At 35.5% G+C, this 57671-nt stretch carries 50 protein-coding genes and 1 pseudogene (1 of these 51 only partly in view); 23 read left to right on the top strand and 28 right to left on the bottom strand.

The window, feature by feature from the left end:
* Positions 1–48: 48 nt before the first annotated feature.
* Both BOQ62_RS13375 and BOQ62_RS13370 read right to left on the bottom strand, forming a co-directional pair.
* Complete coding sequence (locus BOQ62_RS13375) at positions 49–525, bottom strand: hypothetical protein (RefSeq protein ID WP_129040208.1); 477 nt, start codon at positions 523–525, stop codon at positions 49–51.
* 76 nt (positions 526–601) lie between these two features.
* Positions 602–1708, bottom strand: a complete 1107-nt coding sequence (locus BOQ62_RS13370) for a DUF6973 domain-containing protein (RefSeq protein ID WP_129040206.1) — start codon at positions 1706–1708, stop codon at positions 602–604.
* A gap of 459 nt (positions 1709–2167) precedes the next feature.
* On the opposite strand from BOQ62_RS13370, the gene BOQ62_RS13365 reads away from it, so the two are divergent.
* From BOQ62_RS13365 to BOQ62_RS13340, 6 genes are all read left to right on the top strand, one after another.
* The gene (locus tag BOQ62_RS13365; RefSeq protein ID WP_129040204.1) at positions 2168–4282 is read left to right on the top strand and encodes a carboxy terminal-processing peptidase; all 2115 of its coding nucleotides are present in this window, start codon (positions 2168–2170) and stop codon (positions 4280–4282) included.
* Positions 4283–4433: 151 nt separating this feature from the next.
* On the top strand, positions 4434–4760 hold the full coding sequence (locus tag BOQ62_RS13360) for an ArsR/SmtB family transcription factor (RefSeq protein WP_129040202.1): 327 nt from the start codon (positions 4434–4436) through the stop codon (positions 4758–4760).
* Positions 4761–4959: 199 nt separating this feature from the next.
* On the top strand, positions 4960–5424 hold the full coding sequence (locus BOQ62_RS13355; protein ID WP_129040200.1) for an SRPBCC domain-containing protein: 465 nt from the start codon (positions 4960–4962) through the stop codon (positions 5422–5424).
* A 190-nt stretch (positions 5425–5614) separates the two neighbouring features.
* Positions 5615–6193 (top strand): YdeI/OmpD-associated family protein, encoded by a 579-nt coding sequence (locus BOQ62_RS13350; protein ID WP_129040198.1) that lies wholly within the window; start codon positions 5615–5617, stop codon positions 6191–6193.
* Between the two features lie 16 nt (positions 6194–6209).
* Positions 6210–6605 (top strand): DoxX family protein, encoded by a 396-nt coding sequence (locus BOQ62_RS13345; RefSeq protein ID WP_129040196.1) that lies wholly within the window; start codon positions 6210–6212, stop codon positions 6603–6605.
* Positions 6606–6736: 131 nt separating this feature from the next.
* Positions 6737–7291: a DUF4256 domain-containing protein gene (locus BOQ62_RS13340; RefSeq protein ID WP_129040194.1), complete on the top strand. Its 555-nt coding sequence runs from the start codon at positions 6737–6739 to the stop codon at positions 7289–7291.
* A gap of 10 nt (positions 7292–7301) precedes the next feature.
* Here BOQ62_RS13340 and BOQ62_RS13335 read toward each other — a convergent pair whose 3' ends face one another.
* Entirely contained in the window at positions 7302–8264 is a 963-nt protein-coding gene (locus BOQ62_RS13335; RefSeq protein ID WP_228414089.1) for a hypothetical protein, read from the bottom strand.
* A gap of 158 nt (positions 8265–8422) precedes the next feature.
* Between BOQ62_RS13335 and BOQ62_RS13330 the strand changes: the two genes are divergently transcribed.
* Positions 8423–8926 carry a hypothetical protein gene (locus BOQ62_RS13330; protein ID WP_129040192.1) on the top strand — a complete coding sequence of 168 codons (504 nt, stop codon included), beginning with the start codon at positions 8423–8425 and terminating at the stop codon, positions 8924–8926.
* Between the two features lie 52 nt (positions 8927–8978).
* Here BOQ62_RS13330 and BOQ62_RS13325 read toward each other — a convergent pair whose 3' ends face one another.
* From BOQ62_RS13325 to BOQ62_RS13315, 3 genes are all read right to left on the bottom strand, one after another.
* A complete protein-coding gene (locus tag BOQ62_RS13325) occupies positions 8979–10007 on the bottom strand; it encodes a threonine aldolase family protein (protein ID WP_129040190.1) in 1029 nt (342 codons plus the stop codon).
* An 83-nt stretch (positions 10008–10090) separates the two neighbouring features.
* Positions 10091–10519 (bottom strand): hypothetical protein, encoded by a 429-nt coding sequence (locus tag BOQ62_RS13320; protein WP_129040188.1) that lies wholly within the window; start codon positions 10517–10519, stop codon positions 10091–10093.
* A gap of 87 nt (positions 10520–10606) precedes the next feature.
* Positions 10607–13618 carry a zinc-dependent metalloprotease gene (locus BOQ62_RS13315; protein WP_129040186.1) on the bottom strand — a complete coding sequence of 1004 codons (3012 nt, stop codon included), beginning with the start codon at positions 13616–13618 and terminating at the stop codon, positions 10607–10609.
* Positions 13619–13942: 324 nt separating this feature from the next.
* Between BOQ62_RS13315 and BOQ62_RS13310 the strand changes: the two genes are divergently transcribed.
* Positions 13943–14596, top strand: a complete 654-nt coding sequence (locus BOQ62_RS13310) for a metal-dependent transcriptional regulator (RefSeq protein ID WP_129040184.1) — start codon at positions 13943–13945, stop codon at positions 14594–14596.
* Positions 14597–14658: 62 nt separating this feature from the next.
* Here the strand turns inward: BOQ62_RS13310 and BOQ62_RS13305 are convergent, their stop codons facing one another.
* Positions 14659–17088 carry a TonB-dependent receptor gene (locus BOQ62_RS13305; RefSeq protein WP_129040182.1) on the bottom strand — a complete coding sequence of 810 codons (2430 nt, stop codon included), beginning with the start codon at positions 17086–17088 and terminating at the stop codon, positions 14659–14661.
* A 286-nt stretch (positions 17089–17374) separates the two neighbouring features.
* Here BOQ62_RS13305 and blaIND point away from each other — a divergent pair, with 286 nt between their 5' ends.
* On the top strand, positions 17375–18103 hold the full coding sequence (gene blaIND, locus BOQ62_RS13300; protein WP_129040180.1) for an IND family subclass B1 metallo-beta-lactamase: 729 nt from the start codon (positions 17375–17377) through the stop codon (positions 18101–18103).
* A 52-nt stretch (positions 18104–18155) separates the two neighbouring features.
* Here the strand turns inward: blaIND and BOQ62_RS13295 are convergent, their stop codons facing one another.
* From BOQ62_RS13295 to BOQ62_RS13280, 4 genes are all read right to left on the bottom strand, one after another.
* Positions 18156–19331 carry an aminotransferase class V-fold PLP-dependent enzyme gene (locus BOQ62_RS13295; protein WP_228414086.1) on the bottom strand — a complete coding sequence of 392 codons (1176 nt, stop codon included), beginning with the start codon at positions 19329–19331 and terminating at the stop codon, positions 18156–18158.
* A 102-nt stretch (positions 19332–19433) separates the two neighbouring features.
* On the bottom strand, positions 19434–20573 hold the full coding sequence (locus BOQ62_RS13290) for a hypothetical protein (RefSeq protein ID WP_121487906.1): 1140 nt from the start codon (positions 20571–20573) through the stop codon (positions 19434–19436).
* A 26-nt stretch (positions 20574–20599) separates the two neighbouring features.
* A complete protein-coding gene (locus BOQ62_RS13285) occupies positions 20600–21502 on the bottom strand; it encodes a TssN family type VI secretion system protein (protein ID WP_129040176.1) in 903 nt (300 codons plus the stop codon).
* Between the two features lie 54 nt (positions 21503–21556).
* Positions 21557–22474, bottom strand: a complete 918-nt coding sequence (locus BOQ62_RS13280; RefSeq protein ID WP_228414084.1) for a type VI secretion system baseplate subunit TssG — start codon at positions 22472–22474, stop codon at positions 21557–21559.
* A gap of 459 nt (positions 22475–22933) precedes the next feature.
* Between BOQ62_RS13280 and BOQ62_RS24290 the strand changes: the two genes are divergently transcribed.
* From BOQ62_RS24290 to BOQ62_RS13250, 7 genes are all read left to right on the top strand, one after another.
* Positions 22934–23083: a hypothetical protein gene (locus BOQ62_RS24290; RefSeq protein WP_410494197.1), complete on the top strand. Its 150-nt coding sequence runs from the start codon at positions 22934–22936 to the stop codon at positions 23081–23083.
* Positions 23080–23724 carry a S1/P1 nuclease gene (locus BOQ62_RS13275; RefSeq protein WP_410494196.1) on the top strand — a complete coding sequence of 215 codons (645 nt, stop codon included), beginning with the start codon at positions 23080–23082 and terminating at the stop codon, positions 23722–23724. Before BOQ62_RS24290 ends, BOQ62_RS13275 begins: the two co-directional genes overlap by 4 nt.
* A gap of 358 nt (positions 23725–24082) precedes the next feature.
* Positions 24083–24949, top strand: coding sequence for an RNA polymerase sigma factor RpoD/SigA (locus BOQ62_RS13270; RefSeq protein WP_002979276.1), 867 nt, complete (start codon positions 24083–24085; stop codon positions 24947–24949).
* A gap of 184 nt (positions 24950–25133) precedes the next feature.
* Positions 25134–25724 carry a hypothetical protein gene (locus BOQ62_RS13265; protein WP_129040173.1) on the top strand — a complete coding sequence of 197 codons (591 nt, stop codon included), beginning with the start codon at positions 25134–25136 and terminating at the stop codon, positions 25722–25724.
* A 15-nt stretch (positions 25725–25739) separates the two neighbouring features.
* Positions 25740–26240: a GNAT family N-acetyltransferase gene (locus BOQ62_RS13260; protein ID WP_129040171.1), complete on the top strand. Its 501-nt coding sequence runs from the start codon at positions 25740–25742 to the stop codon at positions 26238–26240.
* Between the two features lie 77 nt (positions 26241–26317).
* On the top strand, positions 26318–27436 hold the full coding sequence (locus BOQ62_RS13255; RefSeq protein ID WP_129040169.1) for an FAD-dependent monooxygenase: 1119 nt from the start codon (positions 26318–26320) through the stop codon (positions 27434–27436).
* A gap of 67 nt (positions 27437–27503) precedes the next feature.
* Entirely contained in the window at positions 27504–29537 is a 2034-nt protein-coding gene (locus BOQ62_RS13250) for a S9 family peptidase (RefSeq protein WP_129040167.1), read from the top strand.
* Between the two features lie 473 nt (positions 29538–30010).
* Here BOQ62_RS13250 and BOQ62_RS13245 read toward each other — a convergent pair whose 3' ends face one another.
* The 9 genes from BOQ62_RS13245 to BOQ62_RS13210 all read right to left on the bottom strand — a co-directional run bounded on the left by BOQ62_RS13245 (position 30011) and on the right by BOQ62_RS13210 (position 42978).
* Entirely contained in the window at positions 30011–32668 is a 2658-nt protein-coding gene (locus BOQ62_RS13245) for a multicopper oxidase domain-containing protein (protein ID WP_164976747.1), read from the bottom strand.
* An 88-nt stretch (positions 32669–32756) separates the two neighbouring features.
* The gene (locus tag BOQ62_RS13240; RefSeq protein ID WP_129040165.1) at positions 32757–33230 is read right to left on the bottom strand and encodes a DUF3347 domain-containing protein; all 474 of its coding nucleotides are present in this window, start codon (positions 33228–33230) and stop codon (positions 32757–32759) included.
* A 117-nt stretch (positions 33231–33347) separates the two neighbouring features.
* Positions 33348–33728: an HYC_CC_PP family protein gene (locus BOQ62_RS13235; protein WP_228414082.1), complete on the bottom strand. Its 381-nt coding sequence runs from the start codon at positions 33726–33728 to the stop codon at positions 33348–33350.
* Between the two features lie 131 nt (positions 33729–33859).
* The gene (locus tag BOQ62_RS13230; protein ID WP_228414080.1) at positions 33860–36022 is read right to left on the bottom strand and encodes a TonB-dependent receptor plug domain-containing protein; all 2163 of its coding nucleotides are present in this window, start codon (positions 36020–36022) and stop codon (positions 33860–33862) included.
* Positions 36023–36139: 117 nt separating this feature from the next.
* Entirely contained in the window at positions 36140–36949 is an 810-nt protein-coding gene (kdsA, locus tag BOQ62_RS13225) for a 3-deoxy-8-phosphooctulonate synthase (protein ID WP_047374570.1), read from the bottom strand.
* 302 nt (positions 36950–37251) lie between these two features.
* Entirely contained in the window at positions 37252–37776 is a 525-nt protein-coding gene (locus tag BOQ62_RS13220) for a DUF1697 domain-containing protein (RefSeq protein ID WP_129040163.1), read from the bottom strand.
* A 134-nt stretch (positions 37777–37910) separates the two neighbouring features.
* Positions 37911–38789, bottom strand: coding sequence for a hypothetical protein (locus BOQ62_RS23290; protein ID WP_228414078.1), 879 nt, complete (start codon positions 38787–38789; stop codon positions 37911–37913).
* On the bottom strand, positions 38753–39403 hold the full coding sequence (locus BOQ62_RS23285; protein WP_228414076.1) for a hypothetical protein: 651 nt from the start codon (positions 39401–39403) through the stop codon (positions 38753–38755). Before BOQ62_RS23285 ends, BOQ62_RS23290 begins: the two co-directional genes overlap by 37 nt.
* A gap of 89 nt (positions 39404–39492) precedes the next feature.
* Entirely contained in the window at positions 39493–42978 is a 3486-nt protein-coding gene (locus tag BOQ62_RS13210; protein WP_129040161.1) for a DUF2723 domain-containing protein, read from the bottom strand.
* A 223-nt stretch (positions 42979–43201) separates the two neighbouring features.
* Here BOQ62_RS13210 and BOQ62_RS13205 point away from each other — a divergent pair, with 223 nt between their 5' ends.
* The 5 genes from BOQ62_RS13205 (at position 43202) to BOQ62_RS13185 (ending at position 49915) form a co-directional block, all read left to right on the top strand.
* Positions 43202–44239, top strand: a complete 1038-nt coding sequence (locus tag BOQ62_RS13205) for a PLP-dependent cysteine synthase family protein (RefSeq protein WP_129040159.1) — start codon at positions 43202–43204, stop codon at positions 44237–44239.
* Positions 44240–44323: 84 nt separating this feature from the next.
* The gene (locus tag BOQ62_RS13200; RefSeq protein ID WP_185146799.1) at positions 44324–45595 is read left to right on the top strand and encodes an aminotransferase class I/II-fold pyridoxal phosphate-dependent enzyme; all 1272 of its coding nucleotides are present in this window, start codon (positions 44324–44326) and stop codon (positions 45593–45595) included.
* 67 nt (positions 45596–45662) lie between these two features.
* Entirely contained in the window at positions 45663–46541 is an 879-nt protein-coding gene (locus BOQ62_RS13195) for a DMT family transporter (protein WP_129040155.1), read from the top strand.
* Positions 46542–46838: 297 nt separating this feature from the next.
* Complete coding sequence (locus tag BOQ62_RS13190; protein WP_129040153.1) at positions 46839–47600, top strand: hypothetical protein; 762 nt, start codon at positions 46839–46841, stop codon at positions 47598–47600.
* A 125-nt stretch (positions 47601–47725) separates the two neighbouring features.
* Complete coding sequence (locus BOQ62_RS13185) at positions 47726–49915, top strand: B12-binding domain-containing radical SAM protein (RefSeq protein ID WP_129040151.1); 2190 nt, start codon at positions 47726–47728, stop codon at positions 49913–49915.
* A gap of 386 nt (positions 49916–50301) precedes the next feature.
* Here BOQ62_RS13185 and BOQ62_RS13180 read toward each other — a convergent pair whose 3' ends face one another.
* From BOQ62_RS13180 to atpD, 3 genes and pseudogenes are all read right to left on the bottom strand, one after another.
* Positions 50302–51120, bottom strand: coding sequence for a hypothetical protein (locus BOQ62_RS13180; RefSeq protein WP_129040149.1), 819 nt, complete (start codon positions 51118–51120; stop codon positions 50302–50304).
* Between the two features lie 80 nt (positions 51121–51200).
* A pseudogene (locus BOQ62_RS13175) lies at positions 51201–51481 on the bottom strand (FoF1 ATP synthase subunit delta/epsilon).
* Between the two features lie 88 nt (positions 51482–51569).
* The gene (gene atpD, locus BOQ62_RS13170; RefSeq protein WP_129040147.1) at positions 51570–53078 is read right to left on the bottom strand and encodes a F0F1 ATP synthase subunit beta; all 1509 of its coding nucleotides are present in this window, start codon (positions 53076–53078) and stop codon (positions 51570–51572) included.
* A 217-nt stretch (positions 53079–53295) separates the two neighbouring features.
* On the opposite strand from atpD, the gene BOQ62_RS13165 reads away from it, so the two are divergent.
* Positions 53296–54216: a bifunctional riboflavin kinase/FAD synthetase gene (locus BOQ62_RS13165; protein WP_129040145.1), complete on the top strand. Its 921-nt coding sequence runs from the start codon at positions 53296–53298 to the stop codon at positions 54214–54216.
* Positions 54217–54340: 124 nt separating this feature from the next.
* Here BOQ62_RS13165 and BOQ62_RS13160 read toward each other — a convergent pair whose 3' ends face one another.
* Both BOQ62_RS13160 and BOQ62_RS13155 read right to left on the bottom strand, forming a co-directional pair.
* Entirely contained in the window at positions 54341–54832 is a 492-nt protein-coding gene (locus tag BOQ62_RS13160; protein WP_129040144.1) for a hypothetical protein, read from the bottom strand.
* Between the two features lie 54 nt (positions 54833–54886).
* The gene (locus BOQ62_RS13155) at positions 54887–55243 is read right to left on the bottom strand and encodes an MmcQ/YjbR family DNA-binding protein (RefSeq protein ID WP_129040142.1); all 357 of its coding nucleotides are present in this window, start codon (positions 55241–55243) and stop codon (positions 54887–54889) included.
* Between the two features lie 118 nt (positions 55244–55361).
* Here BOQ62_RS13155 and BOQ62_RS13150 point away from each other — a divergent pair, with 118 nt between their 5' ends.
* A complete protein-coding gene (locus tag BOQ62_RS13150) occupies positions 55362–56018 on the top strand; it encodes an NAD(P)H-binding protein (protein WP_129040140.1) in 657 nt (218 codons plus the stop codon).
* Between the two features lie 114 nt (positions 56019–56132).
* Here BOQ62_RS13150 and BOQ62_RS13145 read toward each other — a convergent pair whose 3' ends face one another.
* The 3 genes from BOQ62_RS13145 to BOQ62_RS13135 form a co-directional block, all read right to left on the bottom strand.
* Positions 56133–56648 (bottom strand): VOC family protein, encoded by a 516-nt coding sequence (locus BOQ62_RS13145; protein WP_317127380.1) that lies wholly within the window; start codon positions 56646–56648, stop codon positions 56133–56135.
* 75 nt (positions 56649–56723) lie between these two features.
* A complete protein-coding gene (locus BOQ62_RS13140) occupies positions 56724–57299 on the bottom strand; it encodes a glutathione peroxidase (protein WP_129040138.1) in 576 nt (191 codons plus the stop codon).
* A gap of 34 nt (positions 57300–57333) precedes the next feature.
* A protein-coding gene (locus BOQ62_RS13135) for a histidine kinase (RefSeq protein WP_129040136.1) crosses the window boundary here: on the bottom strand, positions 57334–57671 show its 3' portion. The gene runs 325 nt beyond the window's last position; only the last 338 of its 663 coding nucleotides appear in the window; its start codon lies off the right edge, out of view — the gene reads right to left on this strand; the stop codon is at positions 57334–57336.

Here is a 57671-nt window from a genome sequence, read left to right as displayed (position 1 = left end):
TTTTTTATTATTCTTTTGGGAAATTAAAGTATATCTTCATTTATTATTCTAGTTTCCCTTCACCTTTACACCAAGGCCAAACTTAGGATTGCTCACTTCTTTACCATCCTTATCATGATATATCATAGGATAAGTTTCAAATACAGCCTTCTCTTTTGGAATGATAACATAGTACCTTCCTTTTCCATAGGAGTTAAGTAGATTAAGAAAATAATAAGCTCTTATTGTTTGGGCTGCATCATAAGTTTCTCTGTCTACAGTTGCTTTTTGAAGCATAGAATAAACAACTTTTTTATTCTTCACAAATAAAAACATTGAGGTATTATCGGATTCCCAGGTATAATCATCACCTATGGGTAATTTCATTCCTAACTCTTTTTCTGTTTCCTCATTCAAAGAAATTGGCATCATAATAAGTAAAGAATCCCAATCAAAACACTGAGTATCTTCTTTTAAGTTAATCACTTCTCCAATTTTATTTTCAGCATTTATTTTTGGAGACAGCCTTTCTTTAAGTTTTATCAAGCATTCCGGATTATTTTGTCCTTTACAGGAAAATAGAAAGAATAGTAATATAAAAAATATAGATCTGGTACTCTCGTTATTTCTCATTATTGATTAGGTTGAGTTTGAATTTGTCCGCTATTAACTGCTGCAAAAAATCATAAAGAAATTTATCTATGTTATTATCCGGGTTCCCATTCTGTGAATACCAATTAAATCCCCATTGATTATTGTGTAAATCCATAGCATTTGAACCATCGGAAGCAGGATTTGCAGTTTCATGCAAGGTATGAAAATCTTTGGCTTTATTCAATCCCAGATCTGCAGCGTCTAAAGCGGACCATAGAGAATGTCTCAAAGCATCACCAAGACCATTATGGAATCCTGGTTGAGTATTTGCATAAAGATTGGCTTTTTTTACATTATCCCTCATTTTATCTCTTTCAGCTGCAGATGTATTTATTAATAACCATGCTAATTCTCTCGCTGAAGGAACTTCAAGTATTCCGTCCGCTGCTCCAGCTGTCGCAGTTGTTCCTCCAGCTCCTCCGCCTCCACCAGAGCCTCCAGAAGAACCATTTCCACCTCCGTTATTATTACATTGCCCATACATTTCGCATTGTCCCGGGCCTATTATACCCATATCATCTGAAGGGTTTGAAGGACCTGTAATTACAACTTCCTCAATATCTGTAACTCCTTGGCCTCTAGAAAACATGTTCCTATTAGAACGATTAAATACCCTCTCAAATGCCGAAAATATATCATTATATTCGGGGATAGTATTTTTTAGCTTATATAATCCTAGAATAGTATTTTCTTTATTAATAGAAGAAAAATAAATATCAGAAACTTTTTCATTCTTCATTACCGGAAAATACATATATAAATTCCCTTCTTTATTTTCAATTATTTGAGAATGTACTATGAAATTAATGTATGAATTTGAAATTGGTGACTTTATATTAAGTCCTGTGTAGTTTGTCCCATTTTTTAGATCATAAGAGTAATAAGCTTGTAAAAAATCTAAAGCATAAGATTTGCTTAAAAAGGGACTTTCTTTAGATATTTTGGATTGTTTATAACTTTCTTTATTAAAAAGTCTAAATGTTTTTTCTTGCTTTTTACTTTCTAATGCTGTTTCCTCTTCTCTACAAGAAGAAAGTCCTATTATTAGAAATAGGACGTAAATACACTTTCTCAATTTGTGCTTCACTTTTTAAATATTATAATTATTTTTTAAATATAAAAAAATATTCTCGATATAGAGAAATTTATCTACCTCCTAATTCAATAATACAGGAGGAAATGCAATTACATTGCTCTTTTTCATCATTTTACATTTGCTAAATATTTATCTTTCATAACCCACTGCCCTTTCCAGGATAATCTGGTTTCTGCATACGGTAACCAGTATTTTATCTCCTGCCTGAAAGCCGTATTGCTATACCTACTTCTCTGTAATTCCACTAAACCATAAACTTATCTTAAAATACTACTCCACAACTACTTATTATCAATATTTTTCATACATTCACATGATTTTTATAAAAGCACATTGAAAGCTCTTGTTTACTACTATTTTTAAGCAAAAAATTGAAAATACATCAATTAATAGCAACAAAACAAGTATAGTTTTCAATTAAAAGCACAATCATATTATATGTTGAAAAATTTTAAAACCGTTCGTTTTTTATTGCTTCTTCCGCTTACATTTTGTGTGTTCGGTTTTCGTCCTCCCATCAATGAAGAAGAAAAGATGCAGATCATTATGGTCAATACCAAGAATATTTTGTCTTATCTGCATTACAGCCCCAAACCTATTAATGATGCGTATTCAAAAGAAGTGTATAAACAGTATTTTGAATCCATAGATCCTACAAAAACCTATTTCCTGCAATCTGATATGGATGAGTTTCGTAAATACGAAACCAAACTGGATGATTATCTGAATACCGGAGATTTGACTTTTTATAAACTGACAGTCGATAAATTGTATCAAAGAATAGATGAAATTGATAAAATGACCAAGGATATCTTCAGCAAACCCATCAATCTGGAAGAAGATGAAATACTGACTTTGGAACCCAAACTGAAAAATGCCCCGGCCAACAAGCAGCAGCAATATAATGAATGGAAGAAATATGTGAAATACAATATCCTTCAGGAAATAGAATCCATGAACAGGAAAAGTGAAGAAAAAAAGAAAGCAGATTCTACTCCCAAAGAAAACAACAGTAAGCCTGAAGTTCTGAGCCAGGATGAAAAGGTAAAAAAGGCAACAGAAAACGTTAAAGATCTTCTGGAAGACAAATTTATCCGATTCAAAAAAAGACAAAAAATGGATTGGTTTACCGTATATATGAATGCCTATACGCATATTTTTGATCCGCATACCAATTATTATTCACCACAGGGGAAGAAAGATTTTGATACGGACTTCACAGGAAAAATAATCGGAATAGGTGCCGTGATCCAGGAAAAGAAAGGAAACCTTTATATCGGTACATTATCCATTGGAGCTCCGGCATGGAAGACCAAGCAGCTGACTGAAGGTGATAAGATTTTAAAAATAAAATCTACCCCCGATACTGATCCTGTAAATGTTGTGGATATGCTTTCCAGCGAAGCCACCAAATTAATCAGAGGTGAAAAAGGATCACCCATTACTTTAACGGTACAGAAAAAAGACGGAACTATTCAGGATGTAACAATGCTCCGCGAAGAAATATCAATTGAAGATACTTTCGCTAAAAGTATTATCGTAAATGCATCTGATAAAAAATACGGATTGATCAATTTACCAAAATTCAATGCTGATTTTGAAGATAAAGACGGAAGAAACGCTTCTGACGATATTAAAAAAGAAATCATCAAACTTAAGGAGCAAAACATCCAGGGAATTGTTCTTGATCTTAGAAATAACTCCGGAGGATCTTTAACGGAAGTTGGAGATATTATGGGACTTTTCATGAATGCAGGCCCTTATGTGCAGGTAAAAGATGGAAATGGAAAGATTACCACTTTAAAAAATAAAAATGAAGCTCCCATTTGGAACGGTCCGCTTGTGATTCTACAGAATGAATTATCTGCTTCTGCCGCAGAAATCTTATCCGGTGTAATGCAGGATTATGGAAGAGCAGTTATCATGGGATCTCCAGTATCGTATGGAAAAGGAACTGTGCAGGTATTTGTAGATCTGAACAGGTTTCTCAATAGTCAGGAAGACTTTGGTTCCATAAAACTCACTATTCAGAAATATTATAGAATCACCGGAGAGTCTACACAGAGAAAAGGAGTAAGCTCAGATATCCAGATGAAAGATGTCTTTTCTTATGCAGACATCGGTGAAAAATATGATGATTATGCATTAGCCTGGGATAAAATACCGGGAACAACTTTCAACAAACGAAATTTTCTCAATATTCAAGCCTTGCAGAAAGTAAGCGAAGAGCGAATTGCTAAAAACGATAATTATAAGCTATTACTTGAATACGCCCAATGGAGAGAAAATCTGGGTAAAGAAAAAACAGTGCCTCTGAGCATGCAAAAATACAGCGACCTGATGAAGCAGAGAAAAACTGAGGATGATAAATTCAAAGTTTTAAAAACATTAGAAAGTGGTCTTAAATTCACCCTATATCCAAAAGATATTGAAAGAGAAAAAAGCGATGCGGCATTCAAAAACAAGTCGGAAGTATGGGTTAAAAATCTGCAAAAAGACCTGTATCTGCAGGAAGCTATACATATAGTTGAAGATATTGAAGTAAGATCGTAAGCAGATTTCTTTATTCAATATTTAAAATTACAGAGCTCAAAAGTGTATTTCCCTACATTTTTGAGCTTTTTTTATTGAAATCAAAAATTTCCTATAAAATATTTGCGTAGCTAAATAACTACACATATATTTGTAGTCAAATAACTACATAATGAATTTAAGAAGAGATGTATTTCAGGCGATAGCAGATCCTACAAGACGATCTATATTGATGTTGGTGGCAGCACAGTCAATGACAGCAGGAGCTATAGCTTCCAATTTTGATACGGCAAGACCTACCGTTTCAAAGCATCTCCAGATCCTTACAGAATGTGAACTGCTGAGATTTGAACAAAACGGCAGAGAAATTATCTATCACCTTAATCCCGATAAAATGAAAGAAATAGCCGATTTTATAGAACCTTTCCGCCAAATGTGGGACGAAAAGTTCAACAAGCTGGAAAGCGTAATGAAAGCCTATCAGAAAAGAGAAGCATGAGGCGAGATATGGGATTCGGGGTATTCAGGTTTCGAGATCGATTGGATACATGAATTGCAATTTAAAATAACTCGAATTTCTTACTTTGAACCTCGCAAACACAAAAACCTGGATCTCGCATCCCGAACCCCAACTCTCCCACTCTAAAACCCTCAAACCCTCTAACTCTACTACTCTCCAACCCAAGAAAACTCAAAATATGGAACTTAAAACAAAAATCCACGCTGAAGGCGGAAGACAGGAAATCTTTATTATCAGAGAATTTGATCTTCCTGTAGAACTCCTTTTCAAAGCCTATACAGAAGCTGAACTTTTCGAGCAATGGATGGGAACTAAAGTCACCAAATTCGAAAATAAGCAACACGGAAGTTACCGCTTTGAAACTTCAAACCCTCAGGGTGATGTGGTTTTCAGTGCCAATGGAACCATTCATGATATTGTTCAGAATGAAAGCATTATAAGAACTTTCCAGATGGAAAATACGCCTTTTCCGGCTCAGATTGAGTTTTTAGAATTTGAAAAATTAACGGAAACCACCAGCAAAATAACGATCCAAACCATTTATAAATCTGTAGACTTCAGAGATCAGCACCTGAAAATGCCTTTTGCACAAGGTATTAATATGGCACATAACCGTTTGCAGGAATTGTTAAGTGAAAGGTAGCAGATCATAGATGAGACAAGGAGATGAGAGACGATGCGGGATATGAGTTTCGAGGTTTATATACTACTCCTGAATAACTCAAAACTCTTCAACTCTAATACTCTCAAACCCTCTAACCTAAACATCTCGCATCCCGAAACCCAAAACTCCCCCAACTCTAATACCCTCAAACACAAAAAAACAACACCATATGAATCCAAAAGTTAATTTTTTCTTCGAAAACGCCGGACAATGGCAGGAAGAATTTGAAAAGTTAAGAACCATTGCCCTAAGCACTGAACTTGTGGAAGATTTAAAATGGGGCTGCCCGTGTTATACTTATGAAGGGAAAAATATTTTCCTGATCCATGGTTTTAAAGAATATTGTGCTCTTCTATTCTTTAAAGGAGCCTTGATGAAAGATCCCGATCATATTCTGATTCAGCAGTCTAAAAACGTACAGGCGGCAAGGCAGGCTCGCTTTACGAATGTAGAACAAATCAATGATTTGGAGGAAGTCCTTCGCTCCTATATGTTTGAAGCTGTTGAAATTGAAGAATCAGGTGCAAAAGTTGAAATGAAGAAAACCAAAGAGTTTGAAATAACTGAAGAGTTTCAGAGCAAGCTGGATGAAAATTCTGCATTACAGGAGGCTTTCAAAGCATTAACTCCTGGAAGACAAAGAGCTTACCTCCTCCACTTTTCCTCTGCAAAACAGTCTAAAACCCGTGAAGCCCGCATAGAAAAATGCATTCCACAAATCATGGACGGAATAGGATTAAACGATTAACTATAAAAACCTCATCATGAACACACCACAATCACAAAAAAGAACAAAAATCATCTATTGGGTATTTACCCTTTGGATGGCCCTGGGAATGGTTTCCACTGCCATTGTGCAGCTGATGAAAAGCAAAGATGAACTGCTCAATTTTACCCATCTGGGCTACCCTTCTTATCTGATGAACATCATCGGAGTATGGAAAATTCTGGGCGTTATTGCCATCCTGATCCCAAAACGTCTTTTGTTGAAAGAATGGGCCTATGCAGGATTTTTCTTTGTCATGTCAGGCGCTGTAATTTCCCACCTGATCGTAGGTGACACAGCGGGAAGAACTTTTCCGGCAGTACTTTTATTTGTCCTCGTCCTTATTTCCTGGTATTTCAGACCTGCAGATAGAAAAATCACTATTATTGACTAATAATTTTAAAGATAAAAAGTCAGAAATTTTATCGAAGATAAAATCCTCGCGCCTTAAGAAATATTCTCATTAATATAATTGGCGTCTTTGCGATTTCCAGCAACAAAACAAACTACAAAACAAAATTTGACATGAAAAAGAAGCTTACCCAGGAACAAACCAACGACCTTTTAAAAACATTAGAAATTCGTTTTGAAAAAAATATGAATCGCCACAAAGACCTGAAATGGGAAAAAATCCAGGAAAAACTGGAAGCCAATCCCGAAAAACTCTGGTCTTTACATGAAATGGAAACTACAGAAGGCGAGCCCGATGTAGTAGATTACGACAAAAAAACAGATCAATATTCCTTTATCGACTGTTCTTCGGAAAGCCCAAAACGCCGAAGCCTATGCTATGATTACCAGGCATGGGACTCCAGAAAAGCCAACAAACCTGAAAGTAATGTTATTGATACCGCTTCTGAAATGGGCATTGAACTTTTAAACAAAGAACAATACAACTATCTTCAGGAACTGGGAAAATTTGATCAAAAAACCTCAAGCTGGATTAAGACCCCTCAGCAAATTCGGGAATTGGGAGGCGCTATTTTCTGCGACAGACGATACAACACCGTATTTACTTACCACAATGGTGCAGATTCTTATTATGCAGCGAGAGGTTTCAGAGGAATATTAAAAGTATAAAGGAGAATTATCATTTGGAATCTCTCAGCCAGGGAGATTCCACACTCCAGAAAATAATTTTTACTCCCAGATAGTTTTCGGCATACTCTGTAAATACTTCTTTGGTAAAAGGTTTTTTAGTTTTAGGATTTTTATAAGTAAGCGTCGGCTCCTGAACCGCCATTGCCACAAAAGGAAGCTTTCCTTTGTATTGATTAAAAAAAGGATAAGAATTTTTCATTTGACCTTTTTTATTCGGAACAATATCAGGACCACCCAATCCTATATTATTTTTATAAGCGAAATCAAACAGTCTGGACATGTATTTGTGATCATTATCCCATTCACACGGAAAGAAATTCACATATTGCAATACATAAGAATCATGGAAAACACTTTTTGTAAATTTTAGATTTTCCAATTCAGCCTGAAAATAACGGTCGCAGCTAAACCCTGTTTGATCCTTTTTCATTTCAATATCTATCGAAGTTTCCGGAAGATTAATCCCCTGAATCTTTCCGTCAAATTTTTTTGCCAATTCTCCTATCAGCTTCTGAAATCTCATTCGGACAGCGGGATTCCATTGCTGAGTGACCCACCCGCTTCCAATAGGTTTATTTTCACCCGGATTATCGAATTGAGGAACCAGTCCTCCTGCATACTCTTTATCATTCAGCACATAATCAGGAATATATCTTGCCTGTGGTTCAAAAAACCTATCCTGAAGCTGGATAAATAGTTTTTTATGGAGACTTGTCAGATAATCTAAATCTTTTTCAATAACAGAAAAATCATATACATCTTTGGATTTTTCCAGAGCTTTCCAGTTATACACAATCTGTACACCACCGATATCTTCCCGAGTGATCATCTTTTCAATATTATGAAGGTCTCCCGAAGAAGTATAAATGTAATTTTGAGGAGCCTGTGCTGTCACACATTGTAAACCTAAAATAAATAATACCAACCCTAGTACTTTAGTCATCTTTTTCATTAAAATCAATTTAAAAAAATAAATCATTTTTCGTGCCTAAAAACATTTATCATTTTTAAGACTATTGAAAATTACCCTTATTTACCAACAATATTCTTTAATATATAAATACTATTGCTATTTTTGGAATTCAAAATTTGATTTTAACAATTAAGGATATGAAAAAATTAATCTTATTGGGTGCTGTTTCAGCTTTTTTAATCAACTGTAATAAGAAAACTGAAGTTCCGGCTCCGGCTCCAAAAGCAGATACAATTGCTGTTGAAGAACCTGTAATTGATACGCTTGGACCAAAATCTTTCTGTTATATTGGAGTAACTGGTAAAGACAGCGTTTTTGCCTCTATTGATGACAATTTGGGAACAATCACCGGAAAATTATCTTACAAAAACAGTGAAAAAGACAGCTCAAAAGGAGATGTAACCGGTTTTAAATCCGGAGATACCCTGAAACTGACTTACGAATTTACTGCGGAAGGTAAAAAGAGCAAAAGAGATATCTACTTCCTTCAAAAGGATAATGCTTTGACAGAAGGTATTGGTGATCATAAAGAAGAAGACGGACAGTCCAAATATGCTGACGATAAAAAAGTAAGCTATAAAGACGGACAGAAGCTAACTTCAGCTGACTGTAAAGCAGTAACCGAAGCTTTGAAAAAATAATTCTGTCTCATCATAAAAATAAAAACAGCCTTTTTCAAGGCTGTTTTTTATCTTAATTCTGTTCAATAATTTCAATAAAGCGATTCACAGCTTCATCTCCTGTACTCCAGGAGGTAATGAGACGAATGGCTGAAGAATCTTCATCTATCTTTTTCCAGATATAAAATTCAAAATATTCAGATAATACCTCTATCAATTGATTATTGAGAATAGGAAAAATCTGGTTGGTATAAGTATCAGAAAGAAATGCAGCGCCTTTTTTCTGTAATGCATTCTTAATTTTCATTGCCTGTTGATTGGCATGTTTCGCAAGATCAAAGTACAAATCGTCTTTCATCAGTTCCATAAACTGAATTCCCAACAGTCTTCCTTTTGCTAATAATGCTCCTTTCTGTTTGATATTAAAAGCAAAATCTTCCTGAAGAACAGGATTATTAATCACAATAGCCTCTCCTATCAAAGCTCCGTTTTTGGTACCTCCAAGGTAAAAAATATCGGTCAGAGCAGCTACTTTTTCCAGAGTAAGATCACTGATTTCAGCTGTCAGACCATGCCCCAGCCTTGCTCCGTCCATGAACAGATACAATTTATTCTGCTTACAAAATGCGGAAAGCTCTTCCAGCTCTTTTGCCTGATAGATCGTCCCCAACTCTGTAGAATTGGATATATATACCAGCTTAGGCATCACCTGATGGGGTACATTACTATGTCCTTCCAAAACCGGGATAATATCTGATGGTCTTATTTTTCCGTCTGCTGTTTCTATGCTCAGTACTTTATGACCTGTGGCTTCAATGGCTCCTGTTTCGTTATTCAGAATATGTCCGGGTGCTGCGGAAATAACACACTGATAAGGTTTTAAAATAGCGGAAATAACAATTAAGTTAGCCTGTGTTCCTCCTGAAACTAAAAAGACTTCCGAATGCGTATTGTTGATTTTTTCTTTTATTAATGTTTTAGCTCTTAATGAATACTCATCTTCTCCATATCCGGCCTGCTGTTCAAGATTATGATGTAAAAGTGCCTGTAAGATATTTGGGTGGCATCCTTCAGAATAATCGTTTTTGAATGAAAATTTCATAGAGTAAAATTAAACAATAAAAGAAAATTGGTCCTATGAAAAGGCGAAAAAATTTTAAAATTAAATGCCTGTAAATATTGAGTTTATTTGATAACATCATTGGGCTGCCCAACCTGGAAACCTTTTCCGGAATTTATATATATCTTATATTTCTTTTTACATGTTCTTTCCAGTGGCTCAATAAAATAAGAAACTCCGTTCTCCATATAAGATCCCGTTAGATTTCCTGAGGCAATGGTCAAAGTAATAAGCTTTGTACCATCTTCAGATTTCCCTTTAAAACTGTATACCTGCTCTTTTCTCAATGCTTCTGATGTTCTGTCTGTTGTTATATATTTTGTTTCCTTACCATTGATATCATATAAATTAAAAATAACCTCTTTTGCTCCTCCCTTATTCAGTTTATTCTGTTTTATAAATTTCTTAGGGTTAAAATCAAATATAAAGCTTCGGGATTGCCCCGATATATTACAGAACAATGTAAAAAGCAGAAATAGTATAATGTTTTTCATCTTGGGTGGTATTTATTGATACTCATACAAATTCTATACAAAAAAGGAGCTATATCGCTATAGCTCCCTTTACATATATATTATTTATTATTTTTTGATAACTTTTGACTGATGGATCAGTGTTTTATTATTCAATAATTTTAACATATAAACACCGGTTTTAAATTTAGTGAAGTTAATAGCTGAATTATTCATCGTATTACCCTCCATTAATCTTCCCGAAGCATCATAAATTTCATAATGAGTGATTTTCTCATCACTGTATACCTGAAGGAAATCTTTCACTGGATTCGGAACCAAACCAATTGGCTTTTTAGAAAGCTCTTTGGCACTTAATACAGAAGTAATATTTAAAGTAATATTGTTTCTGCTTAATTGGTAACAAACTTTAGCCTGATTAAGTTCCGCAATCGTTTTATTAACTAAGGTGCTTTCTGCTCCGGTAAACGAAATACCTTGAACCATATATGTTCCTACAGGTAAAGTCGTAAAGTTACCTGTTGAACTTGTAGCAATGATTGTATTGGTGGTTGTATTAATAGCTGCATACGTGAAACTAACACCTGCAGGCAGACTTACAGTATCGTAAAATTGTCCAGGTCCATTAATACTAACCACAACACTTGATCCTGCAGGAGTACTGCTCAGATTTCTTGAAGTCATAAAGTACTCCACACCCTTTTCCAGATTTACCGTGAATGTTCTGTAATAGGTAAAGCTGGTTCCTGTTCCGGAATACACAGCATTTGAAGTCAGGAAATTAGCTGTCCCTGTTTGGCTTCCTTTATATAGAGTGATAGCTACTCCACTTGGAGAAGGATAACTTAATGTATAACTTCCGGTTTCCGTTGCTTTGAATTTTAAAGTCAGCATACTTGAGCTTGCGTTAAGCAGATAAGGAGCTGTTTGTGCCTGATTAAATATATACCAGCTATTGGCTGTCATATTCGCAGCATCAAAAGTCAATGTTTTAGAATTATACGTATCATTCGATGGAGTTTGTGGTACCAGATTAAGGTTAGCCTGTGCACTTCCCTGTATTGCTGTTACCACTTTCGGATTGTCTACCATAATGGTTTGGAAAGCATTACAGCTGGAGCTGATGATAAAATTAGTATCGGAAACATCAAAGAATTCTGCATAATCATTTATTACTGCAGTAACTTTAATTCTTGCTTTATTAGTATAAGGAACAAATGGCAAAGTTACCGCTGCTGTCCCATTATTAGGAACATTGGAAGCAAGTACATACGGGAAAGTATCTCCTCCATCCGTAGAAAGAAGGACATTCACCGTATTTTTCAGAACATCAGTCTGGTTTACATCCCACGTTACATTGATATTTGTTTCAGCATTCAATGTTACATTTGAATTAGGATAGGTCACTGTTAACGGCCCTTGATTCGTTACGGTCACTGTAACCTGATCAGAATCAGCCCCGCCTGAAATCACACTGTTATCTCTTACAGTAAATCTCATTTTCATGGTTCTAGCCACCAAAGGAAGTGCTTCTGCTTCGTTAACAGGAGGATTATTCTGGTTATTCAGAACAAATTTCATTTTTGGAAAATATCGTTCTGTAGTCGTTGTACTCTGTTCAGATCTGAATAATGGTGCTGTAGTACTATTTACTGCAGAATACCCTCCAGTTCCGTTAATAGTACTTCCAAAAGCTCCTTTATCATTGGCAGTGGCAACGTCTACCTGATCCCAGGTATAAGAAAGGTTGGTATCTTCCGCATCACTTGCGATCCCTTTCAGTTTAAAAGGTGTATTTTTTGGAATGCTTATCGCGGTGTTACCCGGATTGGCAGAAGGCGGTGTATTATTTACTGCTACAGAACTATAGCAGGTAGAAGATACTGTAAGTGTATTTAAAATCTGATCAATACTTTTAGCATGGAAATAATTCAAACCGTTATTTCCTGTATTGGTTTGATCATTAGGGGTAGTACAGTTATTTTTATAAGCCATAATAGTAGATCCTGAGCCTGGCTCTGTAGCAGCGGCTGAGTTCCATCCGGAAGTACAGAATGTAGGGCTTGAAGATGTTCCTCCTACCGCATTATAAGTATGTCCTGCTCCAAACTGGTGCCCCATTTCATGAACGATCAGGTTGGCAGATAAAGATTTTGGCATAGAGAGCGTCCATTGGCTCCAGGCTCTTGCTTTAAGGGATGACGTACAAGGACGAGGACCTGCCTGTCCCTGAGCGCTTCCTCCCGCTCCGGGCATAATATTAAAGGTATGACCAATATCGTAATCCGCATAAGGCAGTGTTCCGTTCGTATTCATAACATCAAACCCGGATTGTGAATTGGCCGCTGAGGCAAAAGATGGATCTATTGTAAAAGGATCTGTAGCACCATCCGTAAAAATCAGGGTTTTATTGGTTGTTTTATCAATTAAGGTAAAAGAAATGGATAATTCTGATTCATATATCTGATTGATCAGGTTCATCATAGCTACCAATTCTCCAAGAGCAGCATCCTGATTTCCTAAAGCAGTGGTAAACTCACCTGTTGTGGCCACTGCCATTCTGAACGTTTTCAATGAGCTTCCATAAGGGAATCCTGACACGGATTTCTGAACATTCAGTCCTTTGGCTACTGCCTCCAAACTTTCTTTAAAGTCATTTTCGTCAGTACCGCATGTAAACTTTTCACCAAACATTTCAAAAGAGTTGTAAATACGATATTCTCCTTTCTTAGTTTTATAAGGTTCTATAATATAGTATCCTGTTCCGGATTTAACCATTGCAGATATTTCATTTCCAACCAGCGTAAGTTTTATTTTATCCTGTCTGTCCTTTGAATATCCGTCAAAAGTGATAATATTGTCAATTTTTTTGTTTAAAAGATTATTTTCAGATAGAATAAATTCCTTTTTAGTACCATCAATAAGGGGTAAAACAATAGATTGGTTACGAATTTTTTCAGAATTTTTTCTACTGGTATTTACAGTTCTTTTAAAATCATCAACATTAAGTTTAAAAGTTGTTCCGGGGAGATCATCACTGTTTAAACCATTGGGTTTCAATATCTGCGCATTCATAAAAAAGGATGCGCAAAGTGAAAGGAAAGTAATTTTTAATTTCATTGCTCTATTTTTTACGAGGTTAAGATAAGTAATTAATCAACAAATCACTTAAAAATGAAAAAAAGCACATTCAAATTATCCATATATTAAAAAAAATACAGATAATTGTAATTATTCGAAATAATATTCATTAAATAATAGAATAAATAAAAATAATATAACCTTCAAACATTACATGTAACCCCACTCATTTGCAAATTATTTACATCTAGCGATATCTTTTTGCGAAAAAAAATTTAATAATTATTTAAATGAACTTTTTGATTCAAGCATAAGAGTTTATATTTTATTTTGTTAGATTTGTACTGAAAATCATCTAACATTTTGAAAACAACCCTAACAGAAGAGAATTACCTGAAAGCTTTGTTTCATTTAGTTGACAATGAAGGAAAGGTTACCATTAATGAGCTCAGTAAATTTTTGAATGTAAAAATGCCGAGTGTCAATAATATGATGAAGAAATTTGCCGACAAAAAATGGGTCATTTATGAGACTTATAAACCATTAATCGTTACAGAAAGCGGAAGACGTGAAGCAGCCCTTGTAGTTCGTAAACACCGTCTTACCGAAATGTTCCTGGTTAAAAAAATGAATTTTGGCTGGGAAAATGTTCATGAAATCGCAGAACAGCTCGAACACGTGCATTCTCAAATCTTTTTCGATAAAATGGACGAAATTCTGGATCATCCTAAATTCGATCCGCATGGAGAACCTATTCCGGATAAAGACGGAAACATTATCTCACAAGATCTGCAAAAGCTCAGCAACTGTGAACCTGGTGAAAATGTTACTTTTGCTTCAGTTACCCTTTCTGATGATGCTTTCCTCACTTATTTGAATGACAGAAAACTGCTTCTCAATACCAAAGTAAAAGTGGTAAAAGTGGAAAGTTTTGATAAATCAATGACGATAGAAATTGAGGGCAAAACAGAAATTTTAAGCAAAAAAGCGACTGAAAAAATATTGGTTAAAAAATAGATTACTGAAAATTATTATAATAAAGGTGACTTATTTTACAAAGTCACCTTTACTATAATCTATTAAAAAGGAACGATCAGTTTTAAAGAGATATTCCTCCCCATATTATAGATATTTCCTAAGTACTTTAACCGGCTAAGATGTGATTGATAGGCGCGATCAAATACATTATTCACCTGAAACTGCAGGGTGGCAGAATGGTTTTCAGAGTAATGAATGGCGACTGAAGTACCGATATTAAACAATGTACAATCCGGCGTTGCTGTTTCTGTATTATCCAATCCCATATACCTGTTCTGTGCTGCCGAAAACTCTACTTCTGCTGTAGGCGTAACCGATGTAATCAATTTTGACGGGACAGATATTTTCTGGGATAGGTTTCCGGATAATTTCAATGGAGAAATCAAAGGAAGGTATTCACCTTGAGTTTCTTTATTTTTAAATTTCTTATCACGGTTGAACCCATAAATAACGGATAAGCTGGTTTCAAAATTAAATCCTTTCCATTTTTCAGGATGCAGTGACAGCCATGCTTCCATACCATAAAGCTGAGCGGAAGCCTGCTGATACTGATAGGTTTTATTTCCCTGCGTATCTACAATAGGATTTCCCTGAGAATCTACAAGTAATGACAGATAAATATAATTCTGAATATTGTTGTTAAACCAGCTTACATCTGCTGAAAAGTCCTTAAATCTTGTACTGATTCCCAGATCTTCCTGTAATGAGAATTCAGGATTGAAATCTCTGTTTCCTTTATAAATAATATGGGCTCCGGGATCCAGTCCGTTCGAACCAATTTCTGTAATGTTTGGCGCTCTGTAACTTCTTCCAATATTAGCTTTAAGACTGATCTGTTTTGTCAATTGAAAAGCGGAACCGATACTTGCAGACAGACCACCAAAAGTTTTGTTATAAGAAGCAAACCCAAGTCTGGTATTAGCAGATGCCTGAGCAGCATGTTCTTCAAATTGTGTTACAGGATTAGTCTGTATATAAAAATCGTCCCAGCCGATTTTTCGGATATCATAACGGGCACCGCCACTTATGTTGAGCCTTTTATATTTCCATTTGATATAAGTATAGATCCCTCCTTCACTTAAGTTGTAATCGGGAATAGGAAAATCTGTTGCTGATTTATTTTTATTATTTTGAACCATTCCGTTAATACCTGCAGAAATTTCAACTGATGAAAATTTAGGAAAATTATAGCGTATTCCATAGTTTAAAGTATTAAGCCGTACATACATTCCAGGTTGTGAAGGAGCCGTGGGATGATTGTATTCTCTACGGATATTTTGTTGTAAACCTAACTGAACATCCAGGTCTCCTTTCCCAATCTGCTGAGTGTGCTGTGCATATAATCTGTAATGTTGAATCCTCTGGTGTAAAGGAGATAGGGTGTAAGAATTAAGATTTCTCTCTGAAACTACAGGTCTTTTTCCCAAATCATCATCATCTCCCTCTCCTATCTGATAGGTAAATTTTCCAGTAGCCGGATCACGGCTCCCATCAGGTATTCCCTGCAGGTTATCATACAATGTAAAATTGATTTTTGAAAAGCTGGTATTTGTTTTACGTCCTAAAAGAAATGAAAAGTTTTTCTCTTCAAAATTGGTATTGTATACTCTGCCATCTACAGCATTTCTGTAGTTTTTTGCCATTCTGTAGGAAGCATTTAATGAAGCTATAAGAGAATTCTTTTTATACCCCAGCTGCATTCCGTTTCCGATAAGATTATTATTCCCCTGATATTCACTGGTTACTTTCCCATGCACAATACCATCATTCTGAGAAGGGGTATAGGGGAAAAGACTTACCACTCCTGCCAGAGCATCAGAACCGAACATCAGGCTGGCAGGTCCTTTTATAACCTCTGCCCTTTCAATAATATAAGGAGCGACTTCTATACCATGCTCATCTCCCCATTGCTGGCCTTCCTGACGTATGCCATCATAAAGAGTGAGTACCCGATTATAACCCAATCCCCGGATAAAAGGTTTTGAAATATTAGGCCCAGTTTCCACCACACTTAATCCCGGAGCAGATTTCACCAATGAACTGATAATATTGGTTGCAACAGTTCTTTCGATCTGTTTGGAAGAAATACTGAGCATAGCAACAGGGGTTTCTTTGATTAAAGTTTCCCTTGAAACTCCGGTTATTGCAATTTCATCAATGTTGTTACTATTTTGAGTAAGTATAATATTGGGAATGAATGTATTTTTTTTTCCTACAGAAATATTTTTTTCAAATTCTTCATATCCTTTAGCTCTCACCAGAAGTTTGTAATTTCCGGGAACAATATTTTTGATCATAAAATCACCATTTTTATCCACCACAGTTTTGGCTGAAGTGTCTTTCAGCATAACTTCTGCATCCGGATTACCCCTATTTTCAAAAAGTACTTTCCCTGATACTTCTACATCCTGAGCATTTACCATCGAAATAATAAAGATTACAAACACCGACAGCATCAATCTAAATTTCATATACATTAAGGTTTTTATTTAAGTCTGTTAAACATTGAAAAGGGTTATTAATTAAAAACCAAAAGTAGTAAAAAAAACAATATTGCAACAAAGTTGCGTTAAATAATTAGAAAAGACTATTCCTTTTCAAATATTTTCCTGAAAAACTGCATTGGATTAACTGTTAAAAAACGGTTAAACATCTTTTTTGAACTCCCCGAAAAAATTATTTTTAACTAGGTTTGCAAAACATTCACAGACTTTGTCTTTCTGACAAATACTAATCTATAATTATTACTTAAAAATTATGAAGAAAAGCATTCCGTTTTTTATTATTTCGATGTTATTAAGTCCATTTACAAATGCCCAAAACACTCAGGTTAGAGATTTTGTAATTGAACCACAGATTAAGCCTAATTTCTATATTTATAAAACTTTCGGGGTATTCGGCGGGAAAGAATATTCTACCAATGCAGTTTATCTGATTACCAAAAAAGGAGTTGTTTTATTCGATGTTCCATGGCAGAAAACGCAATATCAAGGTTTACTGGATACCATTCAAAAACGTCATAATCTTCCTGTCATCGCTGTATTTGCAACCCATTCACATGAAGACAGAGCCGGAGATTTAAGTTTTTATAATAACAAAGGAATCAAGACGTATGCAACAGCTAAAACCAACGAACTGCTAAAAAAAGAAGGAAAAGCAACTTCTACAGAAATTATAGAAACCGGAAAAACATACCGTATTGGTGGAGAAAAATTTGTAGTAGACTTTCTTGGTGAAGGCCATACTGCTGACAATGTAGTGGTGTGGTTTCCAAAATACAATATTTTGGACGGAGGGTGTCTTGTAAAAAGCAGAACAGCTGAGAATTTAGGTTATACCGGAGAAGCCAATGTTGCGCAATGGCCACAAACCATGGCAAAACTGAAATCCAAATACTCACAGGCCGCTCTTGTTATTCCAGGTCATGATGAATGGAAAGGAGGCGGACATGTAGAACATACGCTGAATCTATTGAATAAAAAATAAAATTTTCGGGCCCTGGCATTCGCCAGGGCCCGAAAATTTTAAAACCATCATTTTAATGGTTGATCTCTTTTAAAAGCTGGGATACTTTTTCAATTTCTTCCATCGTATTGAAATAATGAGGCGATAATCTGATGGCATGATCTACATTTTTAGAAGTAAAATCAATTAATGCATCTCCTTTTTTATTCTCCTTAAAAAATACGTTGTTCTTAGTCAGAATTTCATGGATCTTTTGAACATTTCCATCTGCCTGACAAAAAGTAATGATACTGCTTAATTTATTTCCTTTATCCAACACTCTGAAATCATTGTTTTGTAGATTATTCCTCAATGTATCTGCCAATTTGCGGTTATAACTTTCAATCTGATCCATCCCTATTGCATTGGCATATCGCAAAGCTTCTGTAAATCCCAATAGTTCTGCATATGGCCTTTCAAAAAGTTCAAATCTTTTGGCTGTATCATTGAGCTGGAAATCATCAAAAGATGTCCATTGGGCTCCAATACTATCTAAAAACAAAGGATACATTTTCTGGTTTAAAGCTTTGTCTGAAACATACAAAAATCCTGTTCCTCTTGGTCCACGCATAAATTTTCGTCCGGTTACTGTCAGAAAATCACAATTGATTTTTTCAACATCTACCACGATCTGACCTACAGACTGGCAGGCATCCACAAGATAAAGAATATCATATTGCTGACACAGCTTCCCAACTCCTTCTATATTCTGAATTAAGCCGGAATTGGTAGGAATATGGGTAACGGCAATTAATTTGGGATGATGCTTTCTGATCAAATGTTCAAAATCTTCAAGATCCAACTCATTGTCAGAGAGATTGGCAACTCTGATAATTTCAATTTTATGTCTTTTCTGCAAAGAAATAAAGGCGATCTGATTGGATATATAGTCATCATTGGTGGTAATAATACAGTCTCCTTCTTTGAAAGAAATGCTGGACAAAGCTTTAGCATACCCATCTGTAGAACTTCCTGCAAATGCAATATTGGAAGATTTGGTATTAATCAGTTTTGCTGTTTCTTCGTAAAACTGATTAATCAATCCTGAGTTTCGTGTGGCCGCAGCATATCCTCCAAACTCCTGTTCTTCATATAAAAACTTGATTGTAGTCTCTACAACAGACTTAGGCATTAATGAAGCTCCTGCACTGTTTAAAAATATTTTATCCGAACATCCCGGAGTATCCTGTCTTATAATATCTAAATTCATTTTTATCAATCCTTACCACAAATTTACTTTTAATTTTTTCTATATAAGCCTCTATAAAAAATCCCGAATTTTCATCCGGGACTCTATTTTTAGTAAATAATTTTAATCTAAAACACTCCAACCTCTTTTTGGGTTCGTGTTGGTAGAAACTTCCTGCTCATTAACGATGATATTTTCTTTTCTCTGACCGATATAATCAAGTTCGCTAAGTTTTGAGAAAATGATTTCAAGGCTTCTCAACATCTGTTGAATATAAAGCAAAGGCTCACCACAGTTATGATGATCATAATTCGTTTCTGCTACAATAGAAAGCTGGTTGAGTAAAGTATGAGGAGCAATCTCACTCCATTCTAAGCTGTAGTTCAACATTTCTTCCAATTCTGCGGGAACTAAAAGCTGGGTTGAATTGTATAAATGAAGTGCCAGTCTTGCAAAAGATTCAATCAAGAATACAGGTGGCTGCCAGGGAGTAATATTTCTGAACTGGAAATACATGTCTCCAAAAGTATTCACCATGGTAGTACACAAAAATTTAACGTTTTGTGCCAAAGCGGTATTCTGATTTTTATGAGATGCTTTTTGAATAATTTTAAAAGCATACTGTTGAAGATTTCCAATAGATTTCGCATAACTGCTGTAATACTCTACCAAAGCAGGATGACTTTGCACAGAAGTACAAGGCGGAATAAAGTTGGAATCTACCTGAGCAATATTTCCTTTTAAATCCACTTTCCCGATGATAAGATAATTTCCTCCCGAATAACTGCTGTTCAAAGAAGTTACAGGAAGCAGTTCAATATGGTGATTCGGCTGTGCACTTGGATGGCGTGGCGGAATTTCCTCAGGATCAATATCTCCAAAAGGCACTTTATCAAAAGGGTTTACAGAAATCAAAATATAATATTCTCCATCTGCCTGCTCTTCGTTCATAGATTTTGCCAAAGATTTCACACTGATTCTTCTGTCTGTAAGCTCTATTCGGTATCCTGCCATCGTAACGGCACTACAACGCTTAATGACAAGCTGTACGTCATTGGTTGCTGTATTGTGAACATCAAAAATGGTACGGTCTGTAAATTCGTTGGAAATAGGTAAAAGTCCGTAGTTATATGTAGTAATTCCAAGGGAATTGGAATCTCTGATTGTATCAATTAAGAAATTATCCTGATCATTAAGGTGTCTCTGAGAAACTTTCATCCCATCCACCCAGTTGATTGCAAAATGTTTAATAGGCTGTATCATGTTTAATACTTTTTAGATTTTTGTGGTTATGATTTTTTTGCGACTCCCTCCTCTTCATGCTGAATAACTCTCTTACAAATCACCACTTCATTTTCAGAAATGCTGTTTGTCGTAATGTCGTGGTCGAAATCTATATATTTTCTAAAACTGAAAAACGATTTTTTAGTGTAGAAGATCCAGTAATATGGCTCATTACCTTCATCCGAAAGATGAATAATAGAACCTGGATTCTTGTGGTTGTAATCGTCTACTACCCTGTAGAACCAATCTCCGAAAGTAACTCCTGTGGGAAGTGTTTTTGCTTTAATTCTGAAACGGTTAGAATCTTCTAATTTTTTACTCAATTCAACATTCAGTACCATCAATCTGTCAAAATCTGCTCCTTCAAAATCAGGCAGTTTCTGTTCCGGTGAATATCTCCATGTTTTATAAATATCAAAAGGAATACTGATAAACTGAATATAACAGTAGTAAAATACCATCGGAACGACAAAGATCACCATACTTGTTGCCGCCATTACAGCATTTCCTAATCCTTTACTCATCCAGTTAAAAATCAGAGTGAAAAGATATCCTCCCAAAGCTATACACGTTAATGAAAGTATAGATTCAAACAGAATACTCATGGAAAGAGATTCAATATGCTTTTTGAAATATTTGTGCAATAAATTCACATGAATAATCCCTAAAATAAGATAAATGACCTGTGCAATAAGATACCAGTACGGATTAAAAAGGTTTCCTGCAAATCCAAAGACCCCAGGAATAGCCAGGCATAAACTGCACAGCAGCACGTATATAATAATCACTTTAATTTTGATCGCAGGTTTATTTCTCCTGATTACACCCAGTATAACCATCATAATAATTGCGATTAAAGGCATTAGGATATACCTTAAAAAAATACCTTTTACTGAAGAAATTTCCATTTGTTTCTTTTCGAATTTATACTTTGTTGGTAGTTGTAAATATAATAAAATAATTTAGAGGAAGGTAGAGTATCCAAGGCGGCTGGCATTTCTTTCATCATCCTCCAGACTGAATGAATATTCCTCCTTTTCTGTGACAAAATTCTCTTCCACATCTACTGTTACAGGAAGAAAATAGTCATACAGTGACTGAAGTACGTTTCTGAACGGACTTCCGGTAATATATTTTTTCATATCTCCATAAGGAATCGGGCCAATATTTACCACCCAGTTTCGCTGACCGTCCATATGCGGACCACTTGGAATATAAGTTACCCCTAATCTTGAATTTCCTAATAACATGGAATCATCATTTTTCTCGATCTGATCAATAATATTGGGTGAAAAAGTTACTTGTACCGGTACTTGGAGAAAAGCCGTCATACATCTTTCAAACCACCTTTTATCCCCTCTTATCTGATGGAAAAAAGGTAAAATGTGCATGAAAATATAAGCACTCTGCTGATCCAGCATTTTGATCATGGGCCAAAGCTCACTTACTGTTTCCAGTAAAGAATCTGTGTTGCTGGTGATATCAAATTCTGATTCCTTGAGCAAAGCACTGATCTCCGTAAAAAATACTTCCAGTTCAAAAGGACGGAAAAACTTACGGGCATCATCTTCTACCCTTTTCTGTTTCCGGATTTCCCTTACCACAGTATCTACATTCTTCCGGGAAGCCCCAAGGGATGGCGGATGGAACAGTCCTTCCGGAAGGTAGTCATAAATACCTTCCCTGTAACTCTCTATGGTAAATACTTCCTCATCAAATCCTAAATAACTGCTCGAAATACTTTTAATATCCTTAAGGTAAGCACGGTCGTTCACACCCACACGCTCTATGAAGATATTGCTTACCGCACGGTGGTATTTTAAAAGATTAACAGCCACTGCTTCAGCTTTAAAGTCTGTCTGCAGCTTATTGTAATTCATATCTACAATATTATTCTCATGCATAGTGTTTCCTCTGATTATGACTTGTAAAGATAATATATCTCATAAGTTTGAAAAAATATTTTGACAATAATTTTCTCCTAAAAATAATAATTTATTGACATTAATAGGAATAAATTTCTGCAAATTCCGTGAAAATACGGTAAATACACTGTTTATTTGTTTTTTAAAATTTTAAATTAATCATTAAGAATCAACTATTTAGAGTTTGCAATTCAGGTTTTAAAGGTTAAGATTTATGGTTGTGAGTAAGACTTACTTTAAGTTTTCTCTAATATAATAAAGAGTTTAACCCTTGCATTCTCTTCTTTTAAACTTAGCATTAGTGTTTATTTAGATTAAATTTTATTAACATCATCTTGTGGAATAAATTCAGGATAATACATGCTTATTCCGAAAGCGGAGCGTATCTTTGCAGACTGAAAATTGTTATTTAAAATGAAAAGTATTTATTCTAAAATTCTGATTTTAGCATTCATGGCCTCTTCACTTTATTCTTATGCGTGGGGATTGACGGGACATAGGGTTATTGCAGAGATTGCAGAAAACCATCTTTCCCGCAAAGCAAGAAGAGAGATTAAAAAATGATGGGAAAAGAACGCCTGGCTTATTGGGCAAACTGGCCGGATTTCATCAAGTCTGATACCACTGGTGCCTGGAAACAGGCTTCATCATGGCATTATGTAAACATTGACCCGATGACGGATTTTAAAGCTTTTGAACAAAATCTTAAAGCACAGGCAGGACCAAGTCTTTACACTCAGGTAAATACCCTGTCCAGCCAGATTAAAGATAAGAACACTTCTGAAAAAGACAGAAAAATTGCTTTAATCTTCCTTATTCACATTATGGGAGATCTTGCTCAGCCATTACACGTAGGAAGAGCGGAAGATTTGGGCGGAAACAAAATCAATGTTACCTATTTCGGGGAAAAAACCAATTTACATTCAGTATGGGACGGAAAATTAGTGGATTCTCAAAAATACAGCTACACCGAGTATTCTAAACTTTTGGATATCAAATCTAAAGAAGAAGTAGCACAGATTCAATCCGGAACACTGGAAGACTGGTTATATGATTCTCATAAAATTGCCAATAAGATCTATGCACAAACTCCTAACGATTCAAAGCTATCTTATGATTATCAGTATAAGTTCAATGAAACGATGGAAAGACAACTTCTATATGGAGGATTGAGACTGGCAAAAGTATTGAACGAGCTTTTCTAAGTAGAATTTCGAGTTGCGGGTTTTTAACCCAATACAATTTAAAATATAACTCTTAGAGATAAAAACGGGACTTCGGTTTCGTTTTTTTGGTTTAAGGTTTAAGGTTTAAGGTTTAAGGTTTAAGGTTTAAGGAATTTACAGGGTTTCAAATGAATTCTAGTCTTTTGATAATTAATTTATATTTCATTTTTCAAATAAAAACAATCACATGTTATTAATTATCAATAAGTTAAATTCATTTTAAAATATAGTAATACGTTTTACATGATTTATTGAACAAAAAATATTGAACCTTGTGTAACCTTTTTACCTTTTCATACGTATATATTATAGTAACTCTTTTTTGAGGAAAAAATAAATGAGACAATTAAAAATCACTAAGCAGGTTACCAACAGGGAAACTGCTTCATTAGACAAGTATTTGCAGGAAATTGGTAAAGTGGAACTGATCACTGCGGACGAGGAAGTAGAATTGGCACAAAGAATACGTGCAGGCGACAGAGCCGCACTTGAGAAATTAATCAAAGCCAACCTTCGTTTCGTAGTATCTGTATCTAAGCAATACCAAAATCAAGGTCTTTCTTTACCCGATTTAATTAATGAAGGTAACTTAGGATTAATGAAAGCGGCAAAAAGGTACGATGAAACTAGAGGTTTCAAATTTATCTCTTATGCAGTATGGTGGATCCGTCAATCAATCTTACAGGCATTGGCTGAACAGTCAAGAATTGTAAGACTACCGTTGAACAAAATTGGTTCTATCAACAAAATCAATAAAGCATACGCTCACCTTGAGCAGGAAAATGAAAGACCACCTTCTCCGGAAGAATTGGCTGAAGTTCTTGACATGAGCGAGGAAGATATCAAAGAATCTATGAAAAACTCCGGAAGACACCTGTCTATGGATGCTCCTTTAGTAGAAGGTGAAGATTCTAATCTTTATGATGTATTACGTTCAGGAGAATCTCCAAGTCCCGATAAAGATTTAATGCTGGAATCTCTACAAATTGAGATTGAAAGAGCATTGAATACTTTAACTCCAAGAGAGGCTGATCTGGTAAGATTATACTTCGGACTGAACGGAAAACACCCAATGACTTTAGAGGAAATTGGTGAAACTTTCGATCTTACAAGAGAGAGAGTTCGTCAGATCAAAGAAAAAGCAATTAAGAGACTAAAACACAATACCAGAAGCAAGATTCTTAAATCTTACCTGGGTAAATAATTTTAGCGTAAAAAATTTTATAGCGGAGTCTGTTTTCAGACTCCGTTTTTTTATTTATGTAACATTTCTCAAAGTTTGTTCAACTAATTAAAATCATATCCTTTAATCTCTTCTTTTAGAATTGAAATGATTAATTTAATTGCTTTGGATATGATGCTGATTTTCAACCAAAACAAACCATACTATGAAAAAAATACTTTTCGCCTCCATCCTGGCATTATCTCTACTTTCCTGCAAAGAAAATAAATCACAAGATCAAAATATTGTAGAAAAAGCAGCAGAAAATACAGAATCCAGTATACCAATAAAGAGGCTAAGTAAATCTCAGGATATATTTGAAGGTATTTATTCTGAAAAAATCAAAAATGATGATAGCTTAAAGAAAATGGATGAAAAAATTTCTTTAATGCAAGAGGATGCCCACAAAATGCAAAACATATATAGCAGCATTATTTCTAATTCGGAAGATTATTATCTGATTGCGGAAAGTAATGCAAAATCAATTAATGATTCGGTTTTAAGAAAGGAAATGATTAACCTGGTCAAAGAGAGCTCAAATAAATATAATCTAAAAGTTCAAAGAATTAAAGAACTTAAGCATACAATTAATAGAAATAAGCAAACTATTTATAGTCTATATTCAGCAATCAAAATCAGAAAAACGCTTCCTGAAATTGAAAAATACCAAAATGCTCATCCTTTGAAAACAGACAGTCTTAATCAATTTATCAACAAGCAAAATAAATTGCTGGAAGAGCTGAAAAACTTAAAATAAACACCATTACACCTCATGAAATATAGCACAAAATGGCTTACCGATAAAAGCCGCATCAAAGAACTTGTAGATTTTTTTATTACGCATAAAACAGATTCTTATATTTCTCATGGCGAAATGATGTCCGGAAGAGCGATAGATTCTCACCATTGGAATCCGGATCTTGAACTGATCCTGACAGAGCAGCTAATCACCGATTTTAATTCTGACGGCAGTTCCAAACTGAATATTCTGATTGCAGAAAATGAAACTGGAGAAATTGTAGGAATGATGGTTTTCAATGTGATCAACAGTCCTTTTAAAAAATATGCAATTCTGGAGGATATGCTTCTGGGTCAATCTGTGAGAGGTCAGTCTCTTGGAAGTACCCTTTTGGAGAAAGCCATTCACGAATCTAAAAGCTGGAATATCAGTTTTATTCTGCTGGAAAGCGGAGTCAACAACCATGGTGCTCACAACTTTTTCAGCCGATATGGTTTTAAAAAAGTATCAGAGAGTTATATTTTAACGCTATAAGTTACCATTTGACTGTATTAAAAGGTACAACAATAAGAATCTTTCGCCCCTTTACGTTTTAAATAAAACTAAGCCTTATGAACATCATTTCAATCATCGGAGCAGGAATCGGAGGACTTACCCTCGGAAATGTACTGAAACAGCATCAGTCTGATTTTACGATCTATGAATCTGCTCCTGAAATAAAACCTGTAGGAGCCGGAATTATGATGGCCGTCAATGCCATGCAGGTTTTCGACCGTTTGGGTTTAAAAGAAAAGATTGAAAATGCTGGTAATAAAGTTCATAGAATCGTTATCGCCAATGAATCTTTACAGACCATCTCCAAAACAGAAATTCTGGAACTGGAATCTCAGTACAATTCCTGTAACGTTGCGATTCACCGGGCTGAGCTCCAGAAAATCCTGACTGAAAATTTAAAGCCTAATGCTATACAATTGAACCATTCCTTACAAAAAATAAGAAAAGAGGAAAACTATATTTTAAACTTTGAAAATGGAAATCAGGTTGAAAGTAAAATCGTTTTTGGAGCAGATGGTATCAAATCTCCTATTCGAAATCAAATTCTGAAAATTGGAACCATACGGGATTCCGGACAAAAATGCTGGCGTGGCCTAGTAGATTTTGATCTGCCGGAAAAACATCATCAGGAAGCTTTTGAAATGTGGGGAAAGGGAAAACGTTTCGGTTTTGTAAAAATTTCCGAGAAAAAAGTGTACTGGTATGCCTGCATCAATGAAAAAAGTTTTAAAAAACATCTGGAAATTGCAGAAATCTTTAAGGATTTTCATGCATTAGTTTTAAAAATCATTGAAGCTACAGCCCATGAAAATATTATTTGTAATACGATTTCTGACCTCGCTCCTATCCCTCAATGGTATTCAGAAAACCTTTGCCTGATCGGAGATGCTGCCCATGCTACCACTCCCAATATGGGACAAGGTGCCTGTCAGGCCATTGAAGATGCTTACATCATTGGAAAACTACTGGATAGCTATCAGGATTTCAATACCGTATTTGAAAAATTTCAAAACATCAGACGAAAGAAAGTAGATTATATTGTCAATACAAGCCGTACCATTGGAAAGGTATCTCAATGGGAAAAAGGAAATTCAATCCGGAATTTTCTGATGGGACTGATTCCAGAAAGTATGAATCAAAAAATGGCAAAAAGAATTATAGAACTGGAAATGTAGATCATTATTGTAATGAATCCATAAAAAATAAAAAACAATTTATTAATAACAACTAAATCTTAAAAACATGAAAAAAATCTTTTATGTATTGCTCCTGCTCATAGGAGTTCATACAGCACGAGCACAGGAAGTCCCGGTACTGGACCGAGGGTTATTCTTTGGTAATCCGGAGATTGCCGGAGGACAATTGAGTCCGGATGGGAAATGGATTTCCTTTACAAAGGAATATGAGGGGATTATGAATATCTGGGTGAAAAAAATTGATGAGCCTTTTGAAAAAGCACGTCCTTTAACAAACAGCAAACGCCCGTTGAATGGGTATTTCTGGACAGAAGACGGAAAATATATTCTGTATGTAAAAGATAATAATGGTGATGAAAACATGAATATTTTTGCGGTAGACCCTATGGCAAAAGCAACAAAAGGAGTTCCAGAGTCAAGGAATATCACTCCGCTTAAAGATGTAACTGCAAGTATCTACATGGCAAGCAGAAAAGATCCTGATTTGCTGATGATTGGACTGAACAACCGTGATAAAGCATGGCATGATCTGTATTCATTGAAAATCTCTACAGGAGAGCTGAAAAAGGTGTATGAAAATACAGATCGTATCACAAGCTATGAATTTGACTGGGATGAAAAATTAAGAGTTCTTTCCAAAACGGATGATAAAGGAACCACACAGTTTTTTTATAAAGAAGGTGATAAACTGACTCCTATTTACGAAACACTGGTAACGGAAAGTGCTTATATCTCCAACTGGAACGAAGACAATTCTAAGTTTTACCTGGTAACCAATAAAGGAGATCTGGATAAATCTGCACTATTCCTTATGGATCCGAAAACAAAACAGATTACAAAAATAGAAAGTGATCCTAAGGATAAAGTAGATTTTGGAGGACTGTTTTTAGACAGAAATACAAGAAAAATGATCTACACTTCTTACACCGGAGATAAAACAGAATATTACTGGAAAGATAAAGCGTGGGAAGCAAACTACAAATTCCTGCAAAGCAAATTCCCGGGAAGAGAGGTTGGTTTTGCAAGTTCTACCAATGATTATTCTAAGTTTCTGGTTTCTGTGGGAGGAGATAAATATGCTTCAGAAGCATATTTCTTCGATGCAAAGACAAAACAGCTGATATTCCAGTATACCCCAAGAACAGAATTGAAAAAAGTTGAAAAGTATCTGGCAGCAATGACTCCTATCAGCTATAAAAGCAGTGATGGACTTGAAATTCCGGCTTACCTGACTTTACCTGTAGGTTCATCTGGAAAGAATGTTCCTGTAGTTGTTTTAGTACACGGAGGTCCGAAAGGTCCAAGAGATTATTGGGGATACAACTCAACCGTACAATTTTTAGCTAACAGAGGATATGCCGTGCTTCAGCCTAACTTCAGAGCAAGTGGCGGATATGGTAAAAAATTCCAGAATGGCGGAGATCTTCAGTGGGGAAAACTGATGCAGGATGATATTACCTGGGGCGTAAAATATCTGATCGATCAGGGAATTGCAGATAAAAATAAAGTAGTCATCATGGGAGGAAGCTATGGTGGCTATGCAACATTGGCAGGTCTGGCTTTCACTCCGGATGTATATGCTGCAGGAGTAGATATCGTAGGACCAAGTAACTTATTTACGTTACTGGATTCAGTTCCTGCATACTGGGAAGCTGCCCGTGCTTTCCTTTATGGGATGGTAGGTGATCCAAAAACGGAGGAAGGTAAAAAACGTATGCATGATGCAAGCCCACTATTCAGTGTAGATAAAATCAACAAACCTTTATTGATTGTTCAGGGAGCTAATGATCCAAGAGTAAAGCAGGCTGAGGCAGATCAGATTGTCATCGCTCTTCGTGATAAAGGTAAAAAGGTTAATTATATCTTGGCTGATGATGAAGGCCATGGATTCCGTAAACCTGTCAACAGCATGGCGATGTATGCTGAAACCGAAAAATTCCTTGCAGAAGTAATCGGAGGAAGATATCAGAAAGAAATGCCTGAAAATGTAGCAAAACGTCTGAAAGAAATGACGGTTGATATTTCAAAAGTTACTTATACACCAGCAAAGACTGAAAAAGCTGCAGGAGCTTCTAAATAAAAGCATTTGCATCAATTATATAAAGCCATCTCGTGAAAATGAGGTGGCCTTTGTTTTTAGCTAAGTTATCAACATTTTTCTTATAAAAATTAGTCTTCATCAAGTCCTAACTAATAAATATTAATTTCCAAAGCCTGTAAAGTAATTATTGATCATTACTTATAAATAAATGTAAAAGCAATAAGTAAGCAGATGTAAAAACACTTTGCAGGATAGTATTTAAAACGCAAAAGTTTCCCTTTTGAATAATAAAATTTTAAGGGAGCAAAGATAGAATCAATTTCATTGATTTTTCTAAGCGAATGTATTACTCAAAACTTCATCAGCGACAAAGTCGCCACTCTTTGCCTCCTAAAACTATGCATTAGAATACCCTATTCTTTGCGTCCATAAAAAGTTTCCCTATGACATGTATCTGACCAAAAAAAAGCTGCCTCAATGAGACAGCTTTTTTGAATATAATTTAGTTGTAATTAATAAGTTAAAGTAACACCTGCACCCCAGCCCATTTCATTATCATAATTTCCGGAAAGGGATAACCATTTTTGAACAATATATCTCAATCCTGTAGAAAATTCTCCGTCTGAATTGACACTGAAGTTTCCTCTCAGCCTTCTGGACAGCGGTATGTCTTCACGACTCAATTCTAATAATACTTTTCCGTTTTGATCCACACTTGTATCAGCTGTAATCAACATGGGTAATACATACTGCATCCCAACAATGAATGCAAATCTGTTTTTTGAAGCCTTCTGCTGTCCGAACCATGTTTTTTTACCGTGAAAATCCATTCCAAGATCTTCTGCCATCTGTCTCTCCATGATCTCATGATTTTTCTGCACCCTGAATCCTGCATAAGGCAGCGCCCACTGAAATTTTCCTAAAAAGCGTCCTACTTTTGCACTTCCTTCAAAATGATCAAAATTCCAGTTAGAATGAAACTCATTCAGGTTGGCCCATCTCGGTCCGAACATTGTCATAGTTTCTGCATGGATTTTATTGCTTGCTATGTCCAGCATTGCCATAGAACTGGTCATTTTATTATCCTGAATAAAGTTTTTCCAGGCCAGTTTTCTATTCGGAAGCTGTGGATTGGGTTTTGAATTTTCATAGCTGAAGATTCTTCCCATTCCCGCCATCATATGGTATAAAATGTGACAGTGAAAAAACCAGTCTCCATCCTGATTGGCAGCAAATTCTATTGTCACAGTTTCCATTGGCATGATATCTACTACATTTTTCAGTGGAGAATACTCTCCTTTTGAATTGATAAGCCTAAAATCATGACCGTGAAGATGCATCGGGTGGCGCATCATAGAATTATTATATAACTTAATTCTAAGAATCTCTCCTTTTTTGATCATAATTTTATCGGTTTCTGTCACAGTTTTGTTATCCAGTGTCCAGAGATAATGATTCATATTTCCTTCCAGTGTAAATTTCATTTCCCGAATGCTATCTGTAGGAAGAACTGTTTTTTCTGGAGACTTTAAAATATTGTAAGACAGTCTTTTGATTGTTTTTTCTTCCTTCATCTCCATTCCTGAGTGTTGAGAATGATCTTCTTTTTTGTCTTCTTTCGTTTTCACTCCCATCATCTCATTGATGTGCTTTGCAGTAGTTTTTCTCTGGCTTTCAGACAATTCCGGGTACATAACTTCATTCATATCCATCATCTGATTTCCCATTGTCATGTTCATCGGCTTCATATTTCCGCTCATTTCCATCATACCATTCATCATTTTCATTCCTTCAAAAAGCATCAACCTTGGGAGATTGGGAGCCTCTACTTTTTCACCTGAACCCAGCCAAAGCGAAGCATGTCCTATTCTGTCTTCAGAAGTCGCTCTGAATTCAAAGCTTTTATTTTCAGGAATGGTCACTTCAATATCATAAGTTTCGGAAACTCCTACAATCAGACGGTCAACTTCTATAGGAACTACATCATTTCCGTCATTACCCACTACTTTTATTTTTCCTCCACCATAGTTCAGCCAGAAATAGGTAGATGAACCTCCATTCGCAACTCTCAACCGTACTTTGTCACCAGCTTTTAAATTAGAATAATCTGAGCTGGGAGAACCGTTGATTAAGAATTTATCGTAATATACATCACTTACATCCATGGCTTCCATTCTTTTCCATTCATTCAGAGCTTTTGTTCCGAAGTTTCCGGATTTAATGGCTTCCCAATAACTCTGTACAGCATTTTTCTTTACCGCATACCAGTCTGTATTGGCCATATGAAGTCTTCTCGCAATCTGCATAGGGTCATCATCACTCCAATCTCCCAGTAATACCGGAATATCAGCATTGTATTCTGTTTTGGGTTCTCCTTCTCTTTTTTTGAAAACCAGAATACCGTTCATTCCTATCTGTTCCTGCAGTGCTTCATGGGAATGGTACCAGTACGTTCCGTTTTGAGAGATTCTGAATTTATATAAATGGGTTTCTCCAGGTTTTACAGGTTTGGTGGTAAGATAAGGAACTCCGTCCTGCTCATTGGGAAGAATCACTCCATGCCAGTGTAGTCCTGTATTTTCTTTAAGCATATTATGCAGATAGATCTCGGCTGTATCACCTTCCGTAAAATACAGCGTTGGAGCCTGAAGTTTACCGTTGATTGCAATTGCTCTTCTGTTTTTCCCTGTGAAATTAACAATCGTATCTCTCACATAGAGATCGTAGCGAACTGTTTTTCCTCCAAATGTAATTCTCCCGTTTTCAGAGTTTCTTTTTAAAACAGAACCTTCTTCTTTCGGTTTATCTGTTGGAGAATGATCTTCTTTTTTCTCAAGTTCCATCCCGCATTTAGGACATTTTCCTGGCTTGTCTGCAACGACTTCCGGATGCATTGGACATGCATAAGTAATTTGAGAATGGGTTGTATTTATTTTTGTTTCTGAGGATTTTGCTTTTATCTCTGTTATAGATTTCGCTTCCGGTTTTAACGCTGTTTTTGACTTTAGGGCAAGAGTCTTCTTCTCCAGAGTCATTCCGCATTTCGGACAGTCTCCAGGTTTAGAGGACACCACTTCAGGGTGCATCGGACAAGTGTAAACGTTTTTTGTAGTTTGAGCGAAAGTAAATACAGAGAACAAAAGTACCAGAAACATTATCAGCTTTTTCATAATATTTCGAACTTTTAGAAGCTGCACAGCTTAAAGTTAATTATAATTTAAGCCATGCAACTTATTATTTTAAAGAATAATATAGTAATTATTTGACTTCCGACTTTACACTTCCGCAAGAAAGCATAGACTTTCCATAGTATGGATTAACGATCTGTTTTTCATTGCTTAACCAGCTGCCGTCTGCCATTGGGCAATATTGAACATACACTGGTTTATCAGAAAGCTTGAACTGCTTGGTCAAAGCAATCATATTGTCCGAAAGATTTAAAAAGGTTTCTCGTTGTGCGGCAATAGTTCTCGCATCAGAAATAGCAGAAGCATCTTTTCTAAGCACATTAAGATTTCCTTCAGAAACTACTTTATAATCAACGGTAGAAGCAGTTTTAATGAATTCTGTTGCAGCTTTTGAAGTTTTGTCAGCATCATCTGAAGCTAAGGCAGATTTAATAGCGATGTAGTTCTGATACAGTTTAGAAACCCGAGCATCCCTTTTAGACTGCGCTGATAATGAAACGATTGAGAATAATGATAATGCTGCTGTGATGATATATTTTTTCATTGTTTTAAATTTTAGAATTAATTTTTAATAAAGAATAATAGGTAACGCAACAGTAAATGCGTCAAGACATGTCGCCTGTGACAGTATATTTTTTATACCGGAAACGACTGACGGATTCTAAATTCTAAAATTACAATGATTGATATAGATAGGTACCGGCCTGTATTCGGGCGGTGCATTAATTTGAATCTGGGTAAATTTGGTTGCAGAAAAAGACTTGTCAATAACCACAAACTGGTGTTCCACCGGAATCTCTGAAACTGCACTTAAAAAATCAACATTCAGATAATCAGATTTCTGGGAATCGTCTATTTTTACGATTTTGATCTCCGTTTTACAGCATCCCTTTTTTTCCTTAACGCCACATTTCGCACAGATGTCATCTGCTTTCTGACTTACAGAAACAAATTCTTTCATGCAATAATGAATGCTGAAAGCTGCTCCGGAAGAAAAACCGAAGTAGAAAACAGAAAACAATATGGCAAGAATCTTTTTCATTAGTAAGACAAAGATAAAAATATCTCTGACACTGTTGTTATAGAATTTGGTAATGTTGTTATAAAATTCTGGCAAATAAAAAAGCTTCCGAAAATTTCGAAAGCTTTTTATTTTATTTTTTGATCTCAATTCTATAGTTTGAATTCCAGTTTCACATTAAAGAAACGCCCTGTAAGACGTACCGGAACAGGATACATATAATTACTGTTATAATCTGTGATCCATTGGTTCGCAACAGTATTATTGATATTAAAAGCATTGAAAACCTGAACACCTAATGTCAGTTCTTCAAAATTACCCCAGAAACCTGATCTCTTATTTTTTTCTTTCGGATCGATGAATACTTTCGTTAATCCTAAATCTACCCGTTTATAAGAAGGAAGTGTCTGCTGATAATTATAAGCAGCATTAAAATCAGGCTGCCCATTACTGTTGAACAATACAGGAGCTCCTGTTGGTAATCCCATAGCATACACCAAAGTAAGGTTTACACGCATAGACGGGAAGCTTGGCATATAATCCTGATAGAACATGGCAAACCTCAACCTTTGATCGGTAGGTCTCGGGATATCTCCTTTTCCATCAATATTTTCATATACTCTGGCATAACTTGCAGACAACCAAGAATCTACTCCAGGCACAAATTCTCCGAATAATCTTGTATCGATACCATAGGCATATCCTTTAGAATTATTCTGCCCTGAATAACGGATTCTTACATTATCCATGTAATAGGGGATCAGGTTATCCATTTTCTTATAATAAAGTTCTGTAGTCAGTTTAAATGGTCTGTCATACATCTGGAACTCATAGTCATTGGCAAGAATTACCTGAATAGAACGCTGCGATTTTATATTAGAGTTAAAATTACCATCTAAATCCTTGATCTCTTTATAGAAAGGAGACTGATAATAGATTCCCCCTGAAATTTTGAACAACATATCGCTTTCCCAATCAGGTTTTATCGCAAACTGAGCTCTTGGAGAGAAAATAGTCTCCTTATTAAAGCTCCAGTTGGCAACACGTACTCCGGCATTCACAAATACTTTACTGGCTCCCCAATAAAACTTCTGCGAATACTGAGCATAGGCAGAAAGCCTTGTCGGTTCAATATTATTTTGTCCGGCAATATAGTAAGCCAGCTTAAGATCTCCTGTAGTTCCGGTTCTCGGATCAATCACTTCCGGTCTTGGAATGCTATATCCTGCAGAATCTACCAATTTCCATTCATTGGTAAGATCTTTCAGGTTTTCTTTTTCATATTTAAACCCAACCTCAAAGTCTGTATTCACATTGGGAGAAAATTTAGCCCTGAACTGAGTTCCATACGTTCTTACAAATAAATCATTTCTTGCATGCTCTATCTGCCCTCCAACATCAAAAGAAGTCACAGGCTGCTGAGTTACAGGATCAAAAGTCTGCAGCTCATATTGCGACTGTATGGTGTAATATTCTCTTTCTCTGTTCTGATAAGCAAAAGCATCCAAGGTAAGCTTCCATTTGTCTGTTGGCTTATAGTTCATGGAGAATGTACCCATCATATTTTTATACTGGTCATTTTCCTGACCTCCATAGCCTATATTTACAGTAATAGGCTGCTGAAGACTTCCGAACGTAACACTTTTTGCCTTAGGAATCATCTGATAATCATTCTTAGAATAATATCCGATGAATGACATTGAAAATTTATCACTCACATGATAATTCAGATAAGATTGGAAATCCCAATATGTCGGGTTAAAATCCGTATCTTCTTTTAAGGTATTAAGAACAAGATTGGTGTTTCTGTATCTGCCGGAAAATAAAGCTGTAAACTTTTTGTTTTTCGAAGCAAGCCCTGTTGTCAGCCTTCCTCCAATTAAACTGGCTTCTCCTGAAACTTCAAATTTTTCAGGTTCACGATAATAGATATTTAGAGCGGATGACATTTTATCACCGTACTTGGCTTCAAATCCACCTGCAGAGAAATTCACTGCAGACACCATATCAGGGTTAATGATACTCATCCCCTCCTGCTGAGAGTTTCTGATCAGGAAAGGTCTGTAGATCTCAATATCATTAATATAGATAAGGTTTTCGTCATAGTTTCCACCACGAACCATGTATTGTGAAGACAGCTCAGTATTGGAGTTTACAGAAGGAAGTGTTTTAAGCAATCCTTCAATCCCTCCATTGATAGAAGCTACTGATTTCGCTTCTTTCGCTGAAATTCTTACATTGGTAAGGTCATTGGTTCTTCCTGCTACTTTTTTCTGGAAGACAACTTCCTCTATATCGGTCACTCTAGTGGTCACTGTATCTTTTTTCTGTGTTGGGAGAAAATCAGTACAGGGACCATAAGGCTTAACGGTAAAACTAGTTTTTTCAAAAGAAATATTTTAGAATTTCTAAAATTAATGTTTTTTTAACAATTACAAAATTGATTCTCTAATTCTTGTCAATTTTTGTAATAAATCTTCTAATAAATCTAATCTTAACATGTTGGCACCGTCAGATAATGCGGTTTCCGGTGTAGGATGTGTTTCAATGAAAATTCCATCTGCACCTACTGCAATTCCTGCTTTGGCAACAGTTTCGATAAGATCCGGTCTTCCTCCGGTAACTCCTGAACTCTGATTAGGCTGTTGTAAAGAGTGGGTAACATCCAAAATCACCGGAGCATATTCTCTCATGGTAGGAATTCCTCTGTAATCTACGATCAGGTCTGTATATCCGAATGAATTTCCTCTTTCAATAATGGCTACTTTCTCGTTATTGGAATCTGTAATTTTCTGAACTGCAAACTTCATTGCTTCCGGAGAAAGGAACTGTCCTTTTTTCAGAGTCACGCATTTTCCTGTTTGTGCTGCAGCCACCAATAGATCGGTCTGGCGAACAAGAAATGCAGGAATCTGTAAAACATCTACATATTGTGCTGCCAAAGCTGCATGTTCATTCTCATGAATATCTGTTGTGGTAGGAATATTGAACGTCTCTCCCACTTTTTTAAGGATTTCAAGAGATTTCTCTTCACCAATAGTTGTGAAAGAGTCTACACGGCTCCTGTTGGCCTTTTTGAAACTTCCTTTGAAAATATAAGGAATATTGTATTTATCGGTGATGCTGATTACTTTTTCAGCAATTCTTAGTGCCATATCTTCCCCTTCAATAATACAAGGTCCGGCAATAAGGAAAAAGTTTTTTGAATCTTTGTGTGAAATATTATCTAAATACTGAATCATTTTGTTGTAATTAAAAAGTTCAGTAAAAATACTGAGAAAGTTTCACAAATGGAAATTATTTGATTGCTTTAACAGGCTATGGCTGCAATAGTCTCTGAGTGTTTTGTATTCTTGAATTTCCGGTTATTAAATTGAGAGATGCTTCGGCAGGCTCAGCATGACAGCTCTAATACTATATGTTTTATTAACCTTAAAAATATAATAGCTGATGATTTATTAAAAAAATATTGGTGTCGTGTACATTAAAAATTAATTTATAATGGTGTCATGCTGAGCCTGTCAAAGCATCTGCAATAATTTATTTAGAATTTCTTCAAAATCTTCTCAAATGTATTCACATTTCTGCTGGTAAACTGATCTTTAAGGCTTTTTTTGCCCAGCACTTTTCCAAAGGTAGAATCTAAAGTATTTCCTTTTGGTACCTGCCAGTAAAATATATCATTGATGATCTCTGCCTTTTCATTTTCTACCTGTCCCGCTTTTTGAAACTCTTCCATTAGAACCTTTTCTACTCCCGGAATTCCGACAAAACCATAAATATGAAGTTCATCAGTCTTTTCAAAAGGAATACTGCTCCAGAAAATCTCTGTTTCTGCCTGAGATTTCACGAACAAAAAGGCTTCATAAGAAAAGTGATCTGACATCGCTTTTTCCAAAATGGTTTGCAGTTCTTCTACCTTTTTATCCGAAGAAAAAACAATATTTCCGGAAGCCAGTATAGAACTCACCTCTTTCATGCCTGCATCTTTAAAAACCTGGCATACATCAGCCATTTTCATATTGGTTCCTTTTACGTTGACACCGCGGAGAAAAGCACAGTATTTCATTTTTTTCAGGTATTAGGTTTTAGATATTAAGTTGCAGTGATTGCTGGGTCGGAGGGTTTGAGAGTATTAGAGTGAAAGAGTTATTATAAAACTTTTTTTTCTGAATTCTTTCAATTTTTAAATATTTTAATCCTTTAATCAACTCTAATGTACAAATTATAATCTGTACCGGAGGGTTTCAGGTTGTAAATTTTTTCTAGAATTTTATTGTCACTTTTCAAATGATCTTTCACACGGAATTCTTTCAAAAGTTTATAATGAGATTGATAATACTCTGCGTTTGGATTCTTTTCTTCGTATAGATTTTCGTAAGAAAGAAGATACTTTGGCTTTCTTGTTTTTACGGTATTGATCCAGTAATTCACCTTATCTTTTTTAATTTCTTCCTGGATTTGTTTATCAACCAATCCAACTTCATCAATTGCCTTTAACCCAGAGAAATAAGGTACATAACCAGCGGGTTCCAATAAAATCCACTGATTTTTATCTTTTTCATATTGGTTTAAGAATGTTCCAATTGTCCGGCGGTAGTTCCATTCTCCATTTCCTGTTGCAATACAGTGAACAGTTTGGAAAACAAGCATTGGGAAAATATAGAATATGACAAGTAATGACAGCCATAGGTTTCTCTTCTCTTTCTGTTCCAATACAAAAATAAGAATGGGAACAAAAAGCAAAAGCTGTGGTACCCAGTAATACCAGTCGAACAGACTTTTCTGAGAAATAAAAATGATCTGTTTAACCCATCCAAAGAGGAAAATCATCCATAAAAAATAGTTTCTCTTTTCTCTCTGTCTGATCAGATAAATAAAACAAACCAGTTCAAAAATCAAGATAACAACAGTCATAGGATTGAAATCTCCCGGAACTTTCAGCATTCCCCAGAAGTTTCCGAAGCTCTTAAAAAAATATCCGATATGCTGTTGAATCGTAAGGTTTTCGCTATAAAGAAGTTTTTTAGCCGTAATCGTATTATTCACCAGTTCACCGAAGTAAAACCAGTTGAAAGCCACTGTAAACAAAACACCCCAAATTCCGCCAAAAATATAATTCCATCTGATTTTTTGGTCCAGAATACATCTACCAGAAATACAATTCCCAGGAAGATTACGGTATCAATTCTGGTAAACATAATGAGAACCGGCAGAAGAGTCAATACCCACTTTTTACCTTTATGAAATCCATAATACAATAATGACATCTCAAGGAAGAACAAAAGCCCATACTCCATTCCGAGAATTGAGATTTTAATAGAGGGTGGCAAAATACCGATCAGAAATATAAAGATGGCTTTATGCCAAGGGTTTTTAAGAACCAAATGAGATAACAATAAAGTTCCTATTGTAAATAATAATGAATTGAAAATCAAAAGAGGTTCAATAAAGTATTCTTTTCCAAAAACAAGATTGAAAAGATAAGACACGAAAACGTATAAATGGGTTGTAGACGCAGAAATTTTGGTATCACCATTGAAACCAATTACTCCATAATCCAGCAAATTCTGAGCGACTCTCCATGTAATAAAAGCATCTTCCTGAATATAGTGCGTCAGTAAAAAAAGAAGCTTAAAAGCAACTGTAGCAATTACAGCATAGATTGGGAACCTGCTATTTTTTGTTTCAGCCATTATGTATTTTTAATTGTACAAATATAACCTTAATATTCAGGATTCCCAATAAATAAAAAAACGGAACCGAAGTTCCGTTTTAAAATATGTTATTTTGTTGCTTTGATGATTGCGTTGGTAATCTGACTTTCTTTTTCTTTCGAATATGTAGAATCATAAGGTTCCATGACATCAAATAAATACTGATAGAATGGCGTGATCTGCTGAACATTTTCAGACTCTTTCATTGCCTTTTCTCTACCCATCTCCTGAAGATCTTTGATAAATACATTGAACTTCTTGTCAATTGGCTCTATAGATTTTACCAGATAAGCATATGCTTTTTCTTTCTGTCCTATTTTTGTGTACGCATCCGTTACTGCGGCAACAACAAGAGAATATTCCATTGGTTTTGTTCTCATTTGTCTTCTTAAGTAACTTTGGTCTGCTTTGGATAGGCTTAAATAATAATCATACTCTTCAAAGATTCCTTTTTTAAGTACTTCAGCCAATTGAAGACCTTTCTGTTCCTGACCTGCAATGATGTATCCTGAAACAATTGAACTTAATGAACGTGGATCGTTATATTTCTCAGCAGGAATTTCTTTGGCTGCCAGATCCAGAATTTCTATTGCTTTCGCTTTCTGTCCGCTTAATGCAAGTGCTGCAGCAGCTCTGCTCGCCGACATTCTGTAGCTGATGATATTAGAAGTAGCTGTTTCATCAAAGTGAGCATTTAAGTTCTTGAAGTTCCCCCATCTGAAGTTTTTCACTACGTTATAAAGAGAATTAACATCTACTCTTCCCATATCCCCATCAGCTGTCGGAGGTGTTTGGATAGGAATTAATCTGTAACTGAATCCGTCAAACTGAAGATAATCGTTCAGATAGAAAATATTCTCGCTGTCATAAATACCTCCTGATGAGAAGTTGATTGGACGCTTCCAGTCGAAGTTCGCTAAAAGATCCATTAAAATCAGGTTATTCTTGTAAAGCGTGTTTCCTTTGTAAGTAATCATGATCTGATTCGCTACGTTAGGAAGATCTTCTTTGTTGATGATTCCTGCTTTCAAAGCATTTTCTTTATTGACAGGAAGAATGAATTTGTTGACAGGAAGAATGTTATATTTTTCATATTTCTCTTCTCCGAAGTACATTTTCAATAATTCATCTTTTTCAGGAGATTTGAATTTAATGAATTCGATCGCCTGTTTTAATGTTAAAGAATCCTGAGTAAGATATTTTCTGAAAGACTGGAATTCTGTGTCCGGAGCTCCCTGTTCTTTCAACATAGAGAAAACACCTTCCCAATCTTCCTTCTTCATCATATAGATCTGGTCATTTACCCCATCTCTGTAATCTTCGTGTGTCAATTGGCTAGGGATTCCCATAGCATTGTACGTTCTTCTCTTTACCTGATCAAGGTTCCAAGGAGTTGAGGCAAGGGTAAAGTTCACTACCTTCACATCATCTCTAAACTGTTCTGTCTCCTGAATAGCCCAAACCGGGTAAGTATCGTTATCACCGTAAACGAAAAGGATATCGTTTTTCGGTAATGATTTTAATACAGAGTACGCGTAATCGTAAGCTGTATATCTGTTGCTTCTGTCATGAACATTATAGTTCTGGAAGCCCATCATGAAAGGTACTCCCAATAAAACCACTCCTAAAGCAATGTTGGCTCCGTTTGATTTTATTTTAGACTGTAAGAACCATAGAATTGCTCCGGCTCCTAAACCAATCCAGATAGCAAATGCGTAGAATGAACCTACCATTGCATAATCTCTTTCTCTCGGTTCAAAAGGTTTTACCCCTGTATAGAAAACAATCCCTACACTTGTTAAAATAAATAAAGATAACAATGCATAGAATCTTCCGAAATCTCTGTTTAATTGGAAAAAGAATCCGATTAATCCTAAAATTAAGGGAAGGAAGAAGAATTTTACAGTACTTTCATTCTTGAATTTAGCAGGCATTTTATCCTGATTTCCTACCACAGCATTATCAATAAAAGGAATTCCGGAAATCCAGTTTCCTTTTGTGCTTTCCATGTTTCCTTCAAGGTCGTTCTGTCTTCCTACGAAGTTCCACATCAGGTATCTTACAAAGTAATATCCGTTCTGGAAAGAGATAAAATAATCCATATTCTGAAGAAGTGAAGGCTTCTGAACATTGATCAGGTTATAAGGTTTTACTTTCAGGTAATCTGCAGCTGTAATGGATTTATCTTCATATTTAGCTCTCAGTTCATCAAAAATCTGCTTTGCCTGTGGATTGTCTGCTACATCTTCATTCGCATAGTTGAATGTAAAATCGGGAGCACCATACATAGAAATATAGTTCGCCATTACATCCTTATCTTCATTAAACATTCTCGGCATTAAGCTTACCTGAGACTTGTTGAATACATAATTGAAACGGTCTCCGGTCTTTCTGTATGTTCCGGTTTTTTCATCTTTTTCGTAGATTTCCCCGGTTTTCTGTGTCTTAAAGCTTCCGTCTTCGTTCTTTTCAATTCCGTTAGCATCAAGGAATGCCGTGTAGTTTTGTCCATAGATTGTTGGCCAGTCACCATACTGCTCTCTGTTATAATAATCCAGCATACCAATTGCCGTATCCGGATCATTAAGGTTCATTGGTGGGTTAGCATTCGCTCTGATAGGAATAACCATCCAGCAAGAGAACCCGATCATCATGAAAACTACAGATAATGCAGCCGTTTGATAGATGTTTCTTTTTGCTTTTCTTGCATACTTAAGTAAGAAATAGCAAATCGCTACCATTAAAACAAAAGCTGCAATTGTTCCGGAATGGAAAGGAAGTCCAAGACCATTTACGAAGAAAATCTCAAGTCTTCCGAACATGGTCATAATTAAAGGGAAGATAATTTTGAAAACAATAATCAAAATTCCTAAGGTAATAAGGTTTGCCCAGATAAAGTTTTTCCAGGTAAACTTATAATTTCTTGCATAATATACCAGACATACTGCAGGGATTGCCAGCATACACATCATATGCACTCCCACAGAAAGTCCTAAAACAAAGAAAATAAGAATAATCCATCTTTCACTGTCTCCCGCTTGATACTCATTCTCCCATTTGGTGATTAACCAGACCAAAAGCGCGATAAACATAGAAGCCATAGAGTAAACCTCACCTTCTACTGCTGAAAACCAGAATGTATCTGAGAACGTAAAGCAAAGTGCTCCTACCGCTCCGGCAAATAAAATAGAGATTTCCTGATGTTTTGTAATTTCTTCAAAATCTTTGTTAAGAAGTCTTCTCACAAAATGAGTGATCGTCCAGAACAAAAATAAAATAGTCAGCGCACTGAACAATGCAGACATCGCGTTGATCACGATAGAATAATTTTCACCTTTCCCTAATGCAAAAATGGCTGCCACGGCACCCACTATCTGGAATAAAGCAGCTCCGGGAGCGTGCGTTACTTCAAGTTTTACTGCAGAAGAAATGTACTCGCCACAATCCCAAAAACTGAAATTGGGTTCTATGGTGGACAAGTACGTGAAAAATGCAATGACGAAAATCACCCATCCTGAAACGGTGTTCCATTGCCTAAAAGTCCAATTTTTCATAGTATTAAATCAATTATGCGAAAATAAGGCTTTTATCTTATTTTATGCGGGTTTTAACAAAATTTAAAAATTTTGGCGTAGTATTTGAGATTATAGACGTGTTAAAACTGTAAATACGAAAATGACTTTTTACAAAACTATGTCCTAGAAATCAAACAAAAGTTTAGTAATTATTTATTTTTTTGTATTTTTGCAGTCAGATTTTTATTGAAAATAACAAATAATGAGTAATGTTTACGATAATATTCTTGGCCTAATAGGACATACTCCTATGGTGAAGCTAAATACTGTTACAAAAGATATTCCAGCAACCGTATACGCCAAGTTAGAATCATATAATCCTGGACATTCCACCAAAGACCGAATCGCACTTCATATTATAGAAAACGCAGAGAAAAGAGGCCTTTTAAAAGAAGATTCTGTAGTTGTTGAAACTACTTCCGGGAATACCGGGTTTTCTATTGCGATGGTATGTATTATTAAGGGATATAAATGTATTCTTGCAGTAAGTGATAAAACAAAACCTGAAAAAATTTCTTATCTGAAAGCATTGGGTGCTACGGTGTATATATGCCCAGCCAATGTACCGGCGGATGATCCCAGATCATATTATGAAGTAGCTAAAAGAATCGCTCAGGAAACTCCAAATTCTATTTACATCAATCAGTATTTTAACGAGCTTAATATTGATGCACACTATCAGACGACAGGTCCTGAGATCTGGGAGCAGACTGAAGGTAAGATCACTCACCTTTTTGCCTGCACAGGAACTGGTGGTACACTGTCCGGTTCTGCCAAGTTTTTGAAGGAAAAAAATCCAGATATCAAAATCATTGGAGTAGATGCAGATGGTTCTATCCTAAAGAGCTATCATGAGACAGGAGAAATACACAAAGAAGACGTACATCCTTATCAGATTGAGGGAATGGGTAAAAACCTTATCCCTGCTGCCCTTCTTTTCGACAAGGTAGATGAATTTGTAAGGGTAAATGACGAAATGTCTGCCTACAGAACCCGTGAGATTGCTTTGAAAGAAGCCATTATGGGAGGGTATACTACCGGAGCTGTAACGCAGGGATTAATACAGTATGCTCAATCGCATGAGCTTACAGAAAATGACTTAATTGTTTTAATATATCCTGATCATGGTTCCAGATACATCACTAAAGTATACAGTGACAAATGGATGGCCGAGCAGGGATTTGTCAATAATTGTGTTCACAATTATGATGAAGTTTTCAAAACAGAGTTTATCAAATAAGAACGAATAAAATCACGATACAAATAAAGCCTTTTGCGTGTTCTGACAAAAAAGGCTTTTTTACTTAAAAATTACGATACAATGTTGGATATTTTTGAAAGAATAAAAGAAAATCCAGGACCACTTGGACAATTTGCAGATTATGGTGAAGGCTATTTTATTTTCCCAAGATTAGAGGGACCTATCGGCCCTAGAATGCAGTTTCAGGGGAGAGAAGTAATTTTCTGGAGTGCCAATGACTATTTAGGACTGTGTAATCATCCTGAAGTTATAGAAGCGGATGCAAAAGCGGCTGCAGAATACGGAATGTTCTATCCAATGGGAGCGAGAGCAATGTCTGGAGAAACAGATCAGCACCTTCAGTTGGAAAGAGAACTGGCAGACTTCGTACAAAAAGAATCAGCATACTTATTGAATTTCGGTTACCAGGGAATGGTTTCTACCATTGATGCTTTGGTGAGCAGAAATGATGTCATTGTTTATGATATGGATTCTCATGCCTGTATCGTGGATGGAGTAAGACTTCATTCCGGTAAAAGATTTACCTACAAGCACAATGATATGGAAAGTCTTGAGAAAAACCTTCAGAGAGCCACTAAAGTAGCTGAAGAAACAGGAGGTGGTATTCTTGTGATTACGGAAGGTGTTTTCGGGATGAGAGGCCAGCAGGGAAAAATTAAAGAGATCTGTGACCTTAAATCAAAATATCAGTTCAGACTATTGGTAGATGATGCTCACGGTTTCGGAACTCTTGGTACAACAGGTGCCGGTGTGGGTGAAGAGCAGGATTGTAACGATCAGATTGATGTGTACTTCTCTACTTTTGCTAAATCTATGGCAGGTTTCGGAGCATTCCTTGCGGGTGACAAAGAAATCATCAGATATCTGAAATTCAACCTAAGATCACAAATCTTTGCAAAATCTCTTACAATGCCAATGGTAATCGGAGGATTAAAAAGATTGGAGCTATTGAGATCAAGACCTGAGATTAAAGCTAAACTTTGGGAGAATGTTGAAAAACTACAAAACGGGCTTAAAGAAAGAGGATTCAACATTGGAGATACCAACACTTGTGTAACTCCGGTAATGATGCAGGGAACTCCGGTAGAAGCTACTCTATTGGTGAAAGACTTAAGAGAGAATTATGGTATTTTCACCTCTGTGGTAGTATATCCGGTCATTCCGAAGGGAATGATTCTTTTAAGATTGATTCCTACCGCTTCTCATACAGATGCAGAGATTAATGAAACTCTGGCAGCGTTTGAAGCAATTCATGATAAATTAGTAGGTGGCTACTACAAAGAGCAGGAACAAAAATTACTGCAGGAACAAGGATTAAGTTTTAAACCGATTTAATCTTAAAAAATAAAAGAAAGCCACTGATTGATTCAGTGGCTTTTTTGTTTAATACCTATAAAAGCAAATGAAACTTAGAGGTTACACACTGGGAATTCTGTCGGCTGTTTCATATGGTCTGATTCCGATTTTTATTCTGCCTGTTAAGCGGGCACACTTTTCAATGGATATCACGCTGTTTTACAGGTTTTTCTTTTCAGCTTTAATGGTGGGAGGATATCTGCTGTATTCGAAGGAAAGTTTTAAAATCAATAAAAAGGAAGCTTTAATTCTGGCCATTCTTGGAATCTGCTATGCCCTTTCTTCGGAGTTTCTGTTTTTAGGATATGATTTCCTCACGCCAGGAATTGCCTCTACCGTTTTATTTATTTATCCGATTATTGTAGCACTCATCATGCTTTTCTTTTACAAAGAAAGGCTTACCAAATTATCCGGAGCCTCTTTACTTCTTGCTTTTGCAGGAGTCATTGTTTTATGTTTAAAAGGAAACGGACTGGAAATCAATTTTGCAGGACTGGGAATTGTAATGCTCAGTTCACTGTTTTATGCTTTATATATGGTTATCGTCAACAAATCGAATATCAAGGTTTCAGGATTTAAGCTTACGTTTTATTCTATGCTTTTCACGTCAATGTTCTTTATGACCAAAGCTTTGATGGCGAATGAATCATTTGCTATCCCTTCAACAGAAATCTTCATAAACTTCCTTATTTTTGCCTTTCTTACTACAGTTATTTCCAGCTTATGCCTTGTATTTGCTATCAAATATATTGGCTCTACTCCTGTTGCTATTTTAGGAGCGTTGGAACCTGTAGTTGCTGTACTGATAAGTGTTTTGATGTTTCATGAAAAATTCACTCCTAATCTGTTGATCGGGATTACTTTAATTCTTTTTGGAGTTACGTTGAATGTGATTGGTGATCAAAAGAAAATAGGTCATGTTTAACGGATATACACTGAACATTTTAAAGATGAATGACTCTAAAAAATCAATATCAAAATATTAATTCCAATTTGTTCTTTTTTGTATCAAAAATCATAAAATACCACACAGGAGTTCGTAGAAGTGCGTTTATTGATAAAATAATATCATATTAAGATAAAAAAATATTATGTCTGAATATATTTAACAAAATAAATCCTTTACTTTCTGGCATAACAAAATTTATCTGACTATATTGCATCTGTCCATTAATAGGTATTTCCTCTCCTATCAGACTAATGTATATACTTTTAAAAACTGATGAAAGAATTGCAAAAACTCACCAAAGATCAATTATATAAAAAGCTCAAAGAAAAATCGGACAATCTGTATAACATCGCTCATGAAGCGTTGGAAAATAATTTTTTCAATGAAAGCTATTTAGATGAAGAAAGTCTTGCCGAATTTCTCGAAATGCTGGATGATGAAACAGCAGAAAAGATCAAAGATGCTTCTCTGCATATCAATAATGAAGATAATGCTCCTGAAATTGTTCTTATAGAAAATGAAAACAGCACTTCTCTTGAACTGGTTACCACTGAAGATGAAGGATACAAAATAATTCTTATTGAAGGTGACCTTCAGTTATCCAAAAAACTGTTTGTGGAAGATTACATTGTTCTCATTGTTACAGGTAATATACAGGCTGAAAATATTATCGTCAACGGCTCATTATACTGTTCCGGGAATGTTACTTCCAAAGTATTATTCGGAGCTTCGGGCAATGATAATGAAACATACATCGGAGGAAGTATTATGACCTCTCTTATTGCAGAAAACGGACATTATACAGTGGCTGAAGGAAATATATATTCAAGATATTTAATCAGTTTTCATAATGAAATCATTGGAAAAACAGGAAAGTTTATTGAAAATATCAGTATTGAAAGACCTGGTGAAATTGGATTTCTGAAAGCTGAAATTTTGGATGAAGACGGATATTTTCATGAAGATTCTTTCTTGAACTTTATTGACAATAATTCTCCGGATGCTTTGTTTAATAAACCAGCCAATTTATTTTAACAGCTTCTCTTTATCATAGAGATTGTAATAATGCAGAATTCTAAAGACTTTTCTTCACGGTGTATAATCAGGAGAAAAAATTTTTTTCTAAAAAAACTTTAGAATAACTTTGCAAAAAATTTCTGTTGAAAGACCTGCTTCTTATTACTCCGCCTTTTACCCAGCTTAATACTCCCTATCCTGCTACGGCTTATATTAAAGGATTTTTAAATACCAAAAATATTTCAAGCTATCAGGTAGATTTGGGGATCGATGTTATCTTGGAATTATTTTCAAAAGACGGAATTCAGAAAATTTTCAACAAAGAAATTGATCTTCAGAATGTCTCAGAAAATTCCCAGAGAATTTATGCACTAAGAGAAGAGTATCTAAAAACCATAGATCAGGTTATTATCTTTTTACAGGATAAGACGCCTACGCTGGCCAGACAGATCTGCAGTATGAATTTTTTACCTGAAGCTTCACGTTTTAATCAGTTGGATGATATGGAATTTGCTTTCGGAAATATGGGTCTTCAGGATAAAGCCAAGCACCTGGCAACGTTATACTTAGAAGATATTTCAGACTATATTGTAGAGAATATTGATTCCGATTTTGGTTTCAGCAGATATGCAGAACGTCTTGGAAAAAGTGCCAATTCTTTTGATGAATTATATTCCAAATTATCCGGTGAACCCACATTTATTGATGACTTTACGTTAAAAATTCTTCGTGAAAAAATAGAAACCGTTCAGCCGAAATTGGTTTGTTTTTCGGTACCATTTCCTGGTAACCTATACTCTGGTTTCAAATGTGCACAATGGATCAAAAAACATTATCCACACATTAAAACCGCTATGGGAGGAGGTTTTCCCAATACAGAATTAAGGGAAGTGAAAGATCAGAGAGTATTCGAATTCTTTGACTTTATTACTTTAGATGATGGCGAAGTTCCGCTGGAGCTTCTTCACCAGAATTTAGAAATACCTTCTGAGGAAGGGGAATTTAAAAGAACTTTCCTTCTCGAAAATAAAGAGGTTGTTTACAAAAACAATTCTAAAAGACATGATTACAAGCAGTCTGAAATTGGAACTCCTGATTACACAGATTTAAAACTGGATCAATATATTTCCGTTATCGAAATTGCTAATCCGATGCACAGTTTATGGAGTGACGGAAGATGGAACAAACTAACCATGGCTCATGGATGCTACTGGGGAAAATGTACATTCTGTGATATTTCTTTAGATTATATCAAAATATACGAACCAATTTCTGCTAAAATTCTGGTAGACCGAATTGAAGAGTTAATCAAGACAACAGGTGAAACAGGATTCCATTTTGTAGATGAAGCGGCACCACCTGCTCTGATGAGGGAAGTTGCTCTGGAAATTCTACGAAGAAATCTTGTTGTTACCTGGTGGACCAATATTCGTTTTGAAAAAAGTTTTACCCGTGATTTATGTTACCTCCTGAAACTTTCGGGATGTGTTGCTGTTTCCGGAGGACTTGAAGTAGCCAGTGACCGATTGCTGAAATTAATTGATAAAGGAGTTTCTGTAGACCAGGTTGCCAACGTAACCAGAAATTTTACAGAAGCCGGAATTATGGTTCATGCCTATCTGATGTATGGCTACCCTACCCAAACCGTTCAGGAAACCGTTGATTCTCTGGAAATGATTCGGCAGATGTTTGAAATGGGAATTCTTCAAAGTGGATTCTGGCATCAGTTTGCCATGACTGCCCATTCCCCTGTAGGAATCAGTCCGGAAGATTTTGGAGTAGTTCCCTTAAAGCAGGAAATCTCATTTGCCAACAATGATATAGATTTTAAAGACAAAACCGGAATTGATCATAACAAGTTCAGTTTTGGATTAAAGAAATCTTTATTCAATTATATGCATGGTGTCAATTTCGAATTGCCTCTTCAGGAGTGGTTTGATTTTAAAATTCCAAGAACAACCATTCACCCGGATTATATTCATGATTGTCTTTTGGAAGATGGACAGTTCAGTCTGAAAGCAAATTCAAAAGTTGTCTTTTTAACCAAAAATGTAATCGCTGAGAATCGCGTAAAAAATAAAAAGAAATATTCTGGTACGTATACGCTTCTTACATTCCACTTAAAAACCAATATTGTGAAGGTAGAACTGGAACAAGAAAAGGCAGAATGGCTTATGAATGTATTGGAGGAAAACGCAATTGAAAATTCAAAAAAACCTACAGTTCAGCAACTTAAGAATCAATTTGAAGAAAATTTCGAAGATTTTGAGTTGTTCTGGTTCTCAAAACCCATGCAGCAATTGAAGGAAAATGGAGTGATTTTAAGTTTATAAAAATTTTCGTTTTTTTCTCAGGGATTTTTGAAATTGTAGATTTTTTGTAAATTTTTATTTTTCTGAAAGAATAACACCTGTTTCTATTAAATTATAATCTACCACAGATTTCACGGATTTACACAGATCTTAATTTTTATTTGAGAGAATAAAATTTTCTATATTTCATACCGAAGTATCAAATTCAAATTTTTGACTACTATATATGGAACGGCAAAATATTCCCATCCTCTGTAGGGGTGGCGAAAATTCGGAGAATTTTTGACGGGGTGGTTTATAAATACAATTATATAAGTTTTGGCTAAAGCCAATGGAAATTTTATATTTTAATAAACGGGCTAAAGCCCGTTTCTATTGATAATAAGCTATTCCTTTTATCAGATAAATCAATTAGGAGTCTCCTTTGATACGGTTCCTACAGACACTTTCTCCTGAATTTTAATAAAATTAGGATCCATTATGGCCATACGTTCAGCGAGTGCTTTATAAGTTGGAAACTTTAAGATAGAAGCTCTGCCAGACATTTCCTTATAGATGGTAAATGACTTCCCTCCTGCTGTTTTCAACTGTTTTGTAGTGGTAATATATCTTCCGATAAGTTTACTTTTAGCATCATAAATCTCAATATCTAGAGGGGTCTTGTCCATGATGGTGTCTTCTGAACCGAAACTTACAGGTAAATTCGTAAAATACCCCACCGGAACGCCATTACTAAGGATTTCCCCTACTTTATTGACCTCAATATTCATTTTATCTATTTTCTTTCTGATAGCATAAGCATCTTTAGTTTTAGTATCAAGTTTTCTCTTTGGAACATTTGAAAAAAGTTCATCAAGATTTTTGACATTGATCCCTTTATTATCAATAATTTTAAGGTCTTTAACCGAAGTAAAAACGGCAGATTTTTCTTCTCCTGAGAATGCAGAAGGTGATGAATAATCAATTTCTATTGTTTTATCCCTGTTATAGACTCTATTCACACTGATATAGCTGTCTCGAACAGAATCAACGATACTTTTATCAATGAATTTTATCGTATAGAGCGGAGTCTCCTTTAGATCCATAAACGTATATTCGCTGGATTTGTTGGATAGCTTAGCTACCGGAATGCCGTCAAGATTGATAATTCCTCTCTTGGTTTTGATATTCTGGGCATGGAGGAAAACACCCAGAACTGTAAAGAATATGATTATGCCTTTCTTCATACCATCAGACTTTTACATAAATAAAAAAAGTGTAACACAAAGTTACACTTTCTTGAAAATATATTTAGCTTTTCATTTAATTATTCACAAAGGATAATACCTTTATTATGATTAAATTCTACAACACCGCTTTTGATCGCATAAGCAAAAACAGAGTCTTTTCTGGATTCTTTAGTGAAGTTTTTAGCAAAAGCTTCATCAATAGAATTAGCAAAAAGCTTTACATCACCTCCAATCAAAGAAGAAACGATTCCTGCGTGGTTTTTCATGATGTGAAATTCACCATTTTTCCAGGCAATAATACTGAGTCTACCTCTCCTTCAAAAACTACGTATTCTGGTGTTAAAATTTTTATATTCATTTTAATTTAGATTTGAAGATTTCAGATTTCAGATTTCAGACAACGTTAAAGTCTCATGTCTTGTATCTGTTATCTTTATGTCTAATTATTAAGCGTTTTCAGCTAACATTTTTTGTCCAGCTTCGATAGCTTCCTCGATGGTTCCTTTCAAGTTGAAAGCTGCTTCTGGTAAGTGATCTAATTCACCATCCATAATCATGTTGAACCCTTTGATAGTATCTTTGATATCAACTAATGATCCTGGGATACCTGTAAACTGCTCTGCTACGTGGAAAGGCTGAGATAAGAATCTCTGAACTTTTCTTGCACGGTATACAACAGATTTATCTTCTTCAGAAAGTTCTTCCATACCAAGGATTGCGATGATATCCTGAAGCGCTTTATATCTTTGAAGAATTTCTTTTACTCTTTGAGCACAGTTATAGTGATCGTGACCTAAGATTTCAGGATTTAGGATTCTTGAAGTAGAAGAAAGTGGATCTACCGCTGGATAGATACCTAATGAAGCAATCTTTCTGTCAAGTACCGTAGTTGCATCCAAGTGAGCAAACGTAGTTGCAGGAGCCGGGTCAGTTAAGTCATCCGCAGGTACGTATACCGCTTGTACTGAAGTAATTGAACCATTTTTAGTTGAAGTAATTCTTTCCTGCATCGCACCCATTTCAGAAGCTAGCGTTGGTTGGTAACCTACCGCTGATGGCATACGACCAAGAAGTGCAGATACCTCAGAACCAGCCTGTGTAAAACGGAAGATATTGTCTACGAAGAAAAGTACATCTCTACCTTGTCCGCTTTCTCCACCATCTCTATAGTACTCAGCCAATGTAAGACCAGAAAGTGCTACTCTCGCTCTTGCACCTGGCGGCTCGTTCATCTGTCCGAAAACGAATGCAGCTTTTGAATCTTTCATAGCTTCTAAGTCTACTTTAGAAAGATCCCAACCTCCGTTTTCCATAGAGTGCATGAAATCATCACCATACTTGATAATACCTGATTCCAACATCTCTCTCAAAAGGTCATTTCCTTCTCTCGTTCTTTCACCTACTCCGGCGAAAACAGAAAGACCTCCGTGTCCTTTTGCAATATTGTTAATCAACTCCTGGATCAATACTGTTTTACCTACACCGGCACCACCGAACAATCCAATTTTACCTCCTTTTGCGTAAGGCTCAACTAGGTCAATTACTTTAATACCTGTAAATAAAACTTCTGCAGAAGTTGAAAGTTGATCAAATTTTGGAGCTGGTCTGTGAATTGGAAGACCACCTTCATTAGAAATATTTTGAAGTCCGTCGATAGCATCACCAACAACGTTGAATAGTCTTCCGTTTACAGCCTCACCGATTGGCATCATAATAGGATTTCCGTATCCAATTACGTCTTGCCCTCTTTTAAGACCGTCAGTAGCGTCCATTGCGATACATCTTACTGTATCTTCGCCAATATGTTGTTCTACCTCTAAAACTACTTTTTCACCGTTTTCTTTTGTAATTTCTAACGCGTCATAGATTGCTGGAACAGCTTCCACATCTGTGAAGACAACGTCGATTACCGGACCAATAATTTGAGAAATTTTACCTTTAATTTGGTTTGCCATTGCTAAATTTTTTCTTGGTGCAAATATAGTGATTCTTCATAAACCCGCAATTGGTAAAAAAAAGATTTTTATCATGCTTTTTGAGAATAGATTATTTTAGCAATATCCCGATATAGCAATGTATCAGGGTAGTAATGTTAAGGTTACAGGTATTACTCTATCGTTATATTGATACATTGGTACATTATTTCTATATTTGCAATCAAATTTTTCCGTTTTGAAAGTTTTCAAGAATTTTACAGATTATTCCTCACAGAAGCCTTTAGCATTGTCTTTAGGGATGTTTGACGGAGTACATCTCGGGCACAAGAGTATCATTGATGAACTGACTAAAATAGGCACAGAGAACAATCTGGAGACTGCTATCCTTACTTTCTGGCCGCATCCAAGGTTTGTTTTTAATCCTAATGAAGATTTAAAACTGCTGAATACGCTGGAAGAAAAGAAACAGCTGGTTGAGAAATACGGTATTGATAATCTGTTCCTGAAAGAATTTGATGAAGAATTCAGAAATTTAACCGGAGAAGAATTTGTACGTCAGATTTTAATTGATAAACTCAATGTAAAATACCTTATTATAGGTTACGATCATTCTTTTGGGAAAAATAAAAGCGGAAACTTCGAGCTTCTTCAAAAACTATCCAAGGAACTTGACTTTGAAGTAGAACAAATGGAAGCCATCAACATCCACGAAAATAATATCAGTTCAACAAAAGTTCGGAATGCTCTTTTATCAGGAAATATCAAAGAAGCCAACGAAATGCTTGGATATTCCTACTCTGTTTCCGGAACTGTGGTTCATGGGAAAAAAATCGGAAGAACAATTGGCTATCCAACCGCCAATATTGATACGGAATCTATTAAGCTTTTGCCTAAAAAAGGAGCTTATATTGTAGAAGTATTTATAAAAGGTAACCAATATAAAGGAATGCTGAGTGTTGGAACCAACCCTACGGTAAATGGAGAAAAATTAACTGTTGAAGTTTATATTCTGGATTTTGATGACGATATATATGATGAAAAAATAACAGTCAGCTTTAGAGATTTCCTTCATGATGAAATTAAATTTGAAGGTCTTGAAAAACTGATTGAAAGGCTGAATGAGGACAAAATGCTTACAGAAGAATTTGAATTTTAGATCTTCTTTAAATTAATATGAGTAACGCTTAAACGTGATAGGTTTTTAAAAACCTATCACGTTTAAATCAGCAGTTTTAATTCATCTAACTATAAAAAATACCAACAGATCGCTGGTATTCTTTTCATTTTAATATTTTAAGATAAATCTTCTGCGGCTCTCCATTCAATTTCACATTAGGAAATTCTTTGTCATGGTCGATATAAATATCTCTTTTTTCCCCTGCTTTGCCATCCCCGTCAGAATCCCATTTGATGGAGACATAATATTTCATACGGTCTGCAATTTTGGGATCAATACGACTGGCAGCATCCTGAGGAACTGGCATATCGATTGTAAACGGCACCGATGTCTGTTCATACTCCTGTTCGGTAATTAATGTAGCCGGAGCATCTGCCATAAGTGGATCGTGAGCATATAAACTTACCTTAAATTTAGGATTTTTAATAGCAAAATGATCTGAACCTGTAAATTCCAATTTCAAATTTTCCTTTTTCTCAGATACCTTTACATTTTCAGATTTCTGCGTATCAGCCCCGGAAGGATTTTTCCTATCCTCTTTGGAGCAACTTGCCAATATTGCTACAGCTACCAGTAATAAGAGTTTATTTTTCATATGTTTATATTTCTGATTATTTGATATCAATTTTTATACCTTATTCATACTATATCATTGAGATTTATTGATTTCATTTTGAACTTTTTTTGTTAAAGAATTAAACACCAAATCATAAGACTGGTCAATAAGTTTAAAGATCAAATCTTTTTTCAAGCCATCCAATAATACAGAATTCCAATGGGTTTTGTTCATATGATAAGCACCTGTGATCTGAGGATATTGCTCGCGAAGCTCTGCACTCCACTCTGGATCTGTTTTTACATTGATTGCTAACGGTTGCCTTTCAAGCCCCATCAGTAAAAACATTTTGGTATCTACTTTCATTACAAGTGTTTCGTTATCAAACGGAAAGCTTTCCGTAACTCCTCTTTTAGCAAGACAATAGTCTAAAATCTCGTTGGCATCCATGCAGTTATGAGTAATGATTGGTCAGTAATTAGTACTGATTAAATAATATAATTCTTTAATCTTTGATTCAAATTTAGTAAATTTAAGAAAGAAATAATCCCGCAAAATCACAATTATTATGAAAGCTCTGGTAATAGGTGCTACAGGCGCCACAGGAAAAGATCTGGTTAATCAGTTATTGAATGACAAAGAGTTTGATGAAGTGGATATTTTTGTCAGAAAACCTGTCGATATCCAGAATGATAAACTTAAGATTCATGTTGTGAATTTTGAAAAACCCGAAGAATGGAAAGAGATGGTGAAGGGAGATGTTGCATTTTCGTGTCTGGGAACTACTTTAAAAGATGCCGGAAGCAAAGAGGCTCAGAAGAAAGTAGATTTTGATTATCAGTATGAATTCGCAAAAGCAGCGAAAGAGAATGAGGTGGAAGATTATATTCTGGTGTCGGCTTATGGCGCAAATCCCCAATCTAAAATTTTCTACTCTAAAATGAAAGGGGAACTGGAAGAAGCTGTAAAACAACTCCACTTCAATAAGATTACTATTTTCAAACCGGGAATGCTTGAGCGAAAAGATTCTGAAAGAACCGGCGAAGTTTTAGGCAGCCGGATTATCAAATTTGCCAATAAACTTGGACTGTTAGAAAGTCAAAAGCCCCTGCCGACTGATATTCTGGCAAAGGCAATGATTAATTCTTCGAAAATAAAAAGCAATGGCTACTCCAGCATCAAACTTGGAAATATCTTTTGTTTTGCGGAGAAGAGTAATGAATGATTCGTGGTTTGGGATGCGAGATAATTAGGTTCGGGTTAAAGATAAAGTTCTCATCATTAATTTCCCTAAAACCTAATTCCTAAATTCTGCTACCTATTACCTATCATCTATTCCCTATTTTGTTGTTTTGCTGTTCATTTTCTGTCCTAGTTTTTCATATTCAATATCATTGGGCTCCCAAAGCTCTATTTTGTTGCCTTCAATATCCATGATATGGACAAATTTTCCGTATTCGTAAGTCTCAACTTTATCAACTACGGTTACATTTTCTTTTTTCAACTGTTCCACCAGCTTTTCAAGGTTTTCTACACGGTAATTGATCATGAAATCTTTTTCGGAAGGCAAGAAATATTTTGTTTTTTCACTAAAAGGGCTCCACTGGCTGAATCCTTTTTTAGAATTATCAGCACCTTGAAACCATTCAAATACGGCTCCATATTCATTGGTATTGAGACCCAGATGGCTTTCATACCATGCTCTCATTTTCTTAGGATCTTTGCATTTAAAAAAGATTCCACCAATACCGGTAACTCTTTTCATATCATCAGACTTGTTTTCCGTAACAGCCTTAAAAGCAAATCCTAACATAAAAGAAGCCAGGACACAAAAAGTAAAAATTATTTTTTTCATAAGAAGTATTTATTAGGTTTAAAAATAAAAAAAGTGGATGTAAACACCCACTTGTAAAAATATAGTTTTTTATCTTTATTTCAGATACTTTGTAATCGCCTCACCGTTAGGATTTGTAGTACTTACAAAAGTGTCTATTAGCTTTCCGTTTTCATCTACCAGGAATTTGGTGAAGTTCCAAAGGATACTTGTATTTTTTACTCCGTTTAATTCTTTCTCTGTTAAAAATTTAAAGATTGGTGCGGTATCATCACCTTTTACGGAAACTTTGGCCGCCATTGGGAATGTTACGCCATAGTTTTTCTGGCAGAAAGCTCCAATTTCAGTATTGGTTCCAGGTTCCTGTCCTCCGAAGTTATTAGCAGGGAAACCTATGACAACCAATTTATCTTTATATTGCTCATATACTTTCTCAAGATCTGCATATTGAGGGGTAAATCCACATTCTGAAGCGGTATTGACGATCAGGATTTTCTTTCCTTTGAAATCAGCAAAATTGATTTCTTTACCATCAAGACTTTCTACTTTGAAGTCATATATTGTTTTTCCCATAAGTTCGTTGGTTTTAGCTTTTGAAATTTCGCTTTTTTGATTGGTGCAGCTTTGCAGGAATGCAACGAATGAAAGCAACATTAAAAAAATCTTTTTCATTTTTTATCATTTTATACAGCGAACTGCAATTGAATTAAAACTTGAAAATATTAGCCGGAAATACTTTATTGATGTCTATTTTGTTTAGTAGCATCACATAGTCTCCGTCTTTTTTAGTACTGGAAGATTCTATTCTGAAAGGCATTGTAAGGTTTCCTATTTTTTTAAAATCAGAATAGACAAGCGTTTCGTCTTTTTTCACTTCTTTGATCAGCATATAAGTTTTTGTATCAAAGTAATACATATTCTTATTGACGTTTTTGGTAAGTTCCACTTTATGGCAGTAGATCTCTCCTACTTTTTCTTTTCCAAGGTATTTGGCATCAAATCCTTTATTTTCCCAGTCAATGAAGTCGTTATCAAAATTTTCCG

The sequence above is a fragment of the Chryseobacterium sp. CH21 genome (genome assembly GCF_004119445.1).
In the GTDB taxonomy this organism is placed as follows: Bacteria; Bacteroidota; Bacteroidia; order Flavobacteriales; family Weeksellaceae; genus Chryseobacterium.
This window is presented reverse-complemented; position numbering and strand designations above follow the sequence as displayed.

Excerpts from the sequence above, each read along its gene's own strand:
- BOQ62_RS13340 (WP_129040194.1), top strand. The coding sequence starts at position 6,737 with ATGAAAAAGAAGCTTACCCAGGAACAAACCAACGACCTTTTAAAAACA.
- BOQ62_RS13330 (WP_129040192.1), top strand. The coding sequence starts at position 8,423 with ATGAAAAAATTAATCTTATTGGGTGCTGTTTCAGCTTTTTTAATCAAC.
- BOQ62_RS13345 (WP_129040196.1), top strand. The coding sequence starts at position 6,210 with ATGAACACACCACAATCACAAAAAAGAACAAAAATCATCTATTGGGTA.
- BOQ62_RS13365 (WP_129040204.1), top strand. The coding sequence starts at position 2,168 with ATGTTGAAAAATTTTAAAACCGTTCGTTTTTTATTGCTTCTTCCGCTT.
- BOQ62_RS13355 (WP_129040200.1), top strand. The coding sequence starts at position 4,960 with ATGGAACTTAAAACAAAAATCCACGCTGAAGGCGGAAGACAGGAAATC.
- BOQ62_RS13275 (WP_410494196.1), top strand. The coding sequence starts at position 23,080 with ATGATGGGAAAAGAACGCCTGGCTTATTGGGCAAACTGGCCGGATTTC.
- BOQ62_RS13255 (WP_129040169.1), top strand. The coding sequence starts at position 26,318 with ATGAACATCATTTCAATCATCGGAGCAGGAATCGGAGGACTTACCCTC.
- BOQ62_RS13235 (WP_228414082.1), bottom strand. The coding sequence starts at position 33,728 with ATGAAAAAGATTCTTGCCATATTGTTTTCTGTTTTCTACTTCGGTTTT.
- BOQ62_RS13305 (WP_129040182.1), bottom strand. The coding sequence starts at position 17,088 with ATGAAATTTAGATTGATGCTGTCGGTGTTTGTAATCTTTATTATTTCG.
- BOQ62_RS13295 (WP_228414086.1), bottom strand. The coding sequence starts at position 19,331 with ATGAATTTAGATATTATAAGACAGGATACTCCGGGATGTTCGGATAAA.
- BOQ62_RS13195 (WP_129040155.1), top strand. The coding sequence starts at position 45,663 with ATGAAACTTAGAGGTTACACACTGGGAATTCTGTCGGCTGTTTCATAT.
- kdsA (WP_047374570.1), bottom strand. The coding sequence starts at position 36,949 with ATGATTCAGTATTTAGATAATATTTCACACAAAGATTCAAAAAACTTT.
- BOQ62_RS13160 (WP_129040144.1), bottom strand. The coding sequence starts at position 54,832 with ATGAAAAATAAACTCTTATTACTGGTAGCTGTAGCAATATTGGCAAGT.
- BOQ62_RS23285 (WP_228414076.1), bottom strand. The coding sequence starts at position 39,403 with ATGGCTGAAACAAAAAATAGCAGGTTCCCAATCTATGCTGTAATTGCT.
- BOQ62_RS13335 (WP_228414089.1), bottom strand. The coding sequence starts at position 8,264 with ATGAAAAAGATGACTAAAGTACTAGGGTTGGTATTATTTATTTTAGGT.
- BOQ62_RS13245 (WP_164976747.1), bottom strand. The coding sequence starts at position 32,668 with ATGAAAAAGCTGATAATGTTTCTGGTACTTTTGTTCTCTGTATTTACT.
- BOQ62_RS13145 (WP_317127380.1), bottom strand. The coding sequence starts at position 56,648 with ATGAAAAAAATAATTTTTACTTTTTGTGTCCTGGCTTCTTTTATGTTA.
- BOQ62_RS13180 (WP_129040149.1), bottom strand. The coding sequence starts at position 51,120 with ATGAAGAAAGGCATAATCATATTCTTTACAGTTCTGGGTGTTTTCCTC.
- BOQ62_RS13205 (WP_129040159.1), top strand. The coding sequence starts at position 43,202 with ATGAGTAATGTTTACGATAATATTCTTGGCCTAATAGGACATACTCCT.
- BOQ62_RS13240 (WP_129040165.1), bottom strand. The coding sequence starts at position 33,230 with ATGAAAAAATATATCATCACAGCAGCATTATCATTATTCTCAATCGTT.
- BOQ62_RS13290 (WP_121487906.1), bottom strand. The coding sequence starts at position 20,573 with ATGATACAGCCTATTAAACATTTTGCAATCAACTGGGTGGATGGGATG.
- BOQ62_RS13280 (WP_228414084.1), bottom strand. The coding sequence starts at position 22,474 with ATGAATTACAATAAGCTGCAGACAGACTTTAAAGCTGAAGCAGTGGCT.
- BOQ62_RS13150 (WP_129040140.1), top strand. The coding sequence starts at position 55,362 with ATGAAAGCTCTGGTAATAGGTGCTACAGGCGCCACAGGAAAAGATCTG.
- BOQ62_RS13320 (WP_129040188.1), bottom strand. The coding sequence starts at position 10,519 with ATGAAAAACATTATACTATTTCTGCTTTTTACATTGTTCTGTAATATA.
- BOQ62_RS13270 (WP_002979276.1), top strand. The coding sequence starts at position 24,083 with ATGAGACAATTAAAAATCACTAAGCAGGTTACCAACAGGGAAACTGCT.
- BOQ62_RS13360 (WP_129040202.1), top strand. The coding sequence starts at position 4,434 with ATGAATTTAAGAAGAGATGTATTTCAGGCGATAGCAGATCCTACAAGA.
- BOQ62_RS13325 (WP_129040190.1), bottom strand. The coding sequence starts at position 10,007 with ATGAAATTTTCATTCAAAAACGATTATTCTGAAGGATGCCACCCAAAT.
- BOQ62_RS13155 (WP_129040142.1), bottom strand. The coding sequence starts at position 55,243 with ATGGATGCCAACGAGATTTTAGACTATTGTCTTGCTAAAAGAGGAGTT.
- BOQ62_RS13260 (WP_129040171.1), top strand. The coding sequence starts at position 25,740 with ATGAAATATAGCACAAAATGGCTTACCGATAAAAGCCGCATCAAAGAA.
- BOQ62_RS13285 (WP_129040176.1), bottom strand. The coding sequence starts at position 21,502 with ATGGAAATTTCTTCAGTAAAAGGTATTTTTTTAAGGTATATCCTAATG.
- BOQ62_RS24290 (WP_410494197.1), top strand. The coding sequence starts at position 22,934 with ATGAAAAGTATTTATTCTAAAATTCTGATTTTAGCATTCATGGCCTCT.
- BOQ62_RS13190 (WP_129040153.1), top strand. The coding sequence starts at position 46,839 with ATGAAAGAATTGCAAAAACTCACCAAAGATCAATTATATAAAAAGCTC.
- blaIND (WP_129040180.1), top strand. The coding sequence starts at position 17,375 with ATGAAGAAAAGCATTCCGTTTTTTATTATTTCGATGTTATTAAGTCCA.
- BOQ62_RS13220 (WP_129040163.1), bottom strand. The coding sequence starts at position 37,776 with ATGAAATACTGTGCTTTTCTCCGCGGTGTCAACGTAAAAGGAACCAAT.
- BOQ62_RS13265 (WP_129040173.1), top strand. The coding sequence starts at position 25,134 with ATGAAAAAAATACTTTTCGCCTCCATCCTGGCATTATCTCTACTTTCC.
- BOQ62_RS13250 (WP_129040167.1), top strand. The coding sequence starts at position 27,504 with ATGAAAAAAATCTTTTATGTATTGCTCCTGCTCATAGGAGTTCATACA.
- BOQ62_RS13350 (WP_129040198.1), top strand. The coding sequence starts at position 5,615 with ATGAATCCAAAAGTTAATTTTTTCTTCGAAAACGCCGGACAATGGCAG.
- BOQ62_RS13210 (WP_129040161.1), bottom strand. The coding sequence starts at position 42,978 with ATGAAAAATTGGACTTTTAGGCAATGGAACACCGTTTCAGGATGGGTG.
- atpD (WP_129040147.1), bottom strand. The coding sequence starts at position 53,078 with ATGGCAAACCAAATTAAAGGTAAAATTTCTCAAATTATTGGTCCGGTA.
- BOQ62_RS13315 (WP_129040186.1), bottom strand. The coding sequence starts at position 13,618 with ATGAAATTAAAAATTACTTTCCTTTCACTTTGCGCATCCTTTTTTATG.
- BOQ62_RS13140 (WP_129040138.1), bottom strand. The coding sequence starts at position 57,299 with ATGAAAAAGATTTTTTTAATGTTGCTTTCATTCGTTGCATTCCTGCAA.